The sequence below is a fragment of the Rhodococcus sp. T2V genome (assembly GCF_029269925.1).
In the GTDB taxonomy this organism is placed as follows: domain Bacteria; phylum Actinomycetota; class Actinomycetes; order Mycobacteriales; family Mycobacteriaceae; genus Rhodococcus_F; species Rhodococcus_F koreensis.
The window spans coordinates 1-51,223 of record NZ_JARJBD010000074.1 but is presented as its reverse complement, the minus strand read 5'-3'; the positions used below and the strand labels follow the sequence as shown (position 1 = coordinate 51,223).

At 61.9% G+C, this 51,223-nt stretch carries 45 protein-coding genes and 4 pseudogenes; 37 read left to right on the top strand and 12 right to left on the bottom strand.

The annotated features are described in order from the left end of the window. Nucleotides 1-62: 62 nt before the first annotated feature. The 5 genes and pseudogenes from fdhA to P3H15_RS39630 all read right to left on the bottom strand — a co-directional run. Nucleotides 63-1,213: pseudogene (fdhA, locus tag P3H15_RS55575) on the bottom strand (formaldehyde dehydrogenase, glutathione-independent); the annotation flags it as partial. Between the two features lie 757 nt (nt 1,214-1,970). Further along, the gene (locus tag P3H15_RS39645) at nt 1,971-2,141 is read right to left on the bottom strand and encodes a hypothetical protein (protein ID WP_276142270.1); all 171 of its coding nucleotides are present in this window, start codon (nt 2,139-2,141) and stop codon (nt 1,971-1,973) included. Nucleotides 2,142-2,253: 112 nt separating this feature from the next. Beyond that, the gene (locus tag P3H15_RS39640) at nt 2,254-3,216 is read right to left on the bottom strand and encodes a PDR/VanB family oxidoreductase (RefSeq protein WP_276142273.1); all 963 of its coding nucleotides are present in this window, start codon (nt 3,214-3,216) and stop codon (nt 2,254-2,256) included. 56 nt (nt 3,217-3,272) lie between these two features. Then, on the bottom strand, nt 3,273-4,475 hold the full coding sequence (locus P3H15_RS39635; RefSeq protein WP_276142269.1) for a cytochrome P450: 1,203 nt from the start codon (nt 4,473-4,475) through the stop codon (nt 3,273-3,275). Between the two features lie 11 nt (nt 4,476-4,486). Next, a complete protein-coding gene (locus P3H15_RS39630; RefSeq protein ID WP_276142268.1) occupies nt 4,487-4,699 on the bottom strand; it encodes a ferredoxin in 213 nt (70 codons plus the stop codon). Between the two features lie 488 nt (nt 4,700-5,187). Between P3H15_RS39630 and P3H15_RS39625 the strand changes: the two genes are divergently transcribed. From P3H15_RS39625 to P3H15_RS39580, 10 genes are all read left to right on the top strand, one after another. After that, nucleotides 5,188-6,375 carry an aromatic ring-hydroxylating dioxygenase subunit alpha gene (locus P3H15_RS39625; RefSeq protein ID WP_276142267.1) on the top strand — a complete coding sequence of 396 codons (1,188 nt, stop codon included), beginning with the start codon at nt 5,188-5,190 and terminating at the stop codon, nt 6,373-6,375. Further along, nucleotides 6,372-7,385 carry a PDR/VanB family oxidoreductase gene (locus tag P3H15_RS39620; RefSeq protein WP_276142266.1) on the top strand — a complete coding sequence of 338 codons (1,014 nt, stop codon included), beginning with the start codon at nt 6,372-6,374 and terminating at the stop codon, nt 7,383-7,385. Before P3H15_RS39625 ends, P3H15_RS39620 begins: the two co-directional genes overlap by 4 nt. Nucleotides 7,386-7,500: 115 nt before the next feature. After that, entirely contained in the window at nt 7,501-8,964 is a 1,464-nt protein-coding gene (locus P3H15_RS39615) for an aldehyde dehydrogenase (RefSeq protein WP_276142265.1), read from the top strand. A gap of 73 nt (nt 8,965-9,037) precedes the next feature. Continuing rightward, nucleotides 9,038-10,138 carry an NAD(P)-dependent alcohol dehydrogenase gene (locus P3H15_RS39610; RefSeq protein WP_276142264.1) on the top strand — a complete coding sequence of 367 codons (1,101 nt, stop codon included), beginning with the start codon at nt 9,038-9,040 and terminating at the stop codon, nt 10,136-10,138. A 265-nt stretch (nt 10,139-10,403) separates the two neighbouring features. Next, complete coding sequence (locus P3H15_RS39605) at nt 10,404-10,895, top strand: GntR family transcriptional regulator (RefSeq protein WP_276142263.1); 492 nt, start codon at nt 10,404-10,406, stop codon at nt 10,893-10,895. Between the two features lie 395 nt (nt 10,896-11,290). Beyond that, nucleotides 11,291-12,331, top strand: a complete 1,041-nt coding sequence (locus tag P3H15_RS39600) for a cupin domain-containing protein (RefSeq protein WP_276142262.1) — start codon at nt 11,291-11,293, stop codon at nt 12,329-12,331. After that, on the top strand, nt 12,328-13,569 hold the full coding sequence (locus tag P3H15_RS39595) for an FAD-dependent monooxygenase (RefSeq protein ID WP_276142261.1): 1,242 nt from the start codon (nt 12,328-12,330) through the stop codon (nt 13,567-13,569). The genes P3H15_RS39600 and P3H15_RS39595 overlap by 4 nt, the downstream gene beginning before the upstream one ends. Before the next feature lie 34 nt (nt 13,570-13,603). Further along, a complete protein-coding gene (locus P3H15_RS39590; RefSeq protein WP_276142260.1) occupies nt 13,604-14,593 on the top strand; it encodes a fumarylacetoacetate hydrolase family protein in 990 nt (329 codons plus the stop codon). 8 nt (nt 14,594-14,601) lie between these two features. Continuing rightward, nucleotides 14,602-15,294: a dienelactone hydrolase family protein gene (locus P3H15_RS39585; RefSeq protein ID WP_276142259.1), complete on the top strand. Its 693-nt coding sequence runs from the start codon at nt 14,602-14,604 to the stop codon at nt 15,292-15,294. 171 nt (nt 15,295-15,465) lie between these two features. Continuing rightward, nucleotides 15,466-16,650, top strand: a complete 1,185-nt coding sequence (locus P3H15_RS39580; protein ID WP_276142258.1) for an NAD(P)/FAD-dependent oxidoreductase — start codon at nt 15,466-15,468, stop codon at nt 16,648-16,650. Between the two features lie 213 nt (nt 16,651-16,863). On the opposite strand, the gene P3H15_RS39575 is transcribed toward P3H15_RS39580, so the two are convergent. The 3 genes from P3H15_RS39575 to P3H15_RS39565 all read right to left on the bottom strand — a co-directional run bounded on the left by P3H15_RS39575 (nt 16,864) and on the right by P3H15_RS39565 (nt 18,190). Next, nucleotides 16,864-17,364, bottom strand: a complete 501-nt coding sequence (locus P3H15_RS39575) for a transposase (RefSeq protein WP_276142257.1) — start codon at nt 17,362-17,364, stop codon at nt 16,864-16,866. A 200-nt stretch (nt 17,365-17,564) separates the two neighbouring features. Continuing rightward, complete coding sequence (locus P3H15_RS39570) at nt 17,565-17,771, bottom strand: hypothetical protein (protein ID WP_276142256.1); 207 nt, start codon at nt 17,769-17,771, stop codon at nt 17,565-17,567. Nucleotides 17,772-17,803: 32 nt separating this feature from the next. Then, nucleotides 17,804-18,190, bottom strand: coding sequence for a hypothetical protein (locus tag P3H15_RS39565; protein ID WP_276142255.1), 387 nt, complete (start codon nt 18,188-18,190; stop codon nt 17,804-17,806). A 970-nt stretch (nt 18,191-19,160) separates the two neighbouring features. Here P3H15_RS39565 and P3H15_RS39560 point away from each other — a divergent pair. The 22 genes and pseudogenes from P3H15_RS39560 to P3H15_RS39455 form a co-directional block, all read left to right on the top strand. Further along, nucleotides 19,161-20,219, top strand: coding sequence for an ABC transporter permease (locus tag P3H15_RS39560; protein WP_276142253.1), 1,059 nt, complete (start codon nt 19,161-19,163; stop codon nt 20,217-20,219). After that, entirely contained in the window at nt 20,212-21,669 is a 1,458-nt protein-coding gene (locus P3H15_RS39555; protein WP_276142252.1) for an ATP-binding cassette domain-containing protein, read from the top strand. The genes P3H15_RS39560 and P3H15_RS39555 overlap by 8 nt, the downstream gene beginning before the upstream one ends. Nucleotides 21,670-21,738: 69 nt before the next feature. Beyond that, nucleotides 21,739-22,899 (top strand): substrate-binding domain-containing protein, encoded by a 1,161-nt coding sequence (locus tag P3H15_RS39550; RefSeq protein ID WP_276142251.1) that lies wholly within the window; start codon nt 21,739-21,741, stop codon nt 22,897-22,899. A gap of 108 nt (nt 22,900-23,007) precedes the next feature. Continuing rightward, complete coding sequence (locus P3H15_RS39545) at nt 23,008-23,706, top strand: SDR family NAD(P)-dependent oxidoreductase (RefSeq protein ID WP_276142250.1); 699 nt, start codon at nt 23,008-23,010, stop codon at nt 23,704-23,706. An 809-nt stretch (nt 23,707-24,515) separates the two neighbouring features. Next, nucleotides 24,516-25,220 carry a GntR family transcriptional regulator gene (locus P3H15_RS39540; protein WP_276142249.1) on the top strand — a complete coding sequence of 235 codons (705 nt, stop codon included), beginning with the start codon at nt 24,516-24,518 and terminating at the stop codon, nt 25,218-25,220. A 260-nt stretch (nt 25,221-25,480) separates the two neighbouring features. Continuing rightward, nucleotides 25,481-25,870 (top strand): group II intron maturase-specific domain-containing protein, encoded by a 390-nt coding sequence (locus tag P3H15_RS55570; protein ID WP_346348828.1) that lies wholly within the window; start codon nt 25,481-25,483, stop codon nt 25,868-25,870. Between the two features lie 390 nt (nt 25,871-26,260). Next, nucleotides 26,261-26,605, top strand: a complete 345-nt coding sequence (locus P3H15_RS55880) for a hypothetical protein (RefSeq protein ID WP_276142248.1) — start codon at nt 26,261-26,263, stop codon at nt 26,603-26,605. Nucleotides 26,606-26,648: 43 nt separating this feature from the next. Further along, nucleotides 26,649-26,815 (top strand): annotated as a pseudogene (locus tag P3H15_RS39525) (IS3 family transposase); the annotation flags it as partial. Nucleotides 26,816-27,880: 1,065 nt separating this feature from the next. Continuing rightward, complete coding sequence (locus P3H15_RS39520; protein ID WP_276142247.1) at nt 27,881-29,206, top strand: aromatic ring-hydroxylating dioxygenase subunit alpha; 1,326 nt, start codon at nt 27,881-27,883, stop codon at nt 29,204-29,206. Beyond that, on the top strand, nt 29,203-29,718 hold the full coding sequence (locus P3H15_RS39515; RefSeq protein WP_276142245.1) for a 3-phenylpropionate/cinnamic acid dioxygenase subunit beta: 516 nt from the start codon (nt 29,203-29,205) through the stop codon (nt 29,716-29,718). Before P3H15_RS39520 ends, P3H15_RS39515 begins: the two co-directional genes overlap by 4 nt. Further along, nucleotides 29,718-29,912 carry a ferredoxin gene (locus P3H15_RS39510; protein ID WP_276142244.1) on the top strand — a complete coding sequence of 65 codons (195 nt, stop codon included), beginning with the start codon at nt 29,718-29,720 and terminating at the stop codon, nt 29,910-29,912. Before P3H15_RS39515 ends, P3H15_RS39510 begins: the two co-directional genes overlap by 1 nt. 97 nt (nt 29,913-30,009) lie before the next feature. Further along, nucleotides 30,010-31,200, top strand: coding sequence for an amidohydrolase family protein (locus P3H15_RS39505; RefSeq protein WP_276142242.1), 1,191 nt, complete (start codon nt 30,010-30,012; stop codon nt 31,198-31,200). Nucleotides 31,201-31,223: 23 nt separating this feature from the next. Then, on the top strand, nt 31,224-31,799 hold the full coding sequence (locus tag P3H15_RS39500; RefSeq protein WP_276142241.1) for an amino acid synthesis family protein: 576 nt from the start codon (nt 31,224-31,226) through the stop codon (nt 31,797-31,799). Further along, nucleotides 31,796-32,470: a DUF4286 family protein gene (locus P3H15_RS39495; protein WP_276142240.1), complete on the top strand. Its 675-nt coding sequence runs from the start codon at nt 31,796-31,798 to the stop codon at nt 32,468-32,470. Before P3H15_RS39500 ends, P3H15_RS39495 begins: the two co-directional genes overlap by 4 nt. 2 nt (nt 32,471-32,472) lie before the next feature. Beyond that, on the top strand, nt 32,473-33,486 hold the full coding sequence (locus P3H15_RS39490) for a dihydrodipicolinate synthase family protein (protein WP_276142239.1): 1,014 nt from the start codon (nt 32,473-32,475) through the stop codon (nt 33,484-33,486). Then, the gene (locus tag P3H15_RS39485; RefSeq protein ID WP_276142238.1) at nt 33,483-34,454 is read left to right on the top strand and encodes an ornithine cyclodeaminase family protein; all 972 of its coding nucleotides are present in this window, start codon (nt 33,483-33,485) and stop codon (nt 34,452-34,454) included. Before P3H15_RS39490 ends, P3H15_RS39485 begins: the two co-directional genes overlap by 4 nt. A gap of 12 nt (nt 34,455-34,466) precedes the next feature. Next, nucleotides 34,467-35,927 carry an NAD-dependent succinate-semialdehyde dehydrogenase gene (locus tag P3H15_RS39480; RefSeq protein WP_276142237.1) on the top strand — a complete coding sequence of 487 codons (1,461 nt, stop codon included), beginning with the start codon at nt 34,467-34,469 and terminating at the stop codon, nt 35,925-35,927. Continuing rightward, entirely contained in the window at nt 35,920-36,774 is an 855-nt protein-coding gene (locus tag P3H15_RS39475; RefSeq protein WP_276142236.1) for a VOC family protein, read from the top strand. The genes P3H15_RS39480 and P3H15_RS39475 overlap by 8 nt, the downstream gene beginning before the upstream one ends. A gap of 80 nt (nt 36,775-36,854) precedes the next feature. After that, nucleotides 36,855-37,022 carry a hypothetical protein gene (locus tag P3H15_RS39470; RefSeq protein WP_276142235.1) on the top strand — a complete coding sequence of 56 codons (168 nt, stop codon included), beginning with the start codon at nt 36,855-36,857 and terminating at the stop codon, nt 37,020-37,022. Between the two features lie 84 nt (nt 37,023-37,106). Beyond that, on the top strand, nt 37,107-37,466 hold the full coding sequence (locus P3H15_RS39465; RefSeq protein ID WP_276142234.1) for a hypothetical protein: 360 nt from the start codon (nt 37,107-37,109) through the stop codon (nt 37,464-37,466). 166 nt (nt 37,467-37,632) lie between these two features. Beyond that, nucleotides 37,633-38,031 (top strand): hypothetical protein, encoded by a 399-nt coding sequence (locus P3H15_RS39460; protein ID WP_276142232.1) that lies wholly within the window; start codon nt 37,633-37,635, stop codon nt 38,029-38,031. Between the two features lie 87 nt (nt 38,032-38,118). After that, nucleotides 38,119-38,536, top strand: a pseudogene (locus tag P3H15_RS39455) (transposase); the annotation flags it as partial. Nucleotides 38,537-38,870: 334 nt separating this feature from the next. On the opposite strand, the gene P3H15_RS39450 reads toward P3H15_RS39455, so the two are convergent. Continuing rightward, the gene (locus P3H15_RS39450) at nt 38,871-39,152 is read right to left on the bottom strand and encodes a hypothetical protein (RefSeq protein WP_276142231.1); all 282 of its coding nucleotides are present in this window, start codon (nt 39,150-39,152) and stop codon (nt 38,871-38,873) included. A gap of 676 nt (nt 39,153-39,828) precedes the next feature. Here P3H15_RS39450 and P3H15_RS39445 point away from each other — a divergent pair. The 3 genes from P3H15_RS39445 to P3H15_RS39435 all read left to right on the top strand — a co-directional run bounded on the left by P3H15_RS39445 (nt 39,829) and on the right by P3H15_RS39435 (nt 43,376). Further along, nucleotides 39,829-40,281: a hypothetical protein gene (locus tag P3H15_RS39445; RefSeq protein WP_276142230.1), complete on the top strand. Its 453-nt coding sequence runs from the start codon at nt 39,829-39,831 to the stop codon at nt 40,279-40,281. A gap of 301 nt (nt 40,282-40,582) precedes the next feature. Further along, complete coding sequence (locus P3H15_RS39440; protein ID WP_276142229.1) at nt 40,583-41,899, top strand: oxygenase MpaB family protein; 1,317 nt, start codon at nt 40,583-40,585, stop codon at nt 41,897-41,899. A gap of 34 nt (nt 41,900-41,933) precedes the next feature. After that, nucleotides 41,934-43,376, top strand: coding sequence for an aldehyde dehydrogenase (locus P3H15_RS39435; protein ID WP_276142228.1), 1,443 nt, complete (start codon nt 41,934-41,936; stop codon nt 43,374-43,376). Between the two features lie 289 nt (nt 43,377-43,665). Here P3H15_RS39435 and P3H15_RS39430 read toward each other — a convergent pair. Together P3H15_RS39430 and P3H15_RS39425 are read right to left on the bottom strand one after the other, a co-directional pair. Then, nucleotides 43,666-43,973: pseudogene (locus tag P3H15_RS39430) on the bottom strand (transposase); the annotation flags it as partial. A gap of 309 nt (nt 43,974-44,282) precedes the next feature. Continuing rightward, nucleotides 44,283-47,093, bottom strand: a complete 2,811-nt coding sequence (locus P3H15_RS39425) for an AAA family ATPase (RefSeq protein WP_276142227.1) — start codon at nt 47,091-47,093, stop codon at nt 44,283-44,285. A 530-nt stretch (nt 47,094-47,623) separates the two neighbouring features. Here P3H15_RS39425 and P3H15_RS39420 point away from each other — a divergent pair. Both P3H15_RS39420 and P3H15_RS39415 read left to right on the top strand, forming a co-directional pair. Continuing rightward, the gene (locus P3H15_RS39420) at nt 47,624-49,171 is read left to right on the top strand and encodes a long-chain fatty acid--CoA ligase (protein WP_276142226.1); all 1,548 of its coding nucleotides are present in this window, start codon (nt 47,624-47,626) and stop codon (nt 49,169-49,171) included. A gap of 198 nt (nt 49,172-49,369) precedes the next feature. Then, nucleotides 49,370-50,527: an acyl-CoA dehydrogenase family protein gene (locus P3H15_RS39415; RefSeq protein ID WP_276142225.1), complete on the top strand. Its 1,158-nt coding sequence runs from the start codon at nt 49,370-49,372 to the stop codon at nt 50,525-50,527. Nucleotides 50,528-50,888: 361 nt separating this feature from the next. On the opposite strand, the gene P3H15_RS39410 is transcribed toward P3H15_RS39415, so the two are convergent. After that, a partial coding sequence (locus tag P3H15_RS39410) for a hypothetical protein (protein WP_276142224.1) occupies nt 50,889-51,223 on the bottom strand: 335 nt, incomplete at its 5' end.

Sequence of the window (51,223 nt, the reverse complement as noted above, 5' to 3'; positions counted from 1 at the left end):
CATACCGGGTCTGGCGACCGTAGCCCTTCTGTGAAGGACCGTAAATAACGTAACGGGGGGGGGGGGGCGCCTTCGAGGCTGATCGGCTTGGCGTTGACGGCTTTGGCGATGTGGACCTTGTCGTGGAGGATTGCCATCATCAGTTTCCGGTGGTAGCTCATGACCGGGCACTGGCCTGTCGCGAGCGCCAATGACTTGGCCCATCCAGTGCCGAGGCTGAGTGAGAGGGCACCGACCTTGGCGGCCTCGTCGACGGCCCCGGGGTCACCGGTCACGTAAAGACCCGGGATGCCGATCGCACCTCCGGCGGTGGTGATGTCCATCAGTGAGTTCAAGACGGTGGCCGGAGCTTCCGTGGCCGCGCCATGACCGTGCCCGCGAGCCTCGAAACCGACGGCGTCGACGCCACAGTCCACCTCTGGCACCCCGAGGAACTGCTCGATCTGCTCGATCTGCTCCTTCGGATCGCCCAGACTGACATCGACCGTCTCGCACCCGAAGCTGCGGGCCTGCACGAGCCGATCCTTGTTCAGGTCACCGACGATAACAACCGCGGCACCGAGAAGCTGTGCACTGGCCGCGGCGGCGAGACCGACGAGGCCAGCGCCGGCGATGTACACGGTAGAACCGACTTTGACTCCGGCGGTCACGCAGCCGTGGAAGCCGGTGGGAAAATGCCCCAGAGCATCGTCAGGTCGAGGATCTTCTCCATCGCCTGATCGCGGGCGGGGAACTTGAGCAGGTTCCAGTCTGCGCACGGGACCATCACATACTGGGCCTGACCACCGACCCAACCGCCCATGTCGACGTAGCCGTAGGCGGCGCCAGGACGGTCGGGGTTGACGTTCAAGCAGATCCCGGTCTTGCCTTCCCTGCAGTTACGGCAGCGGCCGCAGGCAATGTTGAACGGCACCGAGCACAAGTCGCCGACCTTGACGAACTCGACATCCGGGCCGACCTCGATCACCTCACCGGTGATCTCGTGGCCGAGGACGAAGCCTTCGGGCGCGGTGGTGCGACCCCGGACCATGTGCTGATCGCTACCACAGATGTTGGTGGAGACCACCTTGAGGATGACCCCGTGCGGGCACTCACGTCCCACGCTGGCCGGGTTCACGCCGGGCCCGTCCTGCAGGGCGAACGTGGGAAAGTCGACGCCAACGACGTCCACCTTGCCGGCACCGGCGTAGACGACTGCTCTGTTGTCGGACATAGGAATCGATACTCCAATCGATCGTTGAACACAGTGGCTGACTGGCCCGCTCACGAGGGCGTCGCGGTCGAGGACGAAAGCTGGATGGGACAAGGCCGGAGACCTCCAGGGCGGATCACCCCACCCGCGGGCATGGGTTCATCTGAAGGGAAAACCGTGCGTCGTGGGCGAGCTATTCGAGACGCTGGCACTCATGAAAGGAAAGTTCGGGCGGGTTGTCATGCTGAACTCGACCAGAATGTCTTCCGGTGGAGCGTGCCCAAAGGGCGCCCATCGCCGTGCGAAATCAAGGATGGCCCGATCCAGGGCGGTGGACAGCCACGTTGTCAATGCGATCGCCGCATGAACGATGAGGAAGGGCATGTCACTGTGCTTTCTTTGCTCTGAGATCCAGTGGAAGTCGGATTGTCCGTGTCTCGACAGCGGGAGAAGGTATTTAGGAAGCTCTCGACTTCTTGCGGGTCTATTTCGTAACCGCCTGGTGTTGTCTACCGGTGCACAGTGGAGCGAAACCTTCTTTCCGGCTCCCATGGCCTGGTAATCGCAGGATCGGGTTTGGTGGCTGCCGGGTGTTTGGGCTACGGTCCAGTCTACGAGAGGCACAGGAAGCCTTATGTGTTGCATTGCTATCCGTGCCGACCAGCGGCATCCGCGAGATAGCGTGCTGTGAAGCATGTTTGAAGAGGCACACCGGCGCGGCCGGTGGAGCGGCCTCTCGCCTCCACGCTCCTTCCGGCGCAGAATCCGGACTCGCTTCTCACCGCAGGGAGGGCCACGGGAATACGCCCGGGACGATGTCGACGACCAGTGCTCGCAGCCACTCGCGTTCGGCCCGCGCCACGGTGGCGAAATAGTCGTGCGGGGCGAGTTCAGTGCCCTCGGTGTAGGTCGCGCCCTTCGGAGCATTGGGGTGTGGAACCGGTCCCACGGATTCTACGAGCCGGTCGCGTCGTGGCCCGGACGGAGTGAGCTTACCGACGTGGTGATAGTCAGGTCGGCATGGCCTTCCCTGCACGTCTGGACTTGACGACGTATCTGTGTCAAAGTTCGAGCACGAGGCGGGGGCAACTCGCGCGCGATACACAGATCATCATGGTGTCGTTCGCGGCTTGCTCATCGTCGGTGAGAATCGAGTCGCGATGATCGACGGTGCCGTCGAGTACAGTGGTTTCGCATGTGCCGCAGGTGCCTTGGCTGCACGATGACTCTACCCGGACGCCACAGGCGGTCACCGCTTCCAAAATTGATTCGTTCGGATCGACCGTTATCGTCATCCCTGTCAGCGAAAGTTCGACTTCGAATGAGGAATTCGATGCGGGCTCGACCCCCTGTTTGGCGGTGAATCGCTCCACGTGTAGCGCGCCGTTCGGCCACCCGTACTTGCTGAAACGCTCCGAAATGGCATCGAGTAGCGGGGCCGGTCCGCATGCATAGACGAGAGTGTCCTCACGAATGTCCTTCAGCAGTTCGTCCAGGTCCAACAGACCTGTCTCATGCTGTGGGCAAAGCGCGACTTTGTCGCAATAGTGAGTTGTCAATTCGTCTGCGAATGCCATGCTGGCTTTTGTTCGACCCCCGTAGGCCATGCTCCAGCTTGCACCGTTCCTCTCGGCATGATCAGCCATTGCCATGATCGGCGTGATGCCGATACCGCCAGCAATGAAAAGGTACTTCGGTGATGATTCCAGTTCGAAGTGGTTTCGTGGACCGCGGGCCTCGATGGTGTCCCCGGCCGCCAGTTTGTCATGGATCATCTGCGAACCACCGCGGCCCGCAGGTTCGCGGAGAACCCCGATCTGCCACATCGATCGGTCGAGCGGATCACCACACAGTGAGTACTGCCGTGTCATCCCACTGGGTAAGAGCAAATCGATATGGGCGCCGGGCGACCATTTAGGCAAGTCTGAACCATCAGCAGATCGGAGTCGGAGTACTGCGACTCCGTCTGCTGCGTCGAACTTCTCATCGATGATGAGAGTCAGTTGAGTCTCGTTGTGGGAAATTTTCACTGGTGACCTACTTCTTGGGCCGCGGATACGGGCGCTACGTACGCTGGAGATTAACGCGGGTAGACGCGAACAGGAAGTTCGGAGGGTCCGCGTGTGAGGTTGTTGTGCACGTACTTGATGTCGCCCGCGAGCTCGATGCGATCGACCTTCTTGGCGAGCGCATCGAACAAGCCGTGAGCTTCCATCTTCGACAGTGACTGACCGGGGCAATCATGGACGCCGTAGTCGAACGCTAACGTGTCGACGGGGTTGCGGGTCACGTCGAACTTGTCAGGGTCAAGGAAGTGGCGTGGGTCGCGGTTGGCGGCAGCGTAAGAATGTATGACCCTGGAGTCTTCAGGAATGATGATGTCTTCCAACTGAACATCGCGCGAGGTGACCCGCGAGAACACCTGAACCGGAGACTCCATTCGCACGGTCTCGAGGAACGCGGACGGCACCAGACTCGGATCCTCGCGTAAAAGTGCCCACTGTTCGGGATGCTGGGCAAACAGCATCATCGCGCTGGCAGTGGCCGTGATCGTGGTGTCCAGAGCTGCGGTGAGATAGCCGGACATGATGGGGATGCAGGCCTGCGGCGGGAATTCGCCACGGTCCGCTGCGGCGTAGATCATCGCACCAAAGCCGTCGGGCATCAGATTGTCCGGTGTGGCCACCTCGTGTAGGTACGCAAACAGCTGATCCAGTTTGGGTAGCGAATCGGTCACACGCTGATTCTGCGGGCCCGCGGCGTTGAATGCTCCTTCTGCCCGGATCAGAATGTTTTCACGCCCTTCGAGGGGGAAGCCGACGAGGTCCATCACTACTTCCACTGGAAGAACCTTGGCGAAATCCTCGACCGCGTCGAATGTTCCTCGTTCCAGGACCTGGTCGACGAGCTGCGTCGCGTTGCGCTCGATATCGCCGATGGCCTTGCGAATGAACTTGGGGCGCAGCGCATCAGTGAACACCTTACGAAGTTCGCCGTGAATCGGCGGGTCGGTGTTGAGCGGCGCACCTTCATAGGCCTTGTTGTAGAAGGGATTCATCCCCACCCCGCGGCCGGAGACGAAGGTCTCGTGGTCGCCGAGGGCTTCGCGTACCTGGTCGTACCGGGTGAGAATCCACATGTCGTACTTCGTCAGGTAAGCAGCTGGACCGATGTCGCGCAGCGCAGCCCAGTTCTCGTACGGGTCCTGCAGATGTTCGTCGCTGAAAGGATCGATATCAGATGCGTATTTTGCCTGGTGCGTGGTGCCGGTGGTGATGGTCATCGTCAGTTCCTCTATTTCGCTGAGGTGGACGGGGACGTGGCAAGATTGACTGCGGCAACAGGGCACGCTCTGGCGGCGCTCTGCGCTTTGTCGAGATCGGCACGCAGTAGCTCTGGATCTGTGATTTGAGGGTCGCCATCGTCGTCCAGTTCGATCAAGTCAGGTGCGGCTTGCGCGCACATCCCGTAGCCTTCGCACCTGTCCCGATTGATTGAGATGGTCATGGGGTTTTCCTTCATTCGTCAAAGGCTCGTGCACTCCGATCCCGGACCGTCGAGTCGAGAGCTGGGCTGAGGCTTCAGTTTCACTGCTGACACCGCACTGCCCGGGCCGAGACGTGGTGTCAGCAGAAGCCGCAACCGACCCGTCTCTGCGGTGCGACGGCCTTCGCGAGAGGCAAAGCATCTGTGCGCCAAACGTTCTCACTCATCCGTGCTTACCCGTCTCACTTCTACTTCTCCGCCCGCACGTGGGTCCTCGTAGGGGCAGGTGCGGCGACGCCTGCGACGGTCGAACATATGGAAGATCCAAGGGTGTCCTCCCGGCCCACGTGGCGTACCTCACAGCTATCAGTGGCTACTGTATTCATTCTGCGGTCAGGGGTCAAGGTTCCATCAATGTGTGCCCTTGACTCGTTTGCGCGAACTGAATACAGTCGACACTAGGTCGGTGTGATGTGCACCATACGCGATGCGACACGGATAGGAACAGCATGACGATCACCGCTCGACCCGACATGGCCGGACCTTCACCGACCGCGCTCACGCCCGCAGGACCTCGCGATCTGGAAGACGCCGAGACCAACGCGCCGACATCTGCAACCAGCAAGATCTTCAACCATCCGCTCAACGCGTGGTACGTAGCGGCGTGGGAGCATGAGGTGTCGTCCCGCAAACCACTCGCGCGAACGGTGGCCAATCGTCCACTGGCACTGTGGCGCACCCGCGACGGCCGCATTTCCGCCCTGGCAGATGCCTGTTGGCATCGGCTGGCCCCACTGTCCAAGGGGAAGGTAATAGGCGATGAATTGCAGTGCCCCTATCACGGACTGCGGTTCAACCGGGCTGGGCGATGCACGGGCATGCCGGCGCAGAACACAATCAATCCCAGCGCACTCGTGCCGTCGTTCCCTGTCGTCGAACGCTACCGATTCGTGTGGGTGTGGCTCGGAGATCCTGATCTGGCGGACCCCGACCTCGTTCCGGATATGCATCAGATGAACTCGCAGGGCTGGGCGGGTGACGGCGAGACCATATACGCCCACTGCAACTACCAACTGATGCTCGACAATTTGATGGACCTCACTCACGAAGAATTTGTCCACTCGTCGAGCATCGGCCAGGACGAGCTGTCGAACGCCGAGTTCAAAGTAACTCATGACGAGACGCATGTGGTGGTGAGCAGGTGGATGCGTAATGTCGACGCCCCACCTCTGTGGAAGAAGAACTTGCAGGACCGCTTCCCGGGCTACGACGGCAAGGTCGACAGATGGCAGATCATTCAGTTCGAGGCGCCTTCGACGATCCGTATCGACGTGGGAGTTGCGAAGGCAGGGACCGGAGCACCCGAGGGTGACCGTAGTCAGGGCGTGACCGGCACGGTGATGAACACGATCACTCCGGAAACCGACCGGACCTGCCACTACTTCTGGTCGTTCATGCGTGACTGGTGCCTCGACAGTCAGACTCTGACCACATTTCTGCGCGAAGGCGGAAAGGGCGTGTTCGGCGAGGACGAAGACATGCTGGTTGCTCAGCAGGCCGCGATCGACGCGAATCCCGACTACGAGTTCTACAGCCTCAATATCGACGCCGGCGGAATGTGGGTGCGGCGCATCCTGGATCGCATGCTGCAGGCCGAGGGTCGCCCATCCGACGCTCGAATCACGGGTGAGTTGTGAGCGAACATTCGTCGCGGACTTGGCAGTTCGCTGAAGTCGTCGAGGCATTCGATCCGGCCGAAGGTGTGCGGGGTTTGGTGTTGCGACCGGACCGCCCCTACCCGGTTGCGCCAGGTGCGCACATCGATATCGAGGTCAGTCACGAGGGGCGGCAGATTCGACGATCGTATTCCGTGGTGAACTCCGAAAAGGAGGGAGGCTTGTGGACTTTGAGTGTGCAGCTCGCTCGCAACTCGCGAGGCGGCTCGCGCGCCATGCACGAGCTCGTCGTCGGCAGTCGGTTGAGGGTTGCCGGGCCCCTGCAGAACTTCCCGCTGGGAGTAGGTGCGTCACGTTACGTCCTGCTCGCGGGAGGCATCGGAATCACTGCACTGGCAGCGATGGCAACAGCCCTACGACGTCGGAAGGCGGACTACCAGCTGAACTTCGTCGGTCGCACGCGCGGCGTCATGGCGTATCTCGACCAGCTTGTCCTGGAGCATGGTGAGCATGTGACCGTTCACGTCGACGACGAGGACACGAGTTTGGACGTCAAGGCTCTGATCGACGAGGTCGCGGGGTCGAGTGCGGCTTCCGATACAGAGCTGTACATGTGCGGTCCGATAGGACTGATGGAAGCTGTCAAGCATGAGTGGACCGCGCGTGGGCTGGCATTGCCGAATCTGCGCTTCGAAACCTTCGCCAACAGTGGTGCGTGGGCGACCGAGGCATTCAGGGTCTCGATTCCGGCGCTCCCTCTGGAAGTCACCGTGGGCACCGACGTCTCACTCATCGACGCACTGGAGGACGCAGGCGTCGAGGTGATGTGGGGGTGCCGAAAAGGCGAATGCGGCTTGTGCAGCGTGCGGGTCCTGGACTGTGACGGCACGATCGACCATCGTGACGTGTTCTTGAGCGAATCGCAGAAAACGACCGACACAACTCTCTGCCTGTGCGTGTCACGCGTCGCGACCGGTGGCGATACAACACGTTCGTCAGAACTACGAACTCTCACAATCGATCTTCCATGATCGGCACCATATCTGCATCGACCATGAAATGCGTATCTGTGGGGCCTAGCGAAGCGATCATGGCGATACCCCTCAGGCACGTCAGCCAACCACTTTCTTAACATGAGGAGCGCAAGTGACCGAGAGCACTAGCAGCGTGGAGCTGCTTATCGGTGGAAAGTGGGTTCCGGCACGTGCCGGAACCACAGTGACCACTTACGTCAGTGGCACCGAAGATCCGATTGCCAGTGTTGCAGCAGCTGACGTCGACGACGTCGACGATGCCGTCGCAGCCGCAGTTCAAGCACAGGCAGCGTGGGGCTCGACCAGCCCTGGTCAGCGCAGGGAGATCTTGGAACGGGCAGCACAGCTGCTCCTGGAGCGCAGCGACACAATCGCGACGTCCATTGCACGCGAAATGGGTGCCACTTTCGGGTTCTGTCAGATGAACATATATGCATCTGTCGGCTACTTGAAGGAAGCTGCTGCCCAAACATACGAGATGGTCGGTGAAGTCGTTCCGTCCGACGTGCCCGGACTGACGTCTCTCGCCGTACGGCAGCCTGCGGGCGTGACCGTTGGTATCGCACCGTGGAATGCGCCGCTCGTTCTTGGTGTTCGTGCTGTCGCAATGCCTCTCGCATACGGAAACACGGTCATTCTCAAGGCCTCCGAGCAAACGCCAGTCACGCAGGCCGAAATCGCGCGGGTTCTGCACGACGCCGGTGTGCCCGCGGGCGCGATCGGTCTCATCACCAACGCCCCCGACAAGGCGCCGCAGATCGTCGAGCGTCTCGTTTCCCACCCCGATGTACGTCGAATCAACTTCACGGGTTCTACCCGAGTCGGCCGCATCATCGCAGAGTTGGCAGGAAAGCACCTCAAGCGCGTTCTGCTCGAACTCGGCGGCAAAGCGCCGCTGCTGGTCCTCAAAGACGCGTCGATCGACGATGCAGTTGCGGCAACAGCATTCGGCGCATTCATGAACCAAGGGCAGATTTGCATGTCCACCGAACGAGTCCTGGTCGCCAAGGAAGTTGTAGACGAGTTCTCGCAGAAGCTCGCTGCTGCAGTGTCGGCGATGACGGTGGGTGATCCACTCGATCCGCGTACGCAGATCGGTCCGATGGTCCACGCCAAAGCCGCAGATCATGTCGAGTCTCTGATCCAGAACGCGGTCGATCTCGGAGCTGAAGTCCTGGCAGGCGGAGAGCGGGACGGATTGTTCGTCAAGCCCACCGTGCTGAGAGGCGTCACACCGAAGATGCGGATCTACCACGAAGAATCGTTCGGGCCGGTCGCTTCGATCATCGAAGTGAGCACCGAGGACGAGGCGATCGAAATCGCGAACGACACCCCCTACGGTCTGGCGAGCGCCCTCTTCACCAACGACCTGAGCAAAGCTTTGGAGTTGTCCAAGCGAATCTCTGCGGGTGTGTGCCACGTCAACGGCCCCACCTTGCAAGATGATCCACTGATGCCGTTCGGTGGGGTGAAGGACAGTGGTTACGGCCGCTTCGGAGCACGTGCCTCGCTCGACGAATTCACAGAATTGCGTTGGATCACCCTGCAGGCCGGCAGTCGCAGCTACCCCGGCTGACCAACGCTCGCACAGGCGTGCGCTACCCAACTCTTGAATTGAATCCACTCCCAGCGGTGAAGGACGAACTATCGTGAAAGTTAAAGCGGCTGTACTCGAAGAATATGGAAACCCGCTTGCGATCCGGGATCTCGAACTCGGCGAACCGCAGGCCAACGAGGTCCAGATTAAGGTTGTCTCGTGCGGCGTGTGCCATACCGACGCCGTGGTACGTGACGGCTGGCTGCCGACACGGCCTCCCGTCGTGCTCGGGCACGAAGGTGCCGGCATCGTGGAGAAGGTCGGCGCCGGAGTAGCCCATCTCGAGCCGGGTGACCATGTCGTTGCCAGTGTCAGCAGTTGCGGAACCTGTCAGTTGTGCCTGTCGGGACACCCCACCTCCTGTCTTGAGTCGTTCGGACTCAATTTCATGGGTGGCCGGCCCGATCAAACGTCGGCGTTCTCGGATTCCGTCGGCGCCGCGGTGGGATCGCACTTCTTCGGCCAATCATCGTTTGCGGAGCATGCCATCGTCGCTGCGCGCAGCCTCGTCAAGATCCCGGAGGACTTTCCGCTGGAACTGGCAGGCCCGCTCGGTTGTGGAATCCAGACTGGCGCGGGATCAGTTCTCAACGTGTTGAAGCCGGATGCGAACGGCAACTTCGTCGTCTTCGGTGCCGGCGCGGTCGGTCTCTCGGCCCTGTTGGCTGCTGTCTCTTCGCGCGTGAAGACGATCGTTGCTGTCGACGTCAACGACGACCGTCTGGCGCTGGCCAAGGAATTGGGCGCGACACACACAATCAACGGATCGACCGAGGATTCCGTCGCACGAATCCGTGAGATCACCCAGAGCGGCGCGCAAACAGCGCTCGACACCACCGGTAACGCCGGGGTCTTCCAACAGATGATCGAGTCGTTGGCGGTTGCGGGCCACGCAGGCTCGGTCGGCGCCTCCGCCGCCGGCACCAACGGTAGCGTCGATCTGCAGGGTGCTTTGGCCCGCGGAATCAAGATTTCTTGGATCGTCGAAGGCGATGCCGTGCCGCAGACATTCATTCCGCATTTGATCGCACTGTATCGCGCTGGAGATTTCCCATTCGACCGGCTCATCCAGACCTACCCATTCGAAGAAATCAACGTAGCATTCGCTGATTCGGAATCGGGCAAAGTTATCAAACCAGTCGTTCTGCTCTGATCGTCTCCACATCGATGTGCCGTTCGGGCCGCAACGGAAGTATCCGTTGCGGCCCGAACGTCGTGTCGGGCATCGCGGCACCGAGCACTTCGAATCCCGGACACAGTCCTGCTGGCACGATCCGGCAGATCCGTCAATGTGGACGCCTAGTTCCGACCCGATGTAAAGCCCCGAACATATTGGTGCCCGTTGGGTCCAAGTTGTCCACGTGTGCACGAACTGGGCGTGAGACGCCGGCGAAGTGGCCCTGTTGTAGTCTGTCTACATGTCGGTCGTAGGAGATCTTTCGGGCCGATTACTCGAAGTCTTTTCACTCAGAGCCCTGATCGAAGGATGGCTTGTGGAGCAAGCCATCCCGCATCTGACGCCCGAGATGATTCAGGCAGCCCGAACCGTGAACGACAGGCTGCGAAATGAACCCGATCACACTGCATGGCTGGAACTCAACACTGAATTTCACCAACTGTTGTTCAGACAATCCGGAGCCGTAGCCGCGCTCGAGTTGTTGGATCCCTTGCGCCGGCGTTCTGAGCGTTACACACGACTGTGGTCGCGCGGCGATGGGGTGCATCGACCCGCGCAGAGTTGCGCCGAGCATGAAGAAATCCTCTCGCTTATCGAAGCCGAAGATGTGGAGGGCGCTCGTGCAGCGTCGGAACGGCACGTCTGGCACACATGTGAGGCAGTGCTCGAGGCTGGGAAAATGTGCCGGGAAGAAGGCGTGGGGGAGTCGCGCATGGCGGGTTCGACGGCCTGAGGATTCAGCAATCAAGCGGCGCGGTCGCTTGATTGCTCGGTAGCCGTCGGCCACTCAGGTGGGCCGTGTCGTGTTGTCGGACTAACCACCTGGCTTCTTCGGGCTGTCGTATTCGAAATCGCACCCCGTCGTCCCGTGAAGGCAGTCGTTCGATCATGGGATGTGAAGGGTGCTCGTCGACCGTTGCGGGTTTCTGTTCGTGCCTCCGGTCGATCGGTTCAGGTACACATACATCCTTGTGCGAACGCGAATTCGTCGTTCTGCCAGCCCGGTTTCACCGTGTGGTGTCCTTGACGGCTCGACCACTAATGAATACAGTCGACACTAGCTGAATGTGCACCGCCCACGGTAGGGCCGGTCTATAAACGATAGTCCCGAAGAGCGGAGGACTCCCTATGGGATCGAATGAGAACGTTCAAACAGAGGACGCGTACTTGTCACGCGTGTCGGCCGCCAACTTGCAACCCGTGTGGCGTATGCCTGGCCCTGGCAATCCGGAGCCGATCATCCCGGAGGTGCCGTTCGTATGGCGGTGGGACGAGGTCATGGGCCTGCTTCACGAGGCCGGAGAATCGGTGGTCGGCGTGGATTCTGGACGGCGCGCTCTGAACGCGAAGAATCCAGCTCTGCCATTCGGTGCGACTCGCACGATGTCCGCCGGGTATCAGCTCGTACTCCCGGGTGAAGTCGCACTGACGCATCGCCACTCGCCCGCAGCAATTCGTTTCATCGTGCAGGGTGGCAACGGGCATACTGTGGTCGACGGAGAACCGGTACTGATGGAGGACGGCGACCTGGTGCTGACACCGGGCTCCACCTGGCACGACCACCGCGTCCAGGGCGATCAGCCGCTCGTGTGGCTGGACGGACTCGATGCCCCATTCGTCAAGGATCTTGGCGCCACCTTCTTCGAGGACTTCCCAGACGGCGACCTGCAGCCCATCACCAAGCCGGAGGCTGCCGGCACCGGTCGTTTCGGCGCCGGCGTACTTCCTGCCGGCGAGCAATCGGCGGGACTCAATTCACCGATGACCGTGTACAAGTGGCGTGACACCTGGGCCGCTCTGCAGGAGATGGCGGCCTACGGTGTGAGCGATCCGCTGCACGGCACACGGTTGGAATACATCAATCCCGTCACGGGTGGTCACGTGCTTCCGACGCTGGCTTGCTACCTCCAACTGCTGAAGTCGGGAATCTCGACGACGTCGTTCAAGCAGACCTCCAGCACCATTTTCTGTGTCGTCAAGGGCAGCGGTCATACGATTGTCAACGGAGAACGTCTCGATTGGGGTGAGCGAGACTTCTTCGTGGTCCCTGCATGGTCATGGCACGAGCACCACGTGGAAAACGGCAGCGAGGACGCAGTTCTATTCGCTCTCAGTGATCTTCCCATCTTCGAACCGTTCGGACTCTACAGGCAGCAGGTCGCGTCATGACGTCGGAAAACAAGCAGATCCTCATCGTCGGGGGTGGAATTTGCGGAATGGCTACCGCACTCGCCTGCGCACGTAACGGTGTGCGTAGTCAGGTGCTGGAGAAGTCTCCGTCTTTCGGGGAGCTCGGCGCGGGACTTCAGCTCGGTCCGAATGGAATTCGCGCGCTCGATACGCTGGGCGTCGCCGAGGAGATCAGACGGACCGGCCGTAGGCCCGAGCGATACATTGCCCGTCGCGCCGACGACAATTCGGAAATCATCTCGTTCGACTTCGGCACCAAGTTCGAAGAGCAGTTCGGTGCACCGTACCTCGTGGTTCACCGGGGAGACCTCCTGGACCTGCTCATAAAGGCATGTGTCGACACCGGACTGGTCACGTTGACCAGTAGCAGCGACGTTCAGGAAGTCGTTCAACACGACGACAGTGTCACTGCAATATGCGCCGATGGCTCGACGTACGAGGGAACTGCACTCATCGGTGCCGACGGTCTCCGCTCATCCATCCGCAAGGCAGTCGGTAAGACCGATGCCCCGCGAAGCACCGGTTACGTGGCATTCCGCGGGGCGAGCCCGCGCGTGGACGACTCCGTCGGTGAAGTTGCCATCTGGGTGTACGACGGTCTTCACTACATCGAATACCCGATTCGCGACGGCGATCTACTCAACCGTGTTGCCGTCTTTCGCGTCGCAGAGGGGACCGACCACCGTGACACCGAAGAGATGGCGCGCCAATTGCGCAGCATCTTCCACGGTATGGACGAGAATGTGCGCGACGCGGTGGAGCAGCTCGACCTCACACGTTGTTGGCCTATGTACGACCGCGACCCGAGTTCGGGTTGGACATCGGGCAGGGTGCTTCTGGCCGGCGACGCAGCCCACCCGATGTTGCAGTACCTTGCACAGGGCGGAATTCAGGCACTGGAGGACGCCGTCGCTCTGGGTGCCCTCGTCGCCAAAAGTCCCGACGACCCGGCCGCCGTGTTTGCCGAGTTCGAAGAACAGCGATTCCTGCGGACATCGGTTGTACAGTTGTCAGCACGATTCTCCGGCGAAGTCTGCTACCTGCCTGGCACCGGAGCAAAGTTCCGAGATCTTGCGCTCCGAGGCCGCAGTTCCGACAACTACGACGTCCTCGAATGGCTGTACTCGCCTAATACTACGAAAGAAATGCACAAGACCGTACTGGAATTCCTTCGCAATATCGAGGTAGGAGACGTCGACTCTCTCAGTGGGCTCTGACGCTCAACAACGGTGTCAAGTTAATCACCACCACGTGAAGGTCGACGAATCCGGGGCTCGGCCATTCGGAAATGCACATCGCGACCACAATCGTCCGCAGGAACTACAGAAAGATACACCGATGCGATTCGTCCACTTCAACAACTCACGCCTGGGCGTGGTTGTTGGCTCCGAAATTGTAGATGTAACAACACTTCTCGACGGTCAGATCGTCGGAAAAGAAGGCCCGCTGCACGCGCTTCTGTCCACCGGTGCCGGCCCCGAGGCGGTCACGGACGACCTCCTGGACCATGCCGAGCGGTTCGATCTGTCAGCAGCGACGCTCCATGCTCCGTTGCCTCTACCGAACAAAGTTGTGGCCGCGCCGGTCAACTACTATGACCATCAGAAAGAGATGGCATCCGATAAAGCCATCATCGATTTCGGTCTGCCCACGAACAAGACGATCGTGGATTTCGGAATCTTTCTCAAGTCGGGGACCAGTGTCTCCGGCCCCGAGACGCCGATCGAATTGCCGTATTCGGATGTGCGAATCGACCAAGAAGGCGAGCTGGGAGTGGTCATCGGTCGCCGGGCTCGCAACGTCGGGATCGACGAAGCACGCGACTACGTCTTCGGCTACGTCAACCTCCTCGATATCACCTGTCGGGGAGCGGAAGACCGTTCCATGCGTAAGTCGTACGACACCTTCACCCCCATTGGTCCATGGGTTGTCACAGCAGACGAAGTACCGGACCCGAACAATCTGGATTTGAAATGTTGGGTCAACGACGAACTGCGGCAGGACGCGAACACCGCGCAGCTGATCTGCAACGTAGATGGTCTTATTTCCTACGCGAGCAGCGTCATGACTCTCCTGCCCGGCGACATCATCGCCACCGGTACCCCCGCGGGAGTCGGTCCGCTGGCGAACGGCGACTCGGTCAGGGTCGAGATCGGGAACCTCGGCACGCTGGAGGTCACGGTGACCGACAAGAATGCGGTGCCGTTCACCTCGGCACCCGTCACTCTGCCGACGCACTAGGAAGCAGCATGACGTCGACGGAAATCACGGTCGAACAGAGCGTGCTCAGTAGCGGTACGAATGTACTCGTTGCGAAGCCATCCGCAGGCAAGCGCCACCGAGGTGTGATCGTATTGACCGACATCTTCGGGTTGCGGACCGTGTTCGAGCAGATGTGCGCGAGGATTGCCGGTCAGTTGGATGCTGTTGTATACGCGTTGGACCCGTTCCCGGGGATCACCGGTCTCGGTTCCGTCCCAGACCGTTTGCGTGCCGTCGAGCAACTCACCGATTCCGGGGTGCTCGGCGACATCGCGTTGGCATGCGATGCAACGGAGGCGGATCGTGTCGACGTCGTGGGATTCTGCCTAGGAGGAACCTGGGCGTACAAGGCCAGCGCTTCCGATCGCGTTGCCAGAGCAGTCAGCTTCTACGGGCCGTTAGCAGAGTACTTCACCGGAACCGAAGGCAGGGCTTCCATCCAGTCGTTCCTCGCGAACGGTACCGGGCCCAAGATTCTATCTGTGGTCGCCGGTCAGGATTCGTTGACTCCTGACGAAGCGGTTCGTGATGTGGAGGATCACGGCGTCACAGTCGTGCGATTCCCAGATGCCAATCATGCCTTCGTCCACGACCCATCTCATTCCAATCACCGCGTCGCCGATTCGGAGAAGGCAATGACGCTCGCCCTGAGATGGCTGGGTGAACCGCAGTTCAAATGATATCGCAGGGATGAGCATTTCGGCAGACGCGTGGCTACCGACCGGGGTTGCGTAGCATTCGATGATTGCGCCGCTCATCTCTCGGCTGTCCAACGTTCTCCGGCGCGGGCAGCTAAGCGGCAAGCGAATACAGATCTCAGATACAGCATGCATTCATGGTAGGAGAGGGCGATGGAAGAACCCGTAGTCATTGTAGGGGCATCATTGGCGGGAGTCAGTGCGGCCAAAGCGCTGCGGGACGAAGGCTATCAGGATCGTCTGATCGTGATCGGAGACGAGCTGCACAAACCCTACGACAGGCCTCCTCTGTCCAAGGAGTTGCTCCTCGGTACGGCCGATACGGCGTCCTTGGCTCTTCCGTCGGGTTCGACCGTCGAGAACGTCGAATGGTCGCTGGGTACCCGGGTGGAAAGTGTCGACTTTCGGTCCAAACGTCTCGAAACAAATAGTGGAACAGTACAGTTTGGCTCGTTGGCAATCGCAACGGGCGGGCGCCCTCGCCGCCTCCCTCATCTGATACCCGACGGGCAGCGCATATTCGAGTTGAGAAAACTGGAAGATGCGCTTGGGTTGAAGACAGCCTTGGAAAAGTCCAGCAGTCTCCTTATCGTCGGATCCGGATTCATCGGGGTCGAGGTCGCATCGGTGGCCGTGGACCTTGGCATCGAGGTCGACGTCGTCAGCCTGGATGCGCCACTCTCCGTTGCCGGAGAACGGGTGTCGACAACCTGTGAAGAGATGCTCCGAGCCCGTGGCGTCCATCTGTGGATCCGACGGAGCGTCAAGGCCGCCCACGAGGGCAAAGCGGTGCTCGACGATGGTACCGAGCTCGCCTACGACACCATGTTGGTCGCCATCGGATCGAGCCCGAACGTCGAGTGGCTCGCAGGCAACGACCTCGACCTGACGAACGGAGTCCTGTGCGATGCGCATTGTGCGGTACTGGGTCCGGATGGACCGTTGGACGGAGTCGTGGCTGCCGGCGACGTGGCCCGCTGGCCGAATCCGTTGTTCGACGACAGGGTGGTTCGGATCGAGCATTGGTCGAACGCCGTCGAGCAGGGGCGCGCGGCAGCACGAACATTGCTGTACGGACACCGAAGCGACACGGCCTTCGCTGCGGTTCCCAGCTTCTGGTCAGATCATTGCGGCACGCGTCTTCAATCGGTAGGTATACCAGCGCTCGCGGATCGACTCGACGTCGTTGAGCACGATCCCGACAGTCGAAACGTTGCAATCGAGGCTTTCCGCGACGACCGACTAATCGGCGCGCAGAGCTACGGAATTCCGCGAGCGCTTGCGCGAGTGCGCATCAGGATGGCCCGCGAGTTCACCGCACGTGCCGAGAAGGTATGATCGAGGTGTCCGCCGTCGCCCGGAGAAATTCGGACGGATCTGCTTTGCTCAATCCACATTGTGGTGACGTGACTGGTTATGCACGAGAATATATACTGGGCCGGAAGCTCGAGATGTTCATCGTATCGGATTCATGTTCGGTCGGTTCTGGCGTCGAGCTTTGAGTGCAACCTCACTCCACCTCAGTGGTTCCGCCCATAAGTTCGTCGGGGGTCATGCGGCACTGGCTTGAGCGGTTGTTTTGTCGGGCTGATCATGGTCGCGTTCGTGGCGGTCGAGCCTGGCGGGCAGATCGGCGAAGTCGGCGGTGGTGAACTTCCATTTGTACGGTTGGGCTGCCCGGTTGTAGTGGGTCTCGAAGGCCGCCAGTCGTGCGGCGACTTCGTCGGTGTCAGTAAAGGTGTTGGGCGAGACAATCGTTCGGTGAACTATGGAGAAGAGGATCTCGACTTGGTTCAACCACGACGCGTGCATCGGTGTATGGACCATGATCGCGTTGGGAAACTGTTCGGCAAGCCGGTCGATCGCCGCTTGCCCCCGGTGTGACGAGCCGTTGTCCACAATCCAGAACACTCGCTCCGCCGACGCGTAGGGCGCTTGGGTCATGACCTGCTCGACGAGACGGGCGAACGGAACGATGCCGGTGGTGTCCTCGCAGCGACCGAAACATTCGCACAAGATCGGATCGCCAGCGTTTCGACGATGGTGATGCAAGTATTGAATATGCCTGCGTTAGAGTAGAACTGTGCCGGACAAGAATTGCCGAAGTGTATGTTCACCCGTTGGATACCGTAGTCGAAAGCCATCATGTCGAGTGGGCTTCTCTAGCCGGGAATCCGTGGATTAGTCCCGCGGGAGTGACGGGCGCGAACGGCGAAAGCGCTGCCTGTAGAGAGACAATCAAGTTTCTCACGTCACGATCCTCCGCCGAGAGCGCCCCGGTTGTCGCGGAGATGCGGCTGCGGGGCCGGCAAGACTGACTCCGGGCGCGGTGCCGCCTCCCAGCTGCGCTCGGCGATCACCGCCGCCCGCGCCTGCGGCGCGAACGGCAAGATCATGGCCCGCGTCGATTCGGCGTTCGCCAACACGGCCGTCGTCGGCGCTGCGGTTGCCGCCGGCATCGAGGTCTCTGTTGACGACCCGTATCCGCGCATCACTCAGGCGATCGCCAGCATCGACGCCAGCGGACTGGATGCCGGTGCACGATCCCGGTGTGGTGACCGATCCCGACACCGGTGTGCGGATCTCCGATGCCGATGCCGAGTAGACCGCGTTCTCTGGACGCCACAAGGTCACCGCCCGCCTGATCGTGCGCCGGGTCAAGGACGCGAACAATCCGGACGCATTGTTCCCAGTCTGGCGATATTAGACATTCTTCACCAATTCCGATCTTCCGACCGTCGATGCTGACGTCATCCGCCGCAAACATGCCATCGTCGAAACGGTGTTCGCGGACCTCATCGACGTACCACTCGCTCTCGTTCCCTCCGGTCGCTTCGGCGGACAGTGCCTGGACGCTCTGCGCGGCGATCGCGCACAACCTGCTGTGCGCCGCCGGAACGCCCGCCGGCGGCCGCCATGCCGTCGCCCGCGGTGGCACACTGCGCCGGCACCTGGTCAACGTGCCCGCCCGATTCGCCCGGCCTACACGTAAACCCATGCTCCACCTGCTTGTTCACTGTCCGCGACAATCCGACTGAACAACCGTCTGGGGCAACATCATCGACTGCAAACCGCCACAGACTGCCTGGCCCCGACAAACCGGGCCACGCCGGCTGCCGCGGCCACGACCCAGGAACACCGAACGCGGGCGAGCTGATAAACCGGCCAGCAGATCAACCACGCCCACCTTGTACGTCTCGCAGCGGGCTTCGACGAGGTGGAGCGCGTCACAGTCCAATCCCTCTGGGTACGTGACTCGTTCACCGGCCCCATGAAGGTGCCGAGGTAATTTCCCTTCGAACTGTAGGTAAACCCGTGGAATGGGGAACGCCAGTTGTTCACCTCACCGAAGTCCTCACACGCCAACCGCATACCGCGGTGACGGTCGCGCATTGAGGAATACGCGGACAACCGAGTCGTCACCGCGCGGCGCTCGGACTCCCTGAGGGCTTGCATGTCAAATCGTCATATAGACAGAATGTATTTCTCAGAGGCATTGCTAGCGAATGATGTCGATCGACTCCCCGTCCGGGCGTGGGTTCAAGTGACGCCGGCGGCCGCCGCGAGCAACCCGAACGTTCTCGGCCGCCGGCGTGCCTTTGGGTTACAGGAGTTCGATCGGTTTCGTGGATTCGACTCACATAATCGCGCGGCAGTCTGAAAATCACAGGGTCGGGTCAGCGCTGCGAGCGATGAGCGGACCCGCGTTCCACGGCGCCATAGAAATACGTGGCGCGGTGACACAAGATCGAAAAGAACTGGGTCTTTACGGCCGGGGGTGACCAAGATAACGTTGACCTGACGACTGAATACAGTCGTCATTCCTCGAACTGTAGGAGCGTCCCTCCGTGAGCATCGACTCGGCCCCCTCGGGCTTGACGACCGAAACGCACACCCCGACCGATAAGACAGGTCTCGACCTCGGCGCCTGGCTGGCGAAGGGGTCCCTCGTCGTCGTGCTCGTGGCGTTGGTCATCGTCTTCACCCTCATCAATGGCTCTACCTTCTTCTCCAGTGACGTTCTGCGGCTGGTGCTGAGCACGCAGGCCACGGTCGGCGTGATAGCGCTGGCGGTGACAGTGGCCTCCGTGGTGGGTCAGGTAGACCTCTCAGTGGCAGGCGTGATGGGCGGTTCGGCGGGCATCGCTGCGTTGCAGGCCGCCGACGGGGCGAGCTCCGTCGTGGCAATTGCGTCGGCCCTGCTATATGCGCTCGTCTTCGGGCTGGCAAACGGTTTACTGGTGACCTATGCACGGATGGGCTCGATTATCGCCACCCTGGCTACCGGCACGATCGCCACCGGTGTGGGCCTGGCAATCGTCGGACCGGAGACGATCACCACGACATCCGCCGGCTTCCTGAATCTGTTCTCCAGCACCGTCGGTGGTATTCAAACTGCATTCTTCATCCTGGTCGCATTGACAATCGGGGCGACCACGGTTCTTCAGGGGAGTCTGCTCGGGCGTCGGCTGTTCTTCGTCGGACAGAACAAGGACGCTGCTTCTCTACTCGGAATCAAAGTACGCCGGCTCACCATAGGCAGCATGGGGATAGCAAGCCTGCTTGCGGGCTTCGCCGGTGTCATGTTGACGGGGCAAAACGGAGGGGCAAGTGTCACCCAGACCGGTGGTTATCTGCTACCAGCGTTCGCCGCAACATTCCTCGGTACGTCGGCTATCGTCCCCGGACGATTCAACGCAGTCGGCACGTTCATCGCTGCGTATGTGTTGGGAACTGCCCTGATCGGTCTCAACATGGCGGGAGTGCCTCAGTGGAGCAGCTACCTGTTCAACGGCGGCCTCCTCATCGTGGCGCTGGGCGCGTTCGAGGTGGTGAAGCTGCGTAAGGCTCGTGCGGCCAAACGTGCATCGGTGAGCGCCGCAAGCGCTGGAGTGTCGCATGCCTGACGCGGCGGTTCTACTTCGCGCGGACGCACTCGACAAGTGGTTTGGCGCTACCCATGCGCTGCGACGGGCTTCGCTCGATTTGCGCGCCGGTGAGATCCATGCAGTGGTTGGCGCTAACGGTTCGGGAAAGTCGACGATCGTGAAAATCATCGCCGGGGCATACCCGGCGGATTCGGGATCGGTCACGATATCGGACTCCGCGACGGCTTTGGGAACCGTCCACCAGAACTTGGGGTTGTTCGAGGAAGGCACAGTTCGGGAGAACATCTGTGGTGTTCTCAAAGAATGGCGCCTTTCCGCTTCCCGCGAGCGGGAGGTAGTGGACCGAGTGCTCGACCAACTCGGAGTATCGATTCCCCCCGACGTCGCGGTAAGCAAGCTCCCCCTCGACCAACGGGCGTTCGTTGCAGTGGCGCGGGCACTCGCCAAGATGGGCGATGCCACGAACGCGGTGCTGGTTGTCGACGAAGTGACCAGCGTCCTGCGCGGTTCGGCTGCACGTCGGTTCGCCGCAGTTCTACGGCGGTTGCGAGATCTGGGAACAGGTATTCTTCTGGTCTCGCACGATCTCGACGAGGTCCTGGAGTTGAGCGACCGTGTGACCGTCATCGTCGACGGTTCGGCGAAGGCGACTCAGGAGGCCAGCGGGCTGCACCGCCGAGCCCTCATCGAGCTGATGACCGGTGCTGTCGCGACTGAGGCACCGGCGATCCCAGCAGTCGCTACGAGCGCCGGTAGCGCGCCGGTTCTGGCCGTCCAGGGCCTTGGCGGAGACCTGGTCGAGGACTTCGATTTTCATGTCGACGAGGGAGAAATCGTCGGAATAATCGGAGTCCCTGGATCGGGATACGACGAGACGCCGTATCTACTGACCGGAAGTGGATCCGAAGCCCGCCGCGGTCGAGTCCTCTTGCGTGGGCGCAATGTCAGCAGCCCAAGTGCTTTCGCTCGAGCGGGGGGAAGTCTGATCCCGGCCGACCGAAATCGAACAGCGTTGATCCCTTCCGCGTCGGTGCTGGAGAACTTCATGCTCGGCTACCGCGGTGGGTTCGGCCGTCTGATGCGAAATTCCCGAAACGAGCGGGCGCGCACCACCACAGCGGTGCGCGCGTTTGGGGTCAAGTGCGAGGGTCCCGATGCCCCGATGACCTCCCTCAGTGGAGGGAATCAGCAAAAGCTCATCCTGGCTCGTTGCCTCGAGGCGAATCCGGACCTCTTGGTGGTCCACGAGCCGACGCAGGGAGTTGACGTGCGTGCGAGGGCAGACCTGTTGGCGCACATGCACAAAGCGTCGGTACAGAAAGGACTCGCGGTGATCTATGTGTGCGGCGACCTCAACGAACTCTGGGAAAACGTCCATAGGGTCATCGTAGTTCGTCGTGGCCGGAAGGTTGCAGAAGTGTCGACTGCAACCACGTCGAAAGATGCAGTGCACCAAATTCTCTACTGAAGTTGCATCTGACGGAACCCGCGATCTCGCGGGGTCCGATCCACCGTATGAAAGAGAGAGTAGGGCTCAGTGAAACGCAAACTTTTCCTGTCGTTGGCTGCCGCAGCGACGACACTGACTCTTGTGGCCTGTTCGTCGTCCAAAATTGCCGAATCCTCGGACAGCGGCGCGCAGGCAGCGGCCTTGTCGGACAACCCAGTTGTGCAGGCGGCGCAAGCCGAGTTGGACAAGTACAGCGAAGTGCCGGAGTTTGTCGCGCCGAACGACGCGTTCGACGTGTCGACGCTCCGAGGTAAGCGGATCGCCCTCGTAACCACCAATCAGACCACGCCGGCGCTTGTGAGCATGATCGAAGCGATCGAGGAGGCAGCGTCTCTCGTCGGCATCGAGACGAATCTGTACGACGCTAAGAACGCACCGAGTGAGATGACATCCGGTGTGGCCCAAGCAATTTCGACTAAAATGGATGGTGTCATTCTTATCGGTGTCCCTATCGGACTGGTATCGAAGCAACTCGCCGACGCAGACGCAGCCAACATCCCTGTGGTAGCGGGGAGCAACAACCAACCCGATCCGACAGCACCAGGGCAGGGGGGTGGTGCTGGAGTGTATGCAGTCGCTGCGCCCGACTATTATCTCAACGGGCAACTCGCCGCCGCGGGGGCAATCGTGAAGACGGGTGGAGACGCCAAGACGGTTATCGTCACCACCGACGGAATCGATCCGGGTCCGTCGGTGCTTGCCGGTATCGAGGACGGGCTGAGCAAATGTTCTACCTGTGAGGTGCTTGATGCGCGTCATGTCCAACTCGAGGAGTGGTTCAACGGCAATCTTGCCGCCCTGACAACGTCACTCGTGACCAAGTACCGGGACGCGAACGTGATGCTTCCCATCCTGTCAACCATGGCGCTGACCATGACGCCGGCAGCTCAGCAAGCCGGAGAGGGAGACAATCTCGCGTTCTTCACGACCTCCGCTCCGCCGGATGTCGCCAAGTTGATCGACGGCACCACGATCGTCGGAGGAGTGGCCGGCAACAGTGACTACCAGACCGGTTGGTTGGCGCTCAACCAAGTGATGCGTGGAATGCTGGGCAAGGAGCCCGGTAGTCCGGTAGTGCCCACCCGCTACGTCACGCGGGAAACTGTTCAATCGAGTGGCACGTCCTACGCGGATCTTTACGGCACTGCATACGAGGACGGATTCAAGGAGCTATGGGGAATTGAGTAAGGAACAATTGGTACGAATGTTCGACACAAATTCGGCGCAGGACCGCGTCGGTTGTGCGTACACGCGCAGCGTGTTCGCACGCTCCAACAAGGGTAAGGATGCGACTCGATGAATGGAGTTGCAGTTGTCAGTGGCGGCGCCGGTGGAATCGGGCAGGGGATCGTACAGGCCCTGCGGGCCGCGGACTGGGATGTCGCCGTTCTGGATCTTCAACATTCCTCGCATGCGTCGATGTCGGTGAAATGCGATGTCACCGATGCCGAGGCTGTGAAAGAAGCGGTTCAAGAGGTGGAGGGCGCTTTGGGCCCACCCACCAGACTGGTGTGCGCAGCGGGGATTGTCAGCGAGATTCCGTTGACCGACCTGCCGGAGAGCGAGTGGAAACGCGTTATCGACGTTTCGCTGACCAGCGCATTTCTGCTGTCCCGCAGCATCTTACCGGGCATGATCGAAGCTGGCGGCGGCTCGATCGTCACGCTCTCGAGCGGGTGGGGCAGGAAAGGTTACCCACTAGGGGCGCATTATGCGGCTGCAAAGTCTGGCGTGGAAGCGTTGACCAAGTCGATTGCCCTCGAGTATGCAACGCGAGGGATTCGCTGCAACAGTGTCGCGCCGGGCCCCGTGCGTACGGCAATGGTCGAGAACAACGCGGACTTCGACGAAGCTACCAAATCCAAAATAATACCGATGGGGCGTATCGGTGAGGTACGCGATGTGGTCGCGCCGATCATGTTTCTGTTGGGTGACGGGGCTGCGTACATCACGGGCCAAGTGCTTCACGTCAATGGAGGAATGTTGATGCCCTGACCTGGGCCGGCAACCAGCTTCGAGCGAAAGTCGACGGCGGACGGTGGTCGTCTCGCTCGTTCGTCGTGTGTGAATGGGGTGGTGGACAGTACGTCATGGTGCCGAGCACAGGCTTCAACCTGCCCAGGTTTCCCGACGCGGATCAGGCTATGGAGAAGATCCTCGACCTGACCATGCAGCCGGACATCGTTTTCGCGGGCTTCCATGGTGCGTTCACCGCCGGGTTGCACCCAGATCGACCGGTGCTGCTGTGCGTGCCCGATCGGACTCCTCGGCCGCCCATGCGCCGTCGATCTACACATCGCTTTGGGCGAAGAATTCAGGGGGCGGGTGATGGTAGTTGGGGTCGAACCTCGCATCGAGTCGGTTGCAGGAGCAGAGCGCGTTCTCCTTCGCGAACGTCATTTCCACCTGCGGTAATAGGGCATCTGCTGGGATCGAAGGAGGCGGGTTGCGGTTCGGTCCAGGATCGACACCCGCTCCCGGCGGGTCGGTGGGTGTCGCGAGCGCACGAATTCGTCTGCGGCGACGTTTATCCAGCCGTCCGCAGTCAGGATCCAGTCGCGGTTTGTGTTCGATGTCGTCGTCCTCAGGGCGGCTCAGGGCGGGTCCAGCATGCCGGCGCTCTCGGCCGCTGATCATCTAGGGTTTCGACGAGGTCAGCAACGAGCATTGGAAGCGGCATCGGTGGAGGCCTCACGGGATCGTGAGCGCTCAATGCGTGCGGCGTGCTCTCTCCGGAATCGTTTCCGGGAACAGCGCGTCTTACGCCCCGTTGCCGTTCAGGGGTGATTGTGTATTCTGTGTACATGTCAGTCTCGATAGATCTGTCAGTCATCGACGTAGGGACGACCCTTTTGGGACGTCGAATCACGGCTGATTACATCGCTGAAGCGGTGCGGGATGCCATCAATTCTGGGAAGATTCCCGATGGCGTCGAATTGAACCAAGTCGAGCTGGCGGCACGTTTCGGCGTGTCGCGAGTGCCCGTTCGCGAGGCCCTCAGGCAGCTCCAAGCTGAGGGTCTTATCGAGTCTCGTGCGCATCGGCGGTCCGTGGTTCGAGGTACGGACCCCGAAAGGCTGGTCGAAGTCTTCTCGTTGCGAGCGCTGATCGAAGGTTGGCTCGTCGAGCAAGCCGTCCCGTACATTGACGCAGACGTGATTGCGGCCGCTCGTGACGTCAACGAGCGGCTCCGCGCCGAGGGAGATCACTCAGCCTGGCTCGAGCTCAACACCGAGTTCCATCAGCTGCTTTTCAAGCCTTCGGGCGCTGAAGCTGCGTTCGAACTGCTCGATCCGCTGCGCCGGCGCTCTGAGCGTTACACGAGGTTGTGGTCGCGGGGGTACGGAGTGCATCGACCTAGTCAGAGTTGTGCAGAACATGATGAGATCCTCCGCCTCATTGAGGCTGGGGATGCGGCAGGGGCCCGCGCTGCGTCGGAGGAGCATGTGCGACACACCTGCGAGGCCGTGCTCGAGGCGGGACGGCTGCGTCAGGAGGGCGCCGGGTGAAATGCCATCTGCCGCAACATCTGTTCGGCCGTCCCGGAAGGCTCGGCCAGGGCGTAGCCGAGGTCCTATTCTTGTAGAGAGATGCGCAGGCTTTGTCTGACATCACTGCCGGGGCCTTTGCGACTCCGGACCTCGATCGTAATTCCCCCGATTGAGCTATGAAGCCCGATTGAGTTATGAAGGATGGTCCGGACGGTCAACGCTTGCGCCCCGCTTCGCTTCAGTCATGAGCTGTTTGCGCGCAGGGCTCGTGAGAGCCGGTGGAGCGCGCGGGCGCAATAGCTCCGGCTCGCCTTGGGGTGCCTCGTCGTCGGCAGGCACTCATTGGGGCCTCGGCTTGCGATCGACCAACGTCGACATCCTGCGCGATATCGATCGGATTTGTGGTGAGCGACGTTGGAACAGGAAGGTGGGGGAGAAGAGGATCTCTGGGGGTGGTCGGCCGCGACGAGCTGACGCGGAGAAGGCTGTTCGCGCTGGCAGTCCTTCTGCACAAGCTCAACCAGGTGCTGCGGGGCTGGACCGCCTACTTCCGCCCGGGAGTGTCGGCCCGCGCCTTCCATACCTGCGCATGGTCGTCTGGCGCAACACCAGGAATCGGTCTGGGCGCTGCACCAAACAATCAGTCGTCTTCGCTCGGTGTTGCTTGAGTTCTATCCGCAAGCACTGCAGGCATTCCCGAATCTCAAACACCGCGCGGCACTGACGGTCCTGTTAGCGTTAGCGGTCCCCACGCCGGGTGCCGGGTAGAAGCTTACCCGTCGTCGCCTCGAGGCTCTGCTGCGTCGCAGCGGCCGCCCGCAACGATCCGAGCCTGGTCGAGCAGATCCTCAGCGATCTGAAGACCCCGGTGCTGCGCCAGCTACCACATGGTCGAGGCCGCCCTTGGAGTGGCGGCCACTGGCCTACTGGGCGTCATCGCCTCGATGCACCAGGCCATTCGACGGACTCGAGAAAGAACTCGGTCGCACCTTTGATTCGCACCCGCAGGCGCCGATCCTGAGGTCGGTACCCGTTCTCGACCGATTCTTGCGGCCCGCGTGCTCGCCGAGATAGGTGAGGACCGAGACCGTTTCCCGAACCCGAGCGGGCTGCGGGCATCTGCGGGCGCGGCGCCGATCACCAGCGCGTCGGGGCGCTCGCAGTACGTGAAGCACGCAAGGTCCGAAACAAGCGCCCCGGCGACCCCTGTCCCTGGTGGGCGTTCGCAATGCTCACCAAATCTGCCGGCGCCCGCGCGCACTACGACAAACGCCGTGCCGCCGGCGACCATCACAATGCGGCCCTGCGCAACCTCGCCACAAGCTTCTCGGACGCCTGTGGTGGTGCCTGCGGCACGACGAACCCTGGGACGATTCCGCCGCCTGGCCAGACCATCGGCTTGAGTTGCGGCCGGTGGTTGCTTGACACCTGACCGCGTGGGATGTCTACGCGTGGACGTTGGCCGGCTTCGTCGACACCGCGTTCTGCGTCAACGTGCAGGATCTTGGGCTGGCGGGTGATGACAACCACCCCTACTCCGTTGGTCAGCAGCGTTCTGGAAGAACGCGCTGTGCACCCGCCGGAGAACTGCTTTCCATTGCACTTCACCAGGTTGGTATTCACTCGGATACGCACAGTCGGAACAGCTTCAATCAGTGGAAGCAACACCTCGATCATGGAGGTGTGGGAATGGGACGACCACGGTGGGCGGCAGCGTTGACGGGGCGTGCGGTGATCGTGCGGTGATGCGGTCACCGGGACGTCCTCCGGTGCGCCGAGATCTCGAGCGGGCGTTCTGGGCAGGATCGCCGAGGGTCTCACAAGCGAGTACGCAGCGATCGCGTGCGGAGCGTCGGGGCCGGTGTGGAGACGGTGGTTCCTCAGTCGCCAGGTCAAAGTAGCGTGAAGGATGTGGACCGGTAACGACCTTTGGCTCATTTTCCGCGATCCTTGCCGGCGCGGAGGATGTGCGCACATACAAGTGCCGACCAGTGGCAATCGCGAGTCGGCGTGCACTGTCGCCGGCGCCGTGAGGGGCACGTGCTCGCAGTTCTTGGTTAATTCTCTTGAAGGCTGCCGAAATTTGGCCGAGCGTTCGAGGAACAGCACCGGCGAGGCCGATTGGGCGCCTCCGCTTCGACGGGCCCGCCTGGGCGACACGACCCTGGTGTGCCCCGGCCTTCGGCGTTGCCATCGCTGCGGCCGTACCGCTGCGCCAGGGCAGATGCCGGACTCCTCCCACCGTGGGGACGGCGACGGGAGAGTACGCCCGAGGCGATGTCGTCGACCAGCGTCCGTAGCCCTCTCGCGTTTGGGCCGCCACGTTGGCGAGATAGTCGTCCCGCACGAGTGTGAGCGGGGTGCTTCACAGCTAGCTCGTGCCGGATTCTTCTTGAAAGGCGGTGATGAGGACCGCGGAGCGAATGGCTGCGGTCCTCGGGTGCAGTAGCAAGGTGTGCCAGGCTCGCCGCACCCCATTACGTCGCTCGCCAGATGATGCCGGACGTGGGCAGTTACCCGTCTGATCGCACCGCTTGAGGTGGAAACCCTAGGCCGAGCAGGTGTGCCCTACGGCTCTCGACAGCCACGGCGAGAGCATGATTGAGGAGATTGCGAGTCAGGTTGGAATTCTTCTGCTGACTCTAGGCGTCCCCACTGAAAAAGTGTATTCTGTCTACATGAGTCGATATGACACACAGGGCCGAGCGGAAATCGAGAGCCGCATTCGCAAGACGGTAGTGCCGGAGCGTGGTCAGATTCCGATGTTCACCTACACCGACCCTGGCGTGTACGAGTTGGAGGTCGAGCGGATCTTCGGCCGTAACTGGCTGTTCCTCGGCCATGTTTCGGAGATTCCCAGGCCGGGCTCGTTTGTGACGCGCACGATGGGCGAGGAGTCCGTGATCGTCGGGCGCGGTGACGACTCGATCGTCCGTGTGTTCCTCAATGCGTGTCGCCACCGCGGTATGCGGTTGGCGTGTGAGGACTTCGGTGAGGTGAACAACTGGCGTTGCCCGTACCACGGGTTCACCTACGGTTCGAAGGGGAATTTCCTCGGCACCTTCATGGGAGCCCCTTTCGAGCGAGTCGCGTATCCAGAGGGATTGGACCGTGACGCGCTCCATCTCGTCGAGGCCCGCTGCGAGACGTACAAGGGCCTCATCTTCGCCACCTGGGCGAAGAGCGGGCCGTCGCTGGACGAGTTTCTCGGCAACTCCAAGTGGTACTTGGACCTGGTTGTCGGTCGCGCCGAGATGGAGGTGGTCGGTCATCCGGAGCGCTGGATGGTGCCGACGAACTGGCGACTTCCCGCGGAGAACTTCGCGTCGGACGCTTATCACACTGCGACGGCTCACTCGTTCCTCCAGCGTCTGGGGATGGTCAAGGGCGTCGATTTCGGGCGGGACGGCTACCACGTCGACGCCGGCGGCGGTCACGGGCTCGGTGTCGGTGTGCACTTCGACGGGCACAGCTACTTCCCGGAGGAGCTCGCCGACGAGTATGCCGTGAACCTCGACGACGGGCAGAATCAGACCCTGTCACGGTTGAAGAACCTGCACGGCAACATCTTCCCGAACTTCACGTTCCTGATCCCCAACTTCATCGAGGTCGAGGGCCGTCGGGTCTCGGGCGCGATGTTGCGGGTGTGGCAGCCCGTCGGAGCGAACAAGTGTCAGGTGTGGTCGTGGCACTTCGTGGAGAAGAACGCTCCGGAGTGGTGGAAGAAGCTCGGCAGGCGTATGTACACGCAGACTTTCAGCTCGTCGGGGATGTTCGACCAGGACGACACGGAGAACTGGGAGATGCAGACACGTTCGTCGGACGCTGCGCTGTATCGCAACGAGGAGTTCGTGCTGAACTACGGCATGGGGCTGAACATGCCCACCCTGGAGAAGGACGAATTCCCGGGACCTGGTGACGTATACGACGGAAAGTTCAGCGAATCCGCAGCCCGCACGTACTACAAGGTGTGGCGCGACCAGATCCTGGAGGGGCACAAGTGATCCGGAAAACCGCGATCGATCTCGCCACGCGGATCGAGGTCCAGGACTTTTACTCCTATGAGGCAGAGTTGCTCGATGAGCGGTGCTGGGAGGAGTGGGTCGACCTGTTCGCTGCCGAGGCGGAATACACGGCCCCGATCCGGGTGACCCGCAAGTCCCCGGCTCCCGACATCATCGATGAGCTCGGCCATTTCGATGACACGAAGGCGTCCCTGGTGCTGCGCGCGAAGCGACTACGCACCGATGTCGCCTGGGCGGAGGATCCGCCGTCACACACCCGCCGCCTGGTCACGAACGTCCGTGTCCGGCCCGGCGAGCAGGACGGCACCTTGGCCGTCCGAACCAATTTTCTGCTCTACCGCAGTCGGGGTGACCTCGGCCAGTTCGACCTGATCGTGGGAGAACGGCAGGATATCCTGCGGCGCGAGGACGAAAGCTGGCTGATCTCCAAGCGCCGCATCATCATCGACCAGTCGTCGATGAGCACCAAGAATCTAGGAGTATTTCTCTGATGAAAGTCGTCGTCGACCTCGGCATATGCCAAGGCTATGGAAACTGTGTCACCGCCGCACCTGACTTCTTCGACCTGGACGATTCCGGCCAGGTACTCCTGCTGCGGGCCACCGCAGAGACCGCCGAAGAGCAGGCTGCCGTGCAGGGGGCAATCCCCGTCTGCCCCATGAACGCCATCCGGATCGAGGACTAGCCGTGTCGCGGGTGCTGGACATCTAAATGCTTCGCCTATACTGTATACAGTTGACTGTGGACACCTTTGTCGCAGTCCCAACGACAAGGAGATCCCCGTGAGCCTGGCGATCAGGTCCATCGGCCTCAGCCACATAGGTGACGCAGCAGGAACACCGCTTGCAGGCGACGCAATCGTTTGCGACAACGGTGTCATCACCTGGATCGGCCAGAGCGAAGAGGTCGACGTTGACGCCCACGACGTCGTAATCGACGCCCAGGGCGCCGGCGTCGTTCCCGGGTTGATCGATTCCCACGTGCACACCACTTTCGGGGATTACACGCCTCGCCAGAACACGGTGGGCTTCCTCGACAGCTACGTACACGGCGGCGTCACCCGCGCAATCAGTGCCAGTGAAGTGCACGTGCCCGGCCGCCCGACCGATCCCGAGGGCGTCAAGGCGCTGGCCGTCGCGGCTCAGCGTTCCTATCAGCACTACCGGCCCGGAGGAATGACCGTTCACGCGGGTTCGGTGATCCTCGAACCAGGCCTGACTTACGACGATTTCGCCTATCTCCGGGAGCAGGGCGTGTGGCTCGCCAAGGGCGGCTTCGGTGCGGTCTCGTCACCGCTCGACTACGTGCCGTTGGTCCGCGATGCACGTAAGGCCGGCATCGTGGTCAACGTCCACACGGGAGGTGGGTCGATCCCGGGCACGCTCGAGCGGATGGACGCCAAGTCGCTTCTCCAGATCGACCCGAACGTCTCCTTCCACGCAAACGGCGGGCCGACAGCGATGAGCAAGGAGGACAACGAGCGGCTCGTGCGCGAGAGCGACATGGCTCTCCAGCTCGTCATGGCCGGCAACCTCCGCTCCTCACTCGACCTGTGTCGCCTCGCCAGGGAGCACGGGCAGGAACATCGGATCCTGATCGCGAGCGACACGCCAACAGGCACTGGCGTTGTGCCACTTGCCCTGTGGCACCTCACCGCCGAGCTGGTATCGCTGGGCGGGCTCACCTGGCAGCAGGCGATCGCCAGCATGACCGGTCAGGTCGCCGATGTATACGGACTCGACGCCGGACGGCTCGACGTCGGGCGCCCGGCGGACCTGCTGATCCTGGATGCGCCACTCGGTTCGCTCGGCGAGACCTGGGCCGAAGCGCTGGAGGTCGGCGACGTACCCGGCGTTTGCGCGGCGATCACCGACGGCGTCGTCCGATTCACCAAGAGCCGCAACACACCCGCCGCGCGCCGGACTGTCGGAGTCATAGGATCCTCCGCCGCGCCGTCTGCCGGCGGCCACTGAACCATTACGAGAAGGAACGATTGATGAGCGACTTCGAAGTCCGGGCCTGGTACACGCATGTGGAGCAGATCAACGCCGACGGTGGTCCCGCCGTCGCGGAACCCCTGATCAAGGCGGCGGTCACCGCGGTGATCGCGAACCCGTATGTCGGCCGGTACAGCGAGAACCTCGACGAGCTGCTCGAGCCCAGCGGTGCCCTGGCGGTGGAGCTGGTCGAGCGGTGCAAGGCAGCGCTCGGCGGCCGGGAGGCCGAGAGCTGCGGCAAGGGCGCCATCATCGGCCTTGCCGGTGAGCAGGAGCACGGCGTTGCCTGCCTGACGACCCCCTTCGGCGACGCGATGCGCAACGGTATCGGTGGCACCGGCTGGGTGACGTCCGCAACCAAGATGGGCACGGCCGGCACCCAGATCGACGTCCCGCTGGCCTACAAAAAGGCGCTGTTCGTACGCGAGTTCTACGACGCGATCACACTGTCGATCCCGACCGGTCCCCGTCCCGACGAGATCGCCGTCATCGCCGCGATGGCGACCCGAGGCCGGGTCCACCACCGCATCGGCGGCCTGAAGAAGTCCGACGCGATCGGAGACGGCCTCCGATGAGCAAGGGACTTCTCTTCTCCCAGATGGCACCACCGCAGGGCTGGGAAGCGGACTTCGAGGACTGGTACGAGACCGAGCACATCCCGGTGCGGATGGCGATTCCGGGCTTCGCACACGCGCTGAGGTACCGAACCGATGCCGATCCGTGGCATCTGGCAACGTACTTCATCGACGACATGGACGCGCTTGAGACACCGGAGTACAAGGAGCTCAAGTCCGACCCGTCAGATCGCACGGCGCGGATGCTCAGTTCCGTCACCGGATTCACCCGCTACATCACCGACCAGATTTCCGACACCGCACCGGAGGGCACGCCCTCGGACCTCACCGGTAGCAACCACACGCTCTTCGTCGTGGCATTCAACGTCCCGGCCAGCGATCAACCGGACTTCGAAGGCTGGTACGAGGAGGAGCACGTCCCACTGCTCATGAAGGTTCCCGGCTGGCTCCGAGTACGCCGGTTCCTCGTCCGCCCTGGATTCGACGGACCGGCCTGGACGCACCTCGCCCTCCACGAGATCGCCTCACCGGCGGTGCTGGACGCACCCGAGCGGGAAGCGGCCCGGAACACTCCTCGGCGTGATTCGCTCGCTGGGCGGCCATGGTTCACCAGTGGCCGTTGGGTTTACGAGCCCATCTCGATCGCTCACTCCACTACGAAAGGCAGCTAACGATGGCACTCTCCTATAACCGCGGTGAAATCAAGGATCGCGCGAAGAATGAGTGGGTCGGTGCGTGCAGCGTCACGCTTCCTTCCTTCACCGAGGACTTCGCCGGGCTGAACGAGGCCGGAATTCGTCACGACATCAATCACGCCGCGAAGCTGGGCTTCTGGGGCACGCTCGTCGCATCGGAAAGCGGGACGACGTTCGACGAGTACAAGCGCTTCCTCGAGGTTGCCGCGGAGACCGCTCCGGAGGGCTTTCGGATCGTCTCGCACCTGAGCTTCGACACGGTCGATCAGGCTGTGGAGATCGCCAAGCTGTCGGAGAACCTTGGTATCGAGGCGGGTCTGCTGTCCTACCCGCAGAGCTTCCGCCCCAAGAGTGCCGCCGAGATCGTCGAGCACACTCGATATGTCACCGACAGCAGTGATCTCGCGATGATCCTGTTCGCGGCGACGACGTGGGGCTTCAAGCCGTTGTCGCCGACCGGGTTCCCGGTGGAGGCGCTCGAAGAGATGAGCAAGATCGAATCGGCGGCCGCACTGAAGTTCGAGGGCGGCGGCTCGGCTCTGTTCTCCGCCCTCACCGAGGTCGTCGACAAGGTCGGCGACAACCTCGTGGTGGAATACCCGCAGGAGCAGCAGATCCCGGCGCAGAACCGTTTGTTCGGAACGCGGTGGTGGGGCACCAGCGCGTACGAGTCCTACGGAGACCGTGTTCCGAAGCTGATCGACGCCCTCGTCGCGGACAAGTTCGACCAGGCAATGGAGATCTTCTGGAGCTACAACGCAGCTCGTGAAGCCAAGGGCGCATTCCATGCATCGTTCCCAGGCGCCAACCTCATTCACCGTCAGGGTTGGAAGTATCTCAGCTGGCTCAACGGCTTCAACGGCGGCCTCCTTCGCATGCCGACGATGCGCCTGGCACCGGGTCAGATGAAATCGCTGCGCGCCGGACTCGCCGCGTCCGGATACGACCTGCCCGCCAACGACGACGACTTCTACACCGGCAGGGCGCGATGACCCTCCACCTCGACAGTGCTGTGATCAAGCAGCTCTGCGACGAGCAAATCGCCTACGATGCAGCGCAACTGGCGCTCGATGGTCAGCGGCAGGGAAATTTTCAGCTTCCCACGCGCATGGATGTCAACGTGCCGACCGGCTTCTTCCGGGCAATGCCGGCCGCGCTCGACGAGTACATGGGCGCCAAGATCATGACCCTGGCCAAGGGTGTCGGGAATCGGTACCTGCTGCTGGTCTATTTGCAGAAGACCGGAGAGTTGCTCGCGATGCTCGACGCGTCCGAGGTCACCCGGCTTCGTACTGCGGCGACGACCGCGCTGGCTGGCAACCTGCTCCGTCCCGAGGGAACCAGCGTGCTCGGCATCATCGGCACGGGGTTCGAGGCCGAGGGTCACCTGCGCGCCTTCGCGCAGCTCTGGCCGCTGACGAAGGTGCATGTCTTCAGCCGGTCGGTGGAAAAGCGGCAGGAATTCGCCGACCGGCTCGGTAAGGATCTCGGCCTCGAGGTCGAGCCGGTCGATCGCGTCGAAGATGTGACCAGCGTCTGCCCGGTCACCGTGCTGTGCACGAAGGCCACCGAGCCGGTCGTCGACGGAACGAGCTTCGCGCCGGACGCCGTCGTGCTCTCGATCGGCTCCACTCGGCCAGACCTGCGTGAGCTCGACGTTGCAACCTTCGCCCGCGCCCGAACCGTCTTGGTGGACGACCTCGAGTCGGTGGTTGCCGAGTCAGGGGACGTCACGTCAGCCATCACGGCAGGCGCCGTCGAGCGGGAGTCCTTTGTTTCCATGGCCGACTGGACCGGAAACTTCGGTGCCGACGGTGGGGACAAGGACCTCTCGATCTTCAAGTCGGTCGGTACCGCTCTCCAGGACCTCGCGCTTGCGGCCGTCCTGATCAAGAACGCCACGGATCGCGGACTCGGCCGCGAGATCGGTGACATCACCGAACTCAAAGCCGTGAAATGAATCGGAGAGAACATGACTGTTGCTACTGAAGCTGTCCACACCGCGGCCGGGCTCGCCAGCGGCCTGCTCGTCGACGGCGAATGGCTGACCACCGAATCGACATTCGGCGTCGTCGACCCCGCCACCGGTGAGATGTTGGCGCAGGTCGCCGACGCCAGTGTCGAACAGGGCATCGCGGCGCTGGATTCGATCAACAATGCTGCCGCCGGGTGGGCCGGCGTACCCTCGCGTGACCGAGGCGAGATTCTGCGACGCGCCTTCGATGCGCTGAAGGCGCAACGTGAGGATTTCGCACGACTCATCTCCGCAGAGATGGGCAAACCACTCGCCGAGGCCCGCGCGGAGGTCGATTACGGCGCCGAATTCCTGCGCTGGTACTCCGAAGAGGCCGTGCGCCTCGAAGGTGACTACCGCGTGTCACCCGACGGTGGATCGCGTCTGTTGATCTCTCGCCGCCCCATCGGTCCGTGCCTCCTCATCACACCCTGGAACTTTCCACTCGCCATGGCAACCCGAAAGATCGGTGCTGCGTTGGCCGCGGGTTGCACCGCCATCGTCAAGCCGGCGGGACAGACGCCCCTCACCACGATCAAGTTCGCGCAGCTGCTTCTCGACGCCGGTCTGCCCAAGGGCGTCCTCAACGTGGTCACCACGACTGGGTCGGGTCGCCTCTCCGGTGCACTCCTGGCAGACGGCCGCATCCGGAAGATCTCGTTCACCGGGTCCACCGGTGTCGGGCGGCTCCTGATCTCGCAGTGCGGCCAGAACATCGTTCGCCCGTCCATGGAACTCGGCGGAAACGCACCGTTCATCGTCGACGCCGACGCCGACGTTGCTCGCGCTGTGGACGGAGCGATGGTCGCCAAGATGCGCAACATGGGCGAAGCATGCACCGCGGCAAACCGTTTCCTCGTGCACAGTGCGGTCATCGACGAATTCAGCACACTGTTCGCCGAGCGAATGGGCACTCTGACCGTCGGCCATGGACTGGACTCCGACACCCAGGTCGGACCGGTCATCGACGACGCTGCCAGAAACACCCTGTCGGCGTTGGTCGAAGACGCGGTCGAGCGTGGCGCCGAGATCCGCACCGGCGGCCACGCCATCGACGGCCCCGGCACCTTCTTCGAACCGACAGTGCTCACCGGGGTGCCGGTCGAGTCCCGGATGTTCGGTGAGGAAATCTTCGGCCCGATCGCCGGCGTAACAGCGTTCGACGACCTCGACGAGGCCGTTCGTCTGGCAAACTCGACGGAGTACGGTCTCGCTGCCTACCTCTACTCGAACAACGTCGAACGTTCACTTCGCACGGCTGAGCGACTCGACTTCGGCATGGTCGGCCTGAACCGCGCGATCGTGTCCAACGCGGCCGCACCGTTCGGTGGCATCAAGCAGTCCGGACTCGGGCGTGAGGGCGGAAGAGAAGGAATCAATGACTACCTCGATCTCCAATACGTTGCCATCGATGCCTAGTTCGGGCCACGCACCGGGAACAGTCGAACGCATTGTTCTGACCGTCCCCGACCCCGAGGCCACGATCGAGTTCCTCGGTCGTGGGCTGGACATGCAGATCATCCAGCAGGATGGTAGCTGGCTGGCGGTCTGCGAGGGCGAGTACGGATCCGGTCGCGGCCAGGGCGCCATCGAACTGATCGCGGGCGAACAGCTCGCAGTCGAGCGCGTCGTTCTGTCGCTGCCCGCCGATGTTGATCTGGAAGAACTCGAGAAGCATCTCGACGCTCGCCGCGTCTCAGACACGGCGCTGACCATCGTAGACCCCGCGACGGACATCACCGTGTCTCTCGAGCTGTCATCGACTTTGGCTGTCGAACTCCCGTCAGCGTCGGTGATTCGCCCGCGCCGGATGGGGCATATCAACCTCAAAACCCCGAAACCGACGGAAACTGCAGCCTTCTTCACCGATGTGCTCGGACTTCGGTTGTCCGAGTATATCGGTGAAGCACTGTTCTGGATGCGGACCGACACCGAGCACCACAACATCGCGCTGCGCCCCGGCGGACCCCGGGCAGTCCATCACCTCGGCTTCGAGGTCCCGGGTTGGCACGCCTACCAACCGATCCTCGACCACCTCGACAATCAAGGCTTCAAAGTCGAGTACGGCCCCGGACGTCATCGTCCTGGTCGTAGCCTCTTCACCTACGTGCGGGACCCATCATCAGGCCTCCGGATCGAACTGTTCGCCGACATGGTGCACATCCCCGATCCATCCACCCCAGCCATCGGGTGGGAACCAGGCGACCGGATGACCAAAACCCTCAACACGTGGGGACCGCTTCCACCCGACTCATTTCTGGAGTAGGGCAATCGCGCTATCCAATTGGCAGTGTGCTCTGCCGACGAACCTTCAATACCAGCTACACCGACAGTCGAAGAGGGAACATGCTCGCCTCGATCCTCCATGCCGTCACCGCCTGCGCTCAGATTCTGCTGCGGCCCTGCCACTTCCCTAGCCAAGTTCTGGCGGGCCTGGGCAGGGTCGCACAAGTGCAAGCGCACACCCGAGAAATCGCGCTCTACGACTACATGATGAACAACCGAGATCAGTGATCGATCGGCGGGCGTTCGCTGGCCGGGAGGCACCTACGATGAGCTTTTCCTCCGGTCCAAACCATTGTGACCACCCCCACCGGGATGGCTTTCAGCGATGAGATGTTCGGCCCGGTGGAACGGATTGCTACGAGTTCGAAATATGCACTATCGCAGAGCATTCTAACGACGAAGTGCTACCCGCCTTTGGGCAAGGAAGCCGTATTTGCATGCGTAACGATTTTGCTACCCAGCCTGTCGGGGCTACGTAGGACACTCCTACCGTCGGCGTCTGGCGGCAATCCCAACTTTAGCGTTCGTGGCGTCTATGAAGAGGAGGAGCACGTGCGCACACCCGCGGGTTGGCGCATCTCGACGTTGAAGCTGAATCCTATGTGGAGCGACGACAACACCGGAGTCTGCACGGCGGGCAGCGCGGCTTTAGCGGCGGCGTTCGCGGGATGACCGTTGGTGGTGTTGTGCCCTGTGGAACTATTTCACACTAACCCGGCGCGTCCTGCACGGCGGATTGTTGTGCAGGTCAGAATGAGTTAGCGACGCGTGCAAGGCCCATCGAGTTTCGTGTGCGGAGCCTGAGCATCGCTCAGGCCCTACGAGAAGGAAGGTTTGCATGTCCGCATCAATCCATAAGACGGAACTAGCGTACCGAGTCGTCGACGCTGTAGTGCGAGGCGATTTCGGCACGTTTATGTCCCTGTTCAGCGTAAATGGTCGTGTCTGGCGCAACTTCGACAATCGCGAGATCTCGCTCAAAGACAACCTTCCCATCCTCAAGCGCATTTCCGCGAACTGCCGTCTGCTGTACGAGGAAGTTCGAATCTTCGAGACAAAGAGTGGATGGATCCAGCTACATGATCTTCGGGCAATTTACGCCGATGGCAGCGAGTGCCGGGTACCGTCTTGCCAGGTGTTTAGGCTCGGCGCCGACGGCAAGATTGCACGATTAGAAGAGTATCTCGACGGCGCTCAGCTGATGGCCTTAGGAACTACCCCCGCCGGCGTTGCCTGAGCGCGAGACGGAAGTACCACGTTTCCTGCAGTCGGTCGGCAAGAAGCGTTCGGCACAGGCGCCCAGGAGTCGTTGGGGGAGGCAGACCCGGACGCCAACACTTGCCTCTCCCTGCCAGGACTTGGTGTCATCCTCGGCGCCCGGGTGTTCGGTGAGTTCTTCGGACGCCCCCGACCGCTATACCACCGTCGAGTCTCGCAGAAACTCCGCCGGCACCTCGCCAGTGCCCGTTGTCTCCGGCGAGAAGCGGGCCGTGCTCGCCCGCCACGTCCGCAATTGACGCCTCTGCGATCCCATCGACCGATGGGCCTTCTGCGCACTATCGTCCAGTCCCGGCGCCCGGGAGTTCTACGACCAGCGGCGCGCCGCCGGCGACCTGCACCACCAAGCACTACGCAGCCTCGGTAACCGACTCGTCGGCATCCTGCACGGCTGCCTCCGACACCGCACCCATTACGACGAACACATCGCCTGGGACCACCGCCGCACCACCCACGCCACTTGATGCCATGTAGAAGCGGGTGGGGTTCCCCGAATAGTGGACACCGAGATAGCGGGACCGATGGTCATCACGGGCGAGGCAATGTCCGGCCCGAATCGATCACTCGATGGGCCGCCTGGACCTTGTACTCGGTCGTACTGTGGGGGATCGCGATGGTGCCGGCGTCTACGACCGCGGCTTGGGTACGAGAAATTCGAAAGCGCTGCACAACTTGGGTCGTCGCGTCTGCGGATACCGAAGGCGAGCTTCGCGGCAGTGCGAGCCGGGGAGGGTAGCGGTCACAGATCGCGCGGATCAATGCATATATCGACCGGAAGGCCGCGGCCACGCCTTCGGCTCACAGTTGCGCCAGCATGGGGAACAGGGCGATCGCGGAGACGGTAATCCCCGCGGCGCCGGCAACGACGCCCAGAAGTGCCCGCAACGATGGCGCCTCGTCGTCCGCTACCGCGGACCGCGACGTGGCGACAGCGCCGCAGACAGCCGCGGCCACTGCAAGTACGAAGCCCAGCCCAATCACCCAAAATGACGCAATGGACAGCGCGCCCAGAGAGATCGACACGGCAGGCAAACGCAAACCATTTTTTGCGATCTCGTTGCTGTCGACAGAAGAACGCACGCCACGGTCGTCACGCGAGCTGCGGGGGCCAGGGCGGTCATGATCCTCCTTGGTGCGGTTGACGAGTCGGGATGACTTGCACATATCCGCGTCACCGATCGAAGAGTCTTCGGAGACTGGTCCGCTGACAGTTTGAGCGACGGTATCGGGGACGGCTCAGTGGTGATAGGCGCGACCTGGTCGAGAGGATCGTTAGCGTGTCACGCGGATCCATCCAAGAATTTAGCAGTCAAGAGGGAGGAGTGCTAGCTGTTTTGCCGTCGATGCCGCTCGGCGCGACGAGAGTTGGACGAGTCGTGGCAGATGGTCGAACCCGCGCTGGACCGCGGGACGGCGAAGCACTCCGGAACTCTGTGGCGAGGTCCCAGAATCTCAGCACCGTCTCGCGTGCTGGAAAATTCGTTGCGGAGGTCGAAACGCACGTCGGGGGCGCGGGGCGAGGTCAGCGAGCAAGCCCCTCCGCGCCAGCCACCCGATGTCTGCGGTTCAAGCATTCATCGAGAGTCGGTCGCTATCGCGTCGCTTCTACCGAACAAGTAGTAAATCGGCGCAAGTCGGGTAGCAGCTACGCGAGACGAAATATCAGTCTTGTCGTCTGCTGGGGAGAACCCTGTGGGCGCGCCACGGCGGCCAAGCCGCACCGCATAACCCACGTCAGCCGACGATTAGGATACCGATGACTACGGACGATGCCACCTCATTAAGGCCCGCCACGGAGGCACTGAACCGCCCACTTCTGTGGGCCGCGTTTGGCTACGCAATCTGCATGGTCATACACGGCAGTGATCACGCATTCCGCGGGCTGACCGGCGATGACCACCATGCTGTGTGGCCTGGCAGCGTCCAGATCGTCATGGCGGTACTAACTGTGGCGATTTCGGCGCTCGCGGTAGCGTCAGTGTTGTGGCGCTACCGATACGCATCGGTCGCCGCTATGGTGATCGGTTTCGGTAGTGCGTCCGTCTTCCTTCTCATCCACGTGTCACCAGAATGGGGCGGATTCAACGATTCTTTCGTGTCCGCTCAGAGCGGTGCGCAGGTGACCGCGTACTCCTGGGTCACCGCGTCGATCGGGATCGCTGGGGCGGTGGCATTCGGCCTGGCCGGGGCTTTCTCGCGCCGCAAGTAGAGATTCTTCTTCTTCGCGGTGGAGAATGAAACTCGGTTCACTGATGCGTGGAGGCTTGGGCGCGCGCACCAAGACTTGCTGCCAGGCCGTGAGGCTGCGCGGCCTAGTACGCCCGCTGATTGACTCCGGTGGACTCTCGTCGACTCGGCTCGGATCGCGATAACCACATGCGTCGCGTGTAGAGGGACCGGAGAAAAGTGCGTAGTGGCTACCCGAGACGACGGTGCCGTCTCGATGTGTACTGGGTCACAGATCAAACAGGCGACGACGAAATCGCCCGGTAAACAACTGGAGGAAGCTGATGAACTCTGCAGCAGATGTCCGCACCGACGGCTTGCCTCGGCCGGCCGATGCTCCGGCCGATCTGGTCGCAGCTGAGGCACTCGGGCGTGTAGTCAACCTGAGTAGCGTCAAGCGGCGGTTCGATCCGCAACTGGTGCAGACGGTGGTGGACCACATGACTTTGGGCGATGAGTTGGCGTACTCGGCATGGAAAGCCCTGCGGCCCGTGAAAGCACGTGGTCGCCAGATGCTCAACCAGGCACTCGAAGAAGGAATTGACGCCGTCGAGAACCCGCCAGTCGAGCTTGTGCGACTCTTCGAGCACGTCGACACCGTGCCTGACTGGGTCGATTGGGATCAGCTACGACGTGGTTCTGTCGCGATCTGGCGCGTCGGCCGCTTTGTCCCGATCTGCCTGGGATACTCGTCAATCGGTTTCGGATTCAGCAGTTATGGGGGAACGAAAGCGCTGAACTTCACGCGCCTGCTGATCGACGAGGACCGGGCCGGTGCACGGATGGCCGAGACATTGCGGTGGGTCGCCGCGGTGACCAGCCCGGACGGGATGCGACGTAACGGCCACGGATTCAAATACTCGGTCCGCGTGCGCCTCGTGCACTGTGCTGTTCGTTTTGGCGTTGGGCACTCGCCGAAGTGGCAGTGGAACGAGTGGGGCCTTCCCATCACCAACACGGATCTCTTCTTCACCACCAGTAAAGTGTTCTGCGCGAACTTGGTGAGCGCACTCGAGCTTCTCGGCTTCCGCTACAGCGATCAGGAGAAGGAAGACATTTTTGCTCTGTGGCGCTACATCGCGTACGTGATGGGCGTTCCGGATGAGCTTAACCACGTGGATGTCGCCGACTCGCTATACAAGAACGAGATCGTTCTTGCCGTCGAACGTGAGCCCGACGAAGCATGCAGGATTCTGCTGCATTCACTCATCGGTTACTCCACGCAATCCACAGATGGTTATCAACCAATCCCTGTTTGGCTCATGGGAAATATGACTCAGCGACAGAAGATCGTGATGAGTTATGGACTTCTGCGCCAACTCACCAGCGATGAATTCTGCGAAAGTATGCACATCCCTGACACACGGTTCAAGTATGTCGTCAAAGCCGCGTCTCGGCTGATCGCTCTCAAGGAGATGGTTGCGCGCCGGCTTCCCCATGATGACACCCGAGCAGCGCTCGCCACGCTGCGAGATGTAAAAGCTGCGTTGGCAATCGATGATGACGAAAAGGCGATCGCCTCGGCCGATGAAGTGGGTCGAGCTATCCAAAAGAACGAGGCGGATCTGGACACGACGATGCGTCGCCCCGTGAAGCTCTGACGATACCCCCCGACTGAAGGCGAAAAGGACCCCAATGAAGTACACATACGAACAGCTTTACATTGACGGCGAGTGGCGTAAGTCCGCGAGCGGCAATTCGATGACAGTCGTATCACCGATCCACGAGACACCCATCGGGGTGGCGACGCTCGCCGCGCCCTCCGACGTGGACGATGCCGTCTCGGCCGCGAAGAGGGCACTGCGTTCGCCGAAGTGGGCTGCACTGTCAATCGATGAGCGCGCCGATCTGCTTGACCGCTTCGCCGACGAGCTCGAGAGGAACTCTGCCGAGCGCGCCGTGTTGACCACGGTCCAAAATGGCATGCCGATCGGCATCGCGAACTGGGCCGAGGGTGAAGGTGTGGTCAACCTTCTGAGGTATTACACCTCCCTCATCCGCACCCTGCCCGCGGAGGAAACACGACCTCGAGTTGACGGTATGGGCACCACCATCGTCCGGCGCGAGCCGGTCGGTGTTGTCGCCGCGGTCGTCCCGTGGAACTTCCCGCAGATACTGACCATGTTCAAGGTCGCCCCAGCGCTGGCTGCAGGGTGCACCGTGGTACTCAAACCGTCCCCGGAGACGACTCTTGACTCGTTCGAGCTTGCCGCGGCCGCCGACCGCGCAGGGTTGCCCCCCGGCGTGCTCAACATAGTTACCGGAGGACCGGACATCGGCGAATACTTCGTCGCACATCCCGGCGTCGATAAGGTGTGCTTCACCGGATCCACACCGACTGGGCGGAAGATCAGCGAAATCTGCGGAAGACTCCTGCGTCCGGTGACACTCGAACTCGGAGGCAAGTCCGCGGCCATCGTGCTCGATGATGCCGACATCGCCTCAGTGGCGCAGGGGCTGGCCACGAGTTCGTTGCTGAACAATGGCCAGACGTGTTTCCTTTCGACCCGAATCCTCGCACCAGAGACGCGTCACGACGAGGTTGTCGAAGCAGTGGCCGCACTGGCCTCCGGGCTCACAGTCGGTGACCCGCTCGACGCCGACACGCAGGTGGGCCCCCTGGTGAGCAAGCGGCAGCGCGAACGCGTCGAGTCGTACATTCAGCTCGGCAAGGACAGCGGTGCGACACTCGCCGCGGGCGGTGGACGGCCCGACCAGGATAAAGGCTGGTTCGTTCAGCCAACCGTGTTCGGCGGCGTCAGCAACGACGCGCGCATCGCCCGCGAGGAGGTCTTCGGACCGGTCCTGACTGTGATCCCGTATCGCGATGTGGAAGAGGCCGTGTCGATTGCGAACGACTCCGACTTCGGACTGGGCGGTACGATCTGGACCTCCGACGTACGGAAGGGATTGGACATCGCTCGGCGTGTGGAGACGGGTACGGTCGGAGTCAACTTTTTCAACCTCGACTACGGCGCGCCCTTCGGAGGCATCAAGTCGAGCGGTATGGGACGTGAGCTAGGTCCGGAGGGACTGTCCGCCTTCTTCCAACTGAAGTCCATCTTTCTCGCAGAGTAGTTGACGGAGAGGCCGCGAACGTGGCGCCACGCGCGTGCAACTCGCGGCCTCTTCGACCAGCTCGACCTCGACGCTGTCGCCGACTTCGGGCCGTCACCGCATCTGCTTCCTCTGTGGCGGCGCAATCCTCTACAGTCTCCGCTCACGCCGACACCCGCCGCGTCTGACGATTTGTAAACGACAGGGCAAGAATAACTTCGGAGTTTCGGGGTTGTCAGATCCAGGGATTCTATCTGGAAAAAACGGCAGGCCGGTGAGAGCGTCGACCAGGCTCGGCCCGGTCAGCGGGCCCCCTTTTCGCCCGCACGCTCGCCGCGTCCAGGATGGCTGCCGTCCAGTCCAGTTCACCGGCGCCACCGAGCAAGTCGCGCACCTCGCGGTGCAGCCTCTCGAACACCCTGACCGCCGCCCATGCGGCGAACTGGCGGTGCGCGGTCGGCACGGTCACCCTGAACGGGGCGGCAAAGGCGGCCATGCACATCCATTGGTGAGTACGTACACGATCGCGGCGGACACCGTTCGGTCCTCCACCGGTGCGCTGACCGCGCCCTGCGACCGCGGCGAATGGCGGGATCACGGTTCGGCGATCTCCCCAATGCCTCCGGCGCCAACCACAGTGACAACTCATCTACCACGCGTCACAATGTGTCCCACACGCCACTTCATGCACACGAGACATGCTCTTGAACGCTCAACGAATGCTGGCATGCGGGCTCCTGCGGCTGATCATCGACGGCGACGCCCTGCGGACCGGTGAGAGTTGGTTCGATATCGGTTGTGTAGGCGCAGCACCGGTCTCCGATTGGAGGCGCATTCTGGGCTGAGCAGCGATCAGAAGCGTTGGGAAACAACGGTGGTGCACACCGACGGCGGTGCCGTAACGCGGCGTGTCCGGTATACAACTCGTTACTCGACCCATCTCTCATCAGCGACGCGTATCGCCTCGAGTGCTTCTGCCATCTCGGCGCGACTGCCCACACCCAGCCGGGTATAGGCCCGCTGGAGTCGCCCCTCGACGGTGCGCACCGAAAGACAAAGCTCGTTCGCAATTTCCTTGTTGGAATGTCCAGCGGCGGCAAGGATGGCTGCGTCGCGTTCGGCGCGACTGAGTATGGCGCGCGCCTCCACACTTTGCAGTGCCGGTGTCCGGGCACCTTCGCAGAGGTCCGCCAACAGACGGGCATGCTGCTCGGCGGCCTTGGCGCGGCGGGGCTCACCTGCCCGACGCCATGCGACGGCAGCGTCGGCAGCAGCTTCCGCTGCGAGCAAATTGGCGGACATCGCTTCGAAGCGGGAAGCAACCGTGCTGAGTTCATTCGCATTGCCGCGTACCAATGCTCGTACGTGAGCGAGTCTGGCGTGAATCAAATCGCCTTCAATACGGTCCGCCTCCCGTGCCAGTGCTGTCTGAACTTCGCGTGCGTGACCCAGACGTGCCAGGCCATGAAGGGCGGCGGCGCGTCCGACGAAGTCGCCGATCTCCTCGCCGACTGACGCAGCTTCCTCGAGGAGGTGCCGGCCCTTGGGGAGGTCCCCGCTTGCCACGGCGGTCCACGCACGAGCCTGTATCGGGTCGACACCCATGAAATAGTCGGACGTGTCGAGTTCGTCGAGGGTCCGAAGTGTGTCCGCTGCTTCGTCTGTGTGACCGCCGAACGCAAGAGCCATTGCCAGATATGGCAGCACGAAAGCCATGAACTGCGGCCGTCCGAGATCGCGGAACAGGGCGACCGCTTCGCGTCCATGGCGGGCACATGTTTCCACGGTTCCCCGCTCAGCTACGACACTCGTGTAATACCACGCGAACCATGCCTGCGCTTCCGTGGAGTGTTCAGCGAGAGCCTTCTCATACTGCTCCGTGGCCAAAACGCGCGCCTCCTGAAGGCGACCGCTCCACGAAAGCACCTGGCATCGGAAAAACAAGTGGGTCCACGGGTACCAGTCCAACGGCTCGTCAACCGTCAAGTGGGCTTCGTAGCCGCGCGCGGCGGCGTCGAGGCCAGCCTCGATGCGGCCAAGCCGTCCCATCGTGAATGAGGCGACCTGGGCGGCCCACACGAGCGTCTTACCCTCGGCGCGCCGCAGCAGAGGAGTCGCCACCTCCGCCCCAGCTGAGAGGCCTTCGACAGCGAAAACCATGGCCGAACGCCGCGCCTGAATCTGATCTCGCCATGCAGGATCTTGCAGAGCGGCTTCTGCCTCCTCGGCCAGCCGTACGCTTTCGCGAGGGCGACCCAGGTAGAACGCGAGATTGTCGATCCGGCTGATTGCGACCGAGCCCCGCTGGGTGTCATCCTCGGCTTGGCCAGCCAGTATGGCCAGTTCCCGTTCAGCTTCCTCCCCCCGGCCCTGAAGGCTTGCCAGCTGAGCGACCAACAACTTCGCGTCGAATCCCGCTCCATTGGCTGCGGCGACCCGCGCCAGTCGCTCGGCAAGGGCGAAGTCGTAACGCCACCGGGCAGTAGTGGCCGCGGCCATCATCTGCTCTGGCCGGCCTCCTCCGGCGTCTAGGCGCCAATGCGCGACACGCAACAAATCCTCGTCGCTTCGTACACCATCCTTTTCCACGACGTCCGCAAGTGACCGGGCGAGAACCCTACGCCGTAGCCCCGGCATCTGCTTGCGCACTACCTCGCCGTAGAGCGGGTGAGCGAACCCTATGGTGAAGCGGGGTCCGCTGGTCTGGCTCACCAGTATCTGTTTACGTTCCAGCCTTTCGGCGATCAACGGCTCACCCAACTCGGCCAACTCGGCCGCACCGAGCGGCTCGCCGACTGCCACTAGCTCCAGGAGCGCCATCTCGTCCGCGGTCAGGCCCGCCAGGCGGGTCCCGATCAGCTCCGAAAGGCGGTCCGAAGGGACCAAAGCGCCCATGAGCCGCCAGATGCCCCCGTCGTTACACAAGGTTCCGCTGTCGAGTGCTCCGAGGACGAGTTCGCGGAGAAATAGCACATTTCCTTGCGATCGCTCGACCAGTTCGGCGACGACGCTGGGATCCGCCGGCCCTGACAAGACTGCGGAAAGTAGCTCGCCGACGGCGTGGGGGTTCAACCCACCGAAATCCCAGCGGTCGGCCAGATTGTCTTTCCACAGGGCGACCACCGGGGCTGGAGCACGAGCTCCGGTTCGAAGGGTCGCCACTACCGACGCCACTCCTGTGGAGGCCAACTGGTGCACTAGCGTTGCCGAAAGGTCGTCGAGCAGGTGAGCGTCATCGACGAAGAACACGAGTCGCCGGGGAGCACCCCGCTTCAGCAGCGATGCAGCGGTCCGCCGCAACAGGTCTGCCTTGGCGTCGACACGCCCCGAACCTTCCGGTTCGAAATCGGGCAGAAGCGGCGCCAAGGCGCCGAAGGGAAGATTTGCCGATGCGCTCGTGGCAGTCACCTGGAGGACCGCCAACCCTGACCGTTCGCACAACTCGGCGCACTCGATGGCGAGTCGCGTCTTACCGACCCCCGCGGGGCCGGCCAAAACCACAGAACCACGCTTTTCGATCACCAACGTCGCGAATTTTCGCAACTCGGCTTCCCGCCCCACGAGAGGCCAATACGCAACCACAAGGAAAGGGTGGATGGTTTGCGTCGCAGTGTCAATCAGGTAGTCCCACCGATCAGCAGAGTAGTCACTACGCGAAGTCGGTAACGGCTCTGATGACGACCACGAGTTCGGATGCTGGCGTACAGCATCAGCTGCACCACGCACAATGATCCGCATGTAACAGAATTGTGTGTGGTCGGGTCCGAGAACCAGCAGTGGACGCTGCCGCGGAAGTGGACGGACCGCCCGCTCCTCGCTCCTCAACGCCGGGAATCGAGGACGGGCCCGGCTTCACGATGGAGCTACGTCGACGCGCCGTAAACCGCGCCATCTCGCAGCGCGTCCAGGAGGATAGCGGCACACCGAAATGAGCCCGGCGCAATTCAGCACGTACCCCCCAGTGGGCACCGTGGTGCTCGGTGCGGACGCCGCGGAACTTGTAGCCCGTAGGTGCTGCGGTCCAGCGAGCCCACGGTCCCGCGATCGCCGACGACTGGCCGCTGACAAACCGAGACCCCGGTCAATGGCGGGGGGCCCGCGCCGCTTCAACGTCCGCGAACCCGCGTCATGCCTGATCGAAGCCACACACACCTCATCGTGGGTACTCGAGAAATGCACATTGCGTAGTAACTACGCGAGACGCGGACCACGTACTGACGACATGGTGGTGGTCGACCTATTTACTTGCAGAGACGGACGAGAATCTCATGGGTGTGACGCAAGGCCTGCACCGCGTTGTGCAGCAGACACCGGAACTCCCGGCAACCATCTTCCAGGGACGAGTGCGCACTTGGGCGGAGAGCGCTGACCGAGTGGCGCGACTCGCCGGGGCGCTTCGCGCGATCGGCGTACAACCTGGGGACCGGGTGGCGATGTTGGCATTGAACTCAGACCGCTACCACGAATACCTGTTCGCGGTCCCCTGGGCCGGTGCCGTGCTCAATCCGGTGAACACGCGATGGAGCCCGGCCGAAATCACCTACTCTTTGAACGACTCCGAGTCACGCATCCTGATCGTGGACGACACGTTCTCTGAGCTTGGCACGACTCTGAACACGGACTGTCCTGATCTGATTGCAGTGATTCATTGTGGGGATTCGCCGTGCCCACAGGGCATGTTCGACTACGAGGAACTGATCGCCAGCCACGATCCGGTTGACGACGCCTACCTCCGCGGGAGCGACCTGGCCGGGATCTTCTACACAGGCGGCACCACCGGGTCACCCAAGGGTGTAATGCTCAGCCATGCCGGCCTGCTGACCTCAGCACTTGGTTTCACTGCTCACGGGAACACGATCACACCCTCAGGGACGTCGTTGCACGCGGCACCGATGTTCCACCTCGCCGACATCGGCGCCTGGATGTCACGCAATTGTTCCGGCGGAACGCACGCGATCGTACCGATGTTTGAGCCAACCGCAGTGGCCGACGCCATCGTCAGATACAAGGTCACCGATGTGTTGCTTGTGCCGACCATGATCCAGATGCTGGTGGACAGCGCAGCGACCCGAGACTGGGATTTTTCCAGTATCCAGCATCTGGTATATGGTGCCTCTCCCATCTCGGAGACACTCCTCGATCGCATCGCCAAAGCGATGCCTACGGCGAAACTGGTACAGGCGTACGGGATGACCGAGCTGTCTCCCGTGGCCACAGTGCTCGATTCCGAGAGCCACCGCAACGCGAGTCTTCGGCGCTCCGCGGGCAGGGCCGCTCCGCATGCCCAGGTCCGAATTGTGGACGAGAACGGCCATGAAGTTCGGCGCGGCACGATCGGCGAAGTCGTCGTCCGTGGTGACCACGTCATGCTGGGGTACTGGAATCGCCCTCAGGAAACCGAACGGGCATTGGTCGGGGGCTGGATGCACACGGGCGACGGTGCATACATGGACGAATGCGGCTACGTGTTCGTGGTAGACCGACTCAAGGACATGATCGTCTCCGGCGGGGAGAACGTGTACTCCGCAGAGGTGGAGAACGCACTCGCCAAGCACCCTGCCGTCGCCGCCTGCGCCGTGATCGGGGTGCCGGATCAGGAATGGGGAGAGCGGGTCCACGCCCTCGTTGTGCCGGCGGACGGCGCCGATGTCACTGCCGAAGAACTACGAGAGCACTGCAAGGCCGTCATCGCAGGCTATAAGGCTCCGCGGAGTCTCGAGTTCGTCGACCACCTGCCCATCTCCGGGGCGGGAAAAATCCTCAAGCACGATCTGCGTGCTCGGTACTGGCCTGCCGGAGACCGGGCGGTGCACTGAGCGACCTCTGCTCGAGCACCGCAGACCAGAGTCCTCGTTCACACGTGGGACCGACCAACGGTCCCATTGCCCTGACCAAGGGCGCTCAACGCCGAAACTCGCCACAAAAATCGACACCGATGTCGAGGATGAGAAACAGAAATTACTGGACCGGGCGCTGTCGCCACCGCCATCCGACTTCCCTTCTGGAGAGAAACAGTGCAGCGAAACTTCTTCGAAGCTGACCATCATGCGTACCGGGAGACGGTGCGCGAGTTTCTAGCCCGCGAAGTCGAACCGAACTACGAACGCTGGGAATCTGAGCGGCTTGTCGACCGTTCCGCATGGATCGCCGCCGGAAAGTCCGGCATCCTCGGGTTGGCCGTACCCGAGGAGTACGGGGGCTCAGGTGTGACTGACTACCGATTCCGAACTGTCGTCGTGGAACAGGTAGCCCACACCGCAACGACATCGTTCGGAAGCGGGATCAGCACCCAGGACGACATTGTCATCCCCTACATCGCACACCTGGGCACCGAGGAACAGAAGCAACGCTGGCTACCCGGCATGGCTGCCGGGGAGCTCATCGGCGCAATCGCGATGACCGAACCCGGAACCGGATCGGACCTACAAGGAATCAAGGCCACCGCTGTTCGCGACGGCGACGAATGGATGCTCAACGGACAGAAGACATTCATCACCAACGGAATCCACAGTGACCTCGTAATCGTCGTCGCCCGCACCGATCCCAACGCCGGCGCCAAAGGGCTGTCACTGTTCGTCGTTGAACGCGACATGCCAGGCTTCAGTCGCGGCCGCAAACTTCACAAGGTCGGCTTGGCAGGCCAGGACACTGCCGAACTGATCTTCGACAACGTCCGAGTGCCCCCGGCTAACCTGCTCGGCGACGAAGGGCGGGGGTTCATCCACTTGATGGACAACCTGCCCCTCGAACGACTGTCTATTGCAGTCAGCGCCGTCGCTGCGGCCCACGCCGCCTTCGCATGGACCAAAGGCTATGTGTTCGAACGCAAGGCGTTCGGCAAGCCGATCGGCGACTTGCAGAACACCCGATTCGCCCTGGCCGAGATGTTAACGGAGATAGAGGTTACCCAGTCCCATATCGACCGATGTGTGGCCGCGCTCAACGCCGGGGAACTCACCGCCGTCGACGCAGCCAAGGCGAAGTGGTGGGCCAGCGAATTGCAAAAACGCGTCGTCGACCGGTGTGTGCAGTTGCACGGCGGCTACGGCTTCATGATGGAATACCCCATTGGACGCTCGTATGTCGACTCACGGATCGTCACCATCTACGGCGGAACCACCGAGATCATGAAAGAGATAATCGGTCGTGACATCGCCGCCGGGAGTTCTTGAAAGGGTGAAATGCTCTGTCCGGCCAGGCGGCGACAGCCGGATAGCAATTGAAGAGGCGAGCTTTCTCGAGCGTGTTACCAGAATCGCGCCAATATTCTCGCTTGACGCACCCTGGGCGTTTTCGTAGGAGAAAGCTAAAGCGTCTGCACCTCTGTGTATCTGAGCATCTGGCGGGATGCGCCGTGTCGACGCATCTCCAATGCGAGAGCAACGGTATAGCGAGATCCGACCGACTATCGGCCTCGCTGGATCGTGCATGCTCGGCGAGAGAACTGCTAATAGCCGAGGGCCGCAACGAATTTCCGTCCCGGTGGTTCAGTGAGCGTTGTACGCCACACTCGAAGCAAGATTGTGCCTTGCATCACCAGCCGTGATGGAATAGCTTTATTTCAAAGCGATTTTGCGCATGTGTCGCCAGATTCACGAAGATAATGACAGATTCGCGACCGTAGTCATCCGCGGTGCGCCATCTGTCGACATTGATCTCCTGTTCTTTCCAGGGGCCGGGTTCGGCGGGGCGACCGTATAAGTCAGGGTTGTCACCACGATCGCGATACTCGAACAGAATAGCGCGGCTACGCGGTGTCGGCAGATCCTGGCCGGCCGCCGGTGGTCCCCTGCAGAACAAAAGGAACATTTCAGGCCCTACTGACTCATTCGTGGGTGATTCCTGCCGGGTAGTTGTGGTGGGTGGCC

What these genes read in the sequence shown, in the direction of transcription:
- P3H15_RS39445 (WP_276142230.1), top strand. Translation starts at nt 39,829, where the DNA reads ATGACTACGGACGATGCCACCTCATTAAGGCCCGCCACGGAGGCACTG.
- P3H15_RS39595 (WP_276142261.1), top strand. Translation starts at nt 12,328, where the DNA reads ATGACGTCGGAAAACAAGCAGATCCTCATCGTCGGGGGTGGAATTTGC.
- P3H15_RS39635 (WP_276142269.1), bottom strand. Translation starts at nt 4,475, where the DNA reads ATGACCATCACCACCGGCACCACGCACCAGGCAAAATACGCATCTGAT.
- P3H15_RS39555 (WP_276142252.1), top strand. Translation starts at nt 20,212, where the DNA reads ATGCCTGACGCGGCGGTTCTACTTCGCGCGGACGCACTCGACAAGTGG.
- P3H15_RS39420 (WP_276142226.1), top strand. Translation starts at nt 47,624, where the DNA reads ATGGGTGTGACGCAAGGCCTGCACCGCGTTGTGCAGCAGACACCGGAA.
- P3H15_RS39600 (WP_276142262.1), top strand. Translation starts at nt 11,291, where the DNA reads ATGGGATCGAATGAGAACGTTCAAACAGAGGACGCGTACTTGTCACGC.
- P3H15_RS39480 (WP_276142237.1), top strand. Translation starts at nt 34,467, where the DNA reads ATGACTGTTGCTACTGAAGCTGTCCACACCGCGGCCGGGCTCGCCAGC.
- P3H15_RS39485 (WP_276142238.1), top strand. Translation starts at nt 33,483, where the DNA reads ATGACCCTCCACCTCGACAGTGCTGTGATCAAGCAGCTCTGCGACGAG.
- P3H15_RS39625 (WP_276142267.1), top strand. Translation starts at nt 5,188, where the DNA reads ATGACGATCACCGCTCGACCCGACATGGCCGGACCTTCACCGACCGCG.
- P3H15_RS39490 (WP_276142239.1), top strand. Translation starts at nt 32,473, where the DNA reads ATGGCACTCTCCTATAACCGCGGTGAAATCAAGGATCGCGCGAAGAAT.
- P3H15_RS39435 (WP_276142228.1), top strand. Translation starts at nt 41,934, where the DNA reads ATGAAGTACACATACGAACAGCTTTACATTGACGGCGAGTGGCGTAAG.
- P3H15_RS39465 (WP_276142234.1), top strand. Translation starts at nt 37,107, where the DNA reads ATGGCTTTCAGCGATGAGATGTTCGGCCCGGTGGAACGGATTGCTACG.
- P3H15_RS39605 (WP_276142263.1), top strand. Translation starts at nt 10,404, where the DNA reads ATGTCGGTCGTAGGAGATCTTTCGGGCCGATTACTCGAAGTCTTTTCA.
- P3H15_RS39495 (WP_276142240.1), top strand. Translation starts at nt 31,796, where the DNA reads ATGAGCAAGGGACTTCTCTTCTCCCAGATGGCACCACCGCAGGGCTGG.
- P3H15_RS39470 (WP_276142235.1), top strand. Translation starts at nt 36,855, where the DNA reads ATGCTCGCCTCGATCCTCCATGCCGTCACCGCCTGCGCTCAGATTCTG.
- P3H15_RS39475 (WP_276142236.1), top strand. Translation starts at nt 35,920, where the DNA reads ATGCCTAGTTCGGGCCACGCACCGGGAACAGTCGAACGCATTGTTCTG.
- P3H15_RS39585 (WP_276142259.1), top strand. Translation starts at nt 14,602, where the DNA reads ATGACGTCGACGGAAATCACGGTCGAACAGAGCGTGCTCAGTAGCGGT.
- P3H15_RS39425 (WP_276142227.1), bottom strand. Translation starts at nt 47,093, where the DNA reads ATGCGGATCATTGTGCGTGGTGCAGCTGATGCTGTACGCCAGCATCCG.
- P3H15_RS39545 (WP_276142250.1), top strand. Translation starts at nt 23,008, where the DNA reads ATGAATGGAGTTGCAGTTGTCAGTGGCGGCGCCGGTGGAATCGGGCAG.
- P3H15_RS39460 (WP_276142232.1), top strand. Translation starts at nt 37,633, where the DNA reads ATGTCCGCATCAATCCATAAGACGGAACTAGCGTACCGAGTCGTCGAC.
- P3H15_RS39540 (WP_276142249.1), top strand. Translation starts at nt 24,516, where the DNA reads ATGTCAGTCTCGATAGATCTGTCAGTCATCGACGTAGGGACGACCCTT.
- P3H15_RS39570 (WP_276142256.1), bottom strand. Translation starts at nt 17,771, where the DNA reads ATGCCGGCGGCAACCGCAGCGCCGACGACGGCCGTGTTGGCGAACGCC.
- P3H15_RS39520 (WP_276142247.1), top strand. Translation starts at nt 27,881, where the DNA reads ATGAGTCGATATGACACACAGGGCCGAGCGGAAATCGAGAGCCGCATT.
- P3H15_RS39440 (WP_276142229.1), top strand. Translation starts at nt 40,583, where the DNA reads ATGAACTCTGCAGCAGATGTCCGCACCGACGGCTTGCCTCGGCCGGCC.
- P3H15_RS39630 (WP_276142268.1), bottom strand. Translation starts at nt 4,699, where the DNA reads ATGACCATCTCAATCAATCGGGACAGGTGCGAAGGCTACGGGATGTGC.
- P3H15_RS39510 (WP_276142244.1), top strand. Translation starts at nt 29,718, where the DNA reads ATGAAAGTCGTCGTCGACCTCGGCATATGCCAAGGCTATGGAAACTGT.
- P3H15_RS39580 (WP_276142258.1), top strand. Translation starts at nt 15,466, where the DNA reads ATGGAAGAACCCGTAGTCATTGTAGGGGCATCATTGGCGGGAGTCAGT.
- P3H15_RS39500 (WP_276142241.1), top strand. Translation starts at nt 31,224, where the DNA reads ATGAGCGACTTCGAAGTCCGGGCCTGGTACACGCATGTGGAGCAGATC.